The following is a 57671-nucleotide window of genomic DNA, read 5'->3' as shown; positions in this document are numbered from 1 at the left end:
GTCGAGAAGGTTAGGGAGGGCTTATGGCTCGAAATACAGCTGATTTAGTTTGGGTTTTAACTGATTTGCCCTCCAGAGTTCCTGTGACAGTAAGAGGGAATGCATAGTGCAAGATATTGCCGATTTTTATTGTCGTATTAAACAAGAAAAGCATATTAAGCTGGACGCCGAATTTACCTGTAAGGCGGGTGAAATGTTGGCAGTTGTGGGTCCATCTGGCGGCGGCAAGTCGACTCTGTTACGCATGATTGCCGGGCTCAATCAGCCTGAATCCGGTGAGATACACTATGGTGATCGAGTCTGGTATGACAGTGATAAAAAGCTAAACCTATCACCTCAGCAGCGTCATCTAGGCTATATGCCTCAGAATTTTGGGCTATTTCCTAACTTAACGGCCATGGAAAATGTGGTGGCTGCACTGGACCATATTCCCAAGTCGGAACGTAAGCCAAGGGCTAAGGAGTGGCTCGAGCGGGTGAATTTACATGGTTTACCGGATCGATTACCGGCGAATTTATCTGGTGGTCAGCGTCAGAGGGTCGCACTGGCTAGGGCTCTGGCCCGGGAACCTTCAATATTATTACTCGATGAGCCTTTTTCAGCAGTGGATAGGGAGACCCGTGAAAGTCTCTATCTGGAGCTGGCTAGATTGAAAGAGCAGCTGGCTATTCCTGTGATCATGGTGACTCACGATATCAATGAGGCTCTGTTGTTGGCGGATAAGATGATTCTTATCAGTCAGGGGAAAATGCTGCAACAAGGCAGGCCTCATGAAGTATTGGGCCGACCTCGTAACGTAGCTGTGGCCAAACAGATGGGCTTACGTAACATTTTCGATGCTAGTGTTATTGCCCAGGAGGAAGAGCTAGAGATCACTTGGCTTAAATTTGGTGAGCAGCTTATTGCCAGTCGTTATTGCGAACATCTGGATGTGGGCACTAAGGTGCACTGGGTCATTCCCAATCAAGGGGTGAGATTTAACTCGATCAAGCAAGGCCAACTCAGTAAAAGCGCCAACAGGCTGGATATCAAAATCGAATCTATGATCATCATGGGGGAGAGTGTCAGACTTATCGCCAGTGTGAGAGGCGGCGATCACAAGATCTACGCTGAGGTGCCTATCTACCTAGCTCAGAAACTTGATCTGGCTAAAGGCGTGGAAACTCAGGTGGCACTCAAGTCTGAACTGATTCATATCTTAGAGCCGGCCTAGTGCTAAGCATGATGATCAAACATTAATCTTGATTCCATCGGGGTTTTATCCTTATTCGTTTAGAATTGGCCTTTATCTTAAGTGATAAAGCTTTATAAGATATTTACAGGTTCGATTATTTTATCCTGTTTACTTACCTCTAACCGCATTTGCAGAGCACACTAGGCCCGGGGATAGCACTTCGGCAAAACTTCCGCCTATGTCTGTAAGGCTAAAGATGATACTCCTGGTGAAGTCCATCTATGGTGTGCTTGGCTGGAGAGTTAGGCACTTAGGGGCACTTGTGTCACCTCGTAGGGCGAGGTTAATGGCACGGCAAGTGATTGAAATTAATAATATAGAATTAGCGGCAGAATAAAAGAACCCATAGGTCTGCGCTTTTGAGTTAAGTTCTCTCGAGTTTGTTTTTGCTGGATAATCGGCGCGTGAGATTGAATTTATTGTTTTTTATTTAATACGATAAGATAGTGACATCGTAGGTTTACTGGAGGAGCAATGGCTCGTTGGTTGATTGGTTTAGTGTTTATTTTATCAGGTTTTTCGGTGGCTGCTTGGGCTGAAGAATCGGTTCTTGATCTGCTTTCTGATGAGGGTAACCTCACTCCACAGGTATTTCTAGTACAAGTTGAGCAAGATTATCCTGGTATCATCACAGAGTTTGAGATAGAAGTTGAAAATGGCGAACTGATCTATGATGTGAGTATGATCGATACCAGCGCTAAGACCATCACAGAGTTTGAATTTAGGGCTAAGGATGGGAGCCTAGTGAATCAACAAGTCGCAAAGTTAGAAGCCGATGACCGCGATGAACTCATCGCCGTTAACTTGATGGAAGATAAGTCACTGACTTTCTGCTTCTTAGTGAATAAGGCCATGAAAGGTAAACAAGCATTTATACTCGAAGCACAATTAGATCATGACCTAGGTATCAGTTATCTGGAATTGAAACTGATCAATCGCGACGGAAAGAGTAAATTAGCTTTTGATATAGAAACTCTACGTCATCTCCCTCTGCTTAAATGGAACTAAGTTATTACCATGAAAATTTTACTCGTTGAAGATGATACGACCACAATCGAATATGTGGTCAAAGGATTTGTTGAGCAGGGGCACAACATAGAAACGGCCAGCGATGGTCATCAAGGTTTACTGCTCGCGACTAGCATGAAATATGATCTGGTGATCTTGGACCGTATGTTGCCTCAACTCGATGGACTTAAATTACTGGCCGCCTTAAGGGCGACGGGTAGCCAGACTCCTGTGCTAATTCTGTCTGCACTGGGTCATGTGGATGAGAGAGTCAAAGGGTTACGTGCCGGTGGCGATGATTACATGACTAAACCCTTTGCCTTCTCAGAACTATTGGTACGAGCCGAAAAGTTAATGTTGAGAGGCTTAGCTAAACCAACTGAGACTGAACTATCGGTTGGCAACCTGCTGATGGAGTTGCTAACCCGTAAGGTGACGTTGGACGGTAACGAGCTTATGTTACAGCCCAAGGAGTTCCAGCTACTCAAGTATTTGATGGAGCATCCGAATCAGGTGATCAGCCGTACCTTGCTGTTTGAGGCTGTATGGGATTACCACTTCGATCCTCGCACCAATGTTATCGATGTTCATATTGCTAAGCTCAGACGTAAGTTTGAAGAACTTGGCTTCGGCGAATTGATTGAGACAGTACGAGGTGCTGGTTATCGCCTCCGTGAAGGGCATTAAGCCATATCAGAGTAGTGCATGGTTAATTACCATGATATTTTCGGCTCTTGTGACTCTGATTATCGGTACCTTGCTGTTTGGCATGTACCGCCAATTAATGAATGAGCAGGAGTTGCAAATAGATCAACATCTGTCGGCCGAGAAGGCGCGTTATCAGCAGATGGCCTTGACTCTGAACCGCAGAAGTTTCGCTATTCAAGTTAAGACCGCAGATCCAAAAAATACCTTAGTAGTTTGGCGAAACTCATTCGATCTCGTGGGTGCGTTAAGCTTAATTCCTGACGATATGCCACTTTTGCCCCAGACCCGTGAATTTCCTATCTTGACCGGTGGCCCGGATAAATTACATATTTTGACTGGTGGCCTAGTGATCACTCGCTACGGTCCGGTACTGATCGCCACGAGAACCGATCAGTTAGCGACTCTTATTGAGCGCTTCGTTAATGTGGCGATTACGGCCTTGATGTTGACCGTTGTCTTGACTCTGGCGTTAGGCTATCTGTTCTCTAAGGCGATTCTGCGTAGGCTAGTGCAATACAACCGGCTGAGTCGCTTGATTGAGAAGGGGGAGTACTCAACACGTCTCCCCGTGAGCTGGCGTCAGGATGAGTTCGATATGCTGGCAGGACAATTTAACGGTGTACTCGATACGCTTGAGAGTAATCTGATGGCGGTGCGAGGGGCAACGGATAACATAGCCCACGATCTCAGGACTCCGCTTTCTCATCTTAGAATCGGTCTGGAACAACTTCCAGACAAGACTTCACATGAGCTACCCGAAGCCTGCGCCATCTTGACTGAAGAGTTAGATCATTGTCTGGCGACGTTCGATGCCATGTTGTCTCTGACTCGTATCGAGGAAGGTCAACAGACCTTATTACTGCAAGAGCTGAGCATCAAGGACATGTGTGAAGACCTGTTTGAGATGGCTGAGGCCATGGCCGAATCGAATCAACAGAGTTTGCTACTCTTCACCGGTGAAGATATTAAGGTGACGGGAGATAAGTATCTGCTGTTTCAGGCACTATTTAATCTGGTGGATAACGCGATCAAGTATGCCGGTGAGGGCGCGACCATAGAGATAGTGCAAGAGGGGAAAGAGATCCAGATCCGTGATAATGGTCCAGGAATTCCCAGTGAGGCACAAGAAAAAGTATTCGAACGTTTGGTGCGGCTAGATCCGAGCCGACATAATAAGGGCACAGGCTTAGGTCTATCTTTGGTGAAAGCGATACTTGTTAGGCATAATGCCCTGGTGACACTCAGCGATAACCAGCCTGGTCTTGTGGTCCGTATTAACTTTTAAGCGCACTAACCTGGCGGGTTAACCCCTTTAATATTAATAATGTAGTGATAAATAATGGTAGAAAATAATGGGTGATAGCTCAATGTATCAGATCATCGCCGATGAAGATGATTTCTTAGTGATCGCCAAGTCTCCAAATGTTCATTTTCACAGTCAAGATGGATCTGCCGGAGTAATGGCAAGTCTGGAGCAAGATTTGGCTATCAAGCTCTACTCAGTGCACAGGCTAGATAGTCTGACTTCGGGATTACTCCTGTTTGCTAAGAGTAGCCGGGCAGCAGCTGAGTTCACCGAGTTATTTACCCAACATAAGATACAGAAATATTATGTTGCCTTAGCGACAGGTAAACCTAAGAAGAAACAGGGCTGGGTGGTTGGCGATATGGCTAAATCCAGGCGTAGCATGTACAAGCTGCTGCGCACCACAGAAAATCCGGCGTTAACGCAATTCTTCTCTCAGTCAGTGGCGGAAGGCCTACGTCTGTATCTGCTTAAGCCTTTGAGTGGCAAGACGCACCAGCTTAGAGTGGCTTTGGCGAGCTTAGGTGTGCCAATCCTGGGAGATCATCTTTATGGTGGCGCCGAATCAGATAGAGGTTACCTGCATGCCTTTAGTTTAAGCTTTAGCTTTCGTGGCAAAGACTATCGATATTTGAGTTACCCATCACAGGGGGAGCAATTTACTGCTGTTGATACCAAAAAGCAGTTGCAAATATGGTCGGAGCCTGAGAAATTAGCTTGGCCTAAACGAAAATGATTTATTAAGGGAGATTTTTTCATGGATACAAATAAACTACTGCTAATTGTTATTGCGATTTTATTACCACCAGTCGCGGTATTTTTAAAGTCGGGTATGGGCAAAGATCTGCTTATCAACATCGTCTTATGTCTACTCTTCTTCATTCCTGGTTTGCTACACGCATTATGGGTCGTGACTAAGTAGTTCCACGATTTAACAAGCTAATCAGGGCTTGAAAGAGAAAAAACGCAGCCATTGGCTGCGTTTTTTATTGGGCATTTATTAGGTTCTAGGTTCTAGAATGATCTGACCCAGATAAAGTGCTTGTACACATAAGGGCTGCAGATGTATCTAGACTGGTGTTGCCATCTAAATTTGAATCGAACTCATCACTGGTTTCGAACTAGTTTGGGTATATAATCACGTCATTACTAAATAGGCTAGGCCATATAAAGATGAACCGGACAAAAAAAATAACCCTGAATTTCAAAAAAAAATCGCAAAAGGCAAATTCGAAACTGCACTCGAGTAATAAGCCTAAATATGTATCCAAAGCAGAGCGTGAGCGTTTAGCCAAAATTGACGCAACACAAACCGATTCAGAGCCAGTTTCTGAGACCTGATATGGGCATGTTTTTCAGATAAATTTCAATATTTCCCTCTCAATGGGCTAAATAGTCATCGCACTGATTTCAGTTCTTACCTGTTTATTGTGTTTGATATCTTCACTTTGGCGGTAACAACCACTCATCCTAGTTAACACTTGTGTGGTATTCATACTTAACTTGTATGCTGCATGTATGTTTCCCCGTTAAACTTCTCTTTTTTGCCATTCACTAATGTCCCATATCAGGTGATCTATGGCAGAATGTGCGGCTTCTCAACTCATCTGCGGTCAATTCACATGAATACCGTCGCAGATAGAAACGTGAGCAGGGTTTTCGAGGCCTATAAATTCATACTTGCATGGTCGAGTACTTGTGCATGAAGTTAGGTATCAAAGTTTTGCATATTCAAATAGGAGTTTCATGAATACAGTTTATTCTATAGGCGAACTAGAGTCGTTTTTAGTGGCGATCTTAGTGCTTTTTATTGGGCACTCGGTTAACCGCCATGTCGCTTTCTTTAGAAAATACAATATTCCCGAGCCTATCGTTGGTGGCCTTATTGTCGCGACTATCATCACAGTCTTACACTTCAACAATATCTCGTTGGATTTTACACTGTCGATGCAAAATACGCTTATGCTGATGTTTTTCAGCACAGTGGGTCTCGCCGCGAGTTATAAATTGCTCCTCAAGGGTGGCAAAAAGGTATTTATTTTCTTAGGGATCGCATCCCTTTATATTGTTATTCAGAATGCTGTCGGTGTGAGTATGGCTACCGCCCTAGGTTTAGAGCCTTTGATGGGTTTGATAGCGGGTTCTATTACACTTTCCGGCGGTCATGGCACCGGCGCGGCTTGGGCGCAAATCTTCTCTGAAGACTACGGCATCAATACGCTCGAATTTGCTATGGCTGCAGCGACATTTGGTCTGGTAATGGGCGGGATCATTGGTGGTCCAGTGGCTCAGAGATTGATTAATAAAAATAATCTCGTGTCATCCTATGGCATAGGTGGCAATCATCATAAAGATCATCCTGATCTAGTGACTTACGATCAGTTGGAAGAGGATAGGGTTACCGCTAAGAGTATTCTTGAGGTCCTGTTTATCCTACTTTTATGTGTAGCCGGAGCTAAGTGGATCGGTAACCTGGTAGCTATCATGGACATTAGCTGGCTAAAAATGCCTGATTTTGTTTATGCTTTATTTATCGGTGTGGTGATCACTAACATAACCGAGGTCTCTCGTGGTTATAAGATTAACAGTGAAAGTGTCGATGTTTTAGGTTCAGTGTCTCTGTCATTGTTCCTGTCTATGGCGCTGATGAGTCTCAAGCTATGGGAGATATTTGACCTGGCGCTTCCTCTGTTAGCTATTCTTTTGGTCCAGACAGTGACCTTAGCTTTATTCGCCTATTTCGTTACTTTCCGCCTGATGGGTAGTAATTACGATGCCGCAGTTATAGCGGGTGGCCATTGTGGTTTCGGTATGGGTGCTACGCCCACTGCCGTGATGAACATGGGAGCACTAGTAAGCAGAACGGGTCCATCGCCTCAAGCCTTTATGGTGGTTCCTATCGTTGGTGCCTTCTTTATCGATATCGTTAACGCGATTATCTTGCAGGGTTACCTAAGCTTCATAGGTTAAGCTTACAAATACCAAACTCCCTCACTTGAGGGAGTTTGTCTTTATAGACGGGTCTTCCTCTGTACCTGCAGTTTATCTGGTTCAATTTCACCTCTTTAAGCTCAATCTACCGCACTCGTTAGTTTTCAATTCCTTAGGTTCATAGTTATTTTGTTTATTTAAAATAGATAAACTCATGCAATCAAAATTATCTGCTATTCGTTATAGAGGTGAACTCTTCACTTTTTATAAAGGATAGAACTAGATGAAATCTTCAAATAAAGCGCTTGGTTTAACTGTGGCGGGTATCTTAGCCGCAGGTCTTTCCGTGGGTGTTAACGCGGTACCAAATCAACCTACTGAGTGGGAAAAATGTGCGGGTATTGCTAAGGCCGGCGCTAATGATTGCGGCGCACTCGATGGTAGCCATGGTTGTGCTGGTAAGTCTAAGGCCGATAACTTGCCCAATGAGTGGCTGTATGTACCGGCTGGGACCTGTGAAAAGATCACTGGTGGTGAAGTTAAAGCTGTTAAGCCAGCAAAGTCCTGATGACCAGGGGGACGTTAAATGGTGCAGGCATTGGCCTGCGTCTCCCCCATGTGCAGCAGATATTGGCTGCACATGAGACAGATATTCCCTGGTTCGAGCTCTTGGTAGACAACTGGCTAGTCGAGGGAGGGCTAAACAAGCATATGCTAGCGGCTATATCCGAGCGTTACCCAATAGTCTTACATGGTGTTGGTCTGTCACTTGGCGGGCCAGATCCTCTCGATTTTAGCTACCTGCAGCAAGTTAAAGACTTAAAGGTGAAAACAGGAGCCCTCTGGTATTCAGAGCATGCCAGCTTCTCGGGTAATGCTTGCCTTAAGGTTCCTGATCTCCTTCCCTTACCCTATACCCAAGAGGCTGTTGAGCATCTTAGTCGGCGCATTATTCAAGTGCAGGACTTTATGGGTGAAAGAATTCTGTTGGAAAACGTGTCTACCTATGTGAGTTGTCAATTTAATGAGATGACAGAGGGAGAGTTTATTGCAGCGGTAGCTCGGCAAGCCGATTGCTACTTGTTACTGGATATCAATAACGCCTTTGTTACCAGCAAAAACCTTAATCAGGACATGCAGGCATTTATGGATGTTATTCCGGTAGAGCGAGTCAAACAGATACATCTGGCGGGTTTTCAAGATAAGGGAGACTACCTGCTCGATGCCCATAATCACCCGGTGGATGAAAGAGTGTGGCAGGCTTTCAAGCTATTCATTGCTAAAAATGGCCATATTCCCAGTATGATCGAGTGGGACAGTGACTTGCCACTGCTCGAGAGGCTGTTAGCCGAAAGATCACTGGCGGCCGAGATTTTAGACTCGGCCCAAGTGCCAACCCAGCAGCAGAAAACAACAGGTGGAAAGCGATGCGCTTAGCCCAATGGCAAGAGTCTTTTATCGATGCCCTGAGGCAAGGAGGGGATGATGAGGCATTATTGGCATTGGTGGATCCAGCTCAGGCGAGTCGGCTGGCCGTGTATCGTAACAACTCATTGCAGGCGTTGACCGCAAGGTTATCCATCGCCTTTCCTATTTGTCAGGAACTAGTGGGAGAGACTTGTTTCTCTCGGCTCGCGGTGGACTACATTCACACTCACCCCATGGTAGAAAGTAACTTGAACAGCTATGGCGAAGCTTTTCCTCGATTTTTACTTGGGATCATAGCGAGGGGGCCAGAATTTGACAAGGTGAGATATCTGGCTGAAGTTGCCAGGCTGGAGTGGTCATTACAGCTGAGCTATTACGCCGCAGATAGCCGAGACTGTCAGCAGCTAGCTCAAATGGCTAACTTGTCGGAGGATCAACAGCAAGATGTTGTTTTGGGGCTTAGGCCTGATATCTTTATTCTGGAGTCTAGTTTCCCACTGTATGAGATCTGGCTAGTTCATCAGCATGAGCCGTCGGCAATAGACTGCTCAGATGCAGAATATTTTCTGAGTGTATCCCGAGACTCGTTTAAACCTCAGGTTAATCCCTTATCTGAGCAGGACTTTAAGCTTCTGGATGCCATAGCTTGTGGTGAGAGCTTAGGTGAGATGATGCACAGAGGACTCGATATGGCCAGCTTGCCCCAATGGATAGCCAGAGGCTGGGTGTGTGGATTTATCTTAAGGGGAGCTAGGTAAATGCTGACTCGCGAGCAGTTACAGAGCCTATATAGATACAGCTTATGTTTGACTGCCGATTCCGTGCGCGCCGAAGACCTGTTACAGACAGCTTTAGAAAAATGGCTCAGATACGGTAAAGTGCCTGAATATTCCCATGCTTATATGCGCAAGATTATCCGTAATCAGTTTGTTGATGAGTGTCGGCGTCTGAATAGGGTGGCCTTCGAGCCTATAGATGAGCAAGGGCCAGTCCTTTTGGATGAGACTTCGTTAGAGACGCTAGATATCCAGCATAGACGTATCGAGCAAGTCTTTGAGTTATTAAATTCGGCTCAAAGAGAAGTGCTCTATCTGTGGGCTATCGATGGTTATACCGCTGCCGAGATTGCCACAGCACTCAATCAGCCAAGGGGCACTGTCTTGTCTCGATTACACAGGATTAAGCAGAAAGTCGCCGAGGTTAGCTTAAGTCGTGGCTGGCTTAAAGAGGCATCATCATGAGTAATTTAGGCTCAGGGAATATGAATACTGGCTTCAAACAAGCGGTGAAATTATATATAGAGTCGGAGTCATTGGATGATGAACAGCTGGCTAAATTTGAGCGGCTACTAGGGGAGGATTTTGAAGAGGCTGTGCCTAAGGTCGACCATGATTCGACTCATCTGCAAAATATCGATGACAAGGTTCTGCAGCATGAGCTTGCAAGCCGTCGCCTCAAAGCCAGCAGAGGTAAATATTCTTTATTGGCTCTCACTGCAAGTCTGCTCTTGGTATTTATATTGAGTGTTAATATTTATCCAGCTAGTCAGGATATGAGCTGGAAGATTGCCGACGAAGTCGCTATGAACCATATAAAGATGAAGCCTCTGGAGCTTAAATCGGCTCAACTGGCACCTCTGCGTGACTATTTTACTCAGCTAGATTTCTCCGTTGTGGATTCCGACTTGTTTGCTAAGCAAGAAAACTCCATGTTAGGTGGGCGTTACTGCTCGATTCAGGGAGTCACGGCGGCGCAGATCCGTTATCAAACGGATAAGGGCAAGAAGGTGACCCTGTATGAGGTTGGCTATAATCCTAAGCTTTATGGCGAGATACCTAAGATAGAGAAAGGTGAGGTGCCGCTATCGATAACGGTTAAGGGGGTCAAGGTCTCACTTTGGGTTGAGAAGGGCCTGCTTATGGCCGAAGCTAGAAGTCTTGATTAAAGTGGGAAAAACTTAGCTTCTAGGGCCTGCCAGGTTTCTTCATGGCTACAGCCTGGCACGTGTTGCAGCATGTAGTTCATGTCACCTGTGTGTCTCAAGAGACTGAGCATCATCATATGTTGTTGTAAGTTGGCATCTCGTTTACCTTTAAATTCATAGCCATCGAGATAGGCATGGAATATTTTTGGTTCACCAAGGGCGAGAAGTAATGCCGGAGAGGTAAATTCAAATACCGGATCTGGGCAAGCTAAGGCATCGCCAAAATCTATGATCCCGGAAAATTGATATTGCCCTTGGTGCTTCTTAACCAATAGGTTACCCGGATGCAAATCTGTATGTATCAGGTGTGCATCTGTTTTATTTAGGTTAGCAGCCAATTTGTTGCTATGGCTGGCAAGATAGGCATTTAACTCTTCAAGCAGAGGCTCTGGCAGGCCTTGCTTCTTACGCTTCTCATAGCATTTATCGGTTTGTAGCCGGATAAAGTCTGGCCAATCCAGCCTCAAGCCTTCGATGCTCTGCTTTGGAACTTGATGCAAGAGCATACTGAAGTGACCCAGTTGTCGCGCTATGTCGCATCGCTCTTCGATGGAAAGCTCAGTGAGTACGGATGAGAGCATGATGCCATCTAGTTTTTCTATCACTAGATAGGGCCAGTTGTCGACATCCCCGAAGTACAAGAGTTTAGGAACCTTGACCCCAAGAGTGTGGTGATTGAGTAACTTGAGACTCAGGTATTCACTCTGATATTGAACGTGAAAATTTGGAGCTAGAATTTTGACAACAAAGGACTGGTTAGTATTGTCTAAGCCTCTGATATCAGAAGCCAGAGTCAACTCGAAGACAGGGTTAGTGCCTTCGAAGTTCTGACTCATTTGGATAGCAGTAATACCATGCCTGATACAGATAGTGTCGAGTATGGGTCGCCAATCTTCTAAATCCCAGTTATCGCTGATATCACAAGCCAGCTCATAGGAGGGATCCATAGGTAATCTCGACATCTAGTCAGGCGCTCCTTGTTATTCTAGGAGGGTTAACTCGTTGGCTTTGCTAGATCTGAACTCGATTCTGCACTCTTGTTATCACGCTTGAACAGAGTCCATTGATCCAGTGCTTCACCACTTGGCAGAGTACAGATACCCGATTTTAGGTCTAGTTTGCCATGGACAGACTTACAATAGACAGAGGCTGGGTTAGCGATACCAATCTGAGGCTTAGCCTGTTTGTGATCACGTTTGAACAGGGTCCACTGATCCAGTGCTTCACCACTTGGAAGGGTACAAATACCCGATTTTAGGTCTAGTTTTCCATGGACTGAATTACAATAGACTGAGGCTGGGTTAGCGATACCAATCTGAGGCTTAGCCTGTTTGTGATCTCGCTTGAACAGAGTCCACTCATCCAGTGCTTCACCACTTGGCAGAGTACAGATACCCGACTTTAGGTCTAGTTTTCCATCGACAGATTTACAATAAACAGAGGCTGGGTTAGCCATACTTATCTGAGGCTGGGTTTGCTTGTGATCACGCTTAAACAGTTGCCAATGTTCGATGGCTTCACCACTAGGCAGGGTACAGATGCCCGATTTTAGATCTAGCTTTCCTTGTAGAGACTCACAGTAAGCGGCGGCTGGATTCACCATATCGATTGCCTTAGTTATCTCTTGTTTATGGGCTTTACGGTATAAAGACCACTCTTCGATTTTCTCACCGCTAGGTAAGTGACAGATGCCTACTTGACCATCGGCTTCAGTCTTCATCTTTAGCTCGCCACCCAGAGAGATGCAATACTCTGAGGCAGGATTGGCTAGTGTGACTACAGTGTCGATAGCGGCTTCTACCACTTTTTCGGTGAAAGCTTGGGTTTCTTCTGGGGTGGCAGGTTTATCTTGATTACAGGCACTAAGCATTAGGACACTGGCGATAAGCAATGCCGTTGAGGCTGATTTAATCATATCCTTCGATTCTCCGTTAAAGACTTGAGTTACTAATTTATGGTGTTAATAACGAGTTATACCCATAAAAGGGTTAATTTTATAAATATTCTTTGAATAAAGTTAAGACCTGAGCGAACTAAGCCCTAGCCGCAGACTTCACAGTTTATCTGTTTAGTCAGTTTCATCTCACGAAATTCCATAGCCATAGTCATGTCATCTATCATCACAAGACTCATGCAGGTGATTAGCCACAGACTTCACAGTTTATCTGTTTCGTCAGCTTCATCTCGCGAAATTCCATAGCCATAGCCATAGCCATGTCATCTATCATCACAAGACTCATGCAGGTGATTAGCCGCAGACTTCACAGTTTATCTGTTTAGTCAGCTTCATCTTGCGAAATTCCATGGCCATAGTCATGTCATCTATCATCACAAGACTCATGCAGGTGATTAGCCGCAGACTTCACAGTTTATCTGTTTAGTCAGCTTCATCTCGCGAAATTCCATGGCCATAGTCATGTCATCTATCATCACAAGACTCATGCAGGTGATTAGCCGCAGACTTCACAGTTTATCTGTTTCGTCAGCTTCATCTCGCGAAATTCCATAGCCATAGCCATAATCATGTCATCTATCATCACAAGACTCATGCAAGTGATTAGCCGCAGACTTCACAGTTTATCTGTTTCGTCAGCTTCATCTCGCGAAATTCCATAGCCATAGTCATGTCATCTATCATCACAAGACTCATGCAGGTGATTAGCCGCAGACTTCACAGTTTATCTGTTTCGTCAGCTTCATCTCACGAAATTCCATATTAATGTCATCTATCATCACAAGACTCATGCAGGTGATTAGCCACAGACTTCACAGTTTATCTGTTTAGTCAGTTTCATCTCGCGGAACTCCATAGTCATGGCATCTATCATCAAGATTCGTCCTAGCAGAGGCTTACCCATGTTAGTTATCACCTTGATGGCCTCGACGGCTTGCAGACAACCTATCATGCCGACCACAGGAGCGAGTATGCCAGACTCGACACAGGTGAGATGCTGTTCACCGAAGAGCTTGCTAAAACAGTGATAGCAGGGGTGCTCATCCTGATAGTCGAATACAGTAACTGTACCCTCCATGCGAATGGCTGCGGCGGAAACGAGCGGTACTTTATGGCTGAAGCAGCTGCTATTAAGCTGCTCGCGTACGGCCAGGTTATCTGTGCAGTCCAATACTAAGCCATGTTGAGCAACTAGTTTATTTATCTCGGCATCGTTAAGCTGTGCATCTATGACATCTATCTGAATGTGAGGGTTGAGCTCACTTAGGCTCTCTCTGGCTGACTCAACCTTAGCTTGACCTATATTCTTGTCTTGATGCAGTACCTGCCTCTGCAGGTTGGATAATTCGACGGTATCGAAATCGACTAAGGTTATATGGCCCACACCCGCCACCGCAAGATATTGGCTGGCCGCGCAGCCTAGGCCACCGGCGCCGATAATCAGCACCTTAGCGAGTTTGAGTTTTTCCTGGCCTTCGAAGTCCATTGCCCTGATAGATATCTGGCGACTGTATCTGAGTATCTCACTGTCAGACAAGATATCATGGTTATCGGCTGTCGAACTCATAACTGTTTTCCTGATGCTTTCTTGGGCTAGAAATTGGCTAGTAATCAGCTGGCGATGAAGCGCTTATGCTAACGGCTAGCCAAGGGTTTATGTTAGCAAAGTACTGTATTAAAAGGTTCAACCGTAACGAGTGTGCCGTCAGCTGTATGGCCTTGCTCTTGGGCAAGTATGACGAAGCAGTTGGCTAAACTCATCGAAGTGAGCATGCCAGAGCCTTGGCCTCCAGTTAAGCAGACTTGGAATTCACCCTTATCATCCTGGCTTAAGATGCCACGTTGATATTCAACACGTCCCGGATATTTGCGTAACTCGCCCTTCAATTTGGCCTTTAACTGTAGTGGTTTAGCCTGGGGGAGTCCCTGCATCTTGTTGATCAAGGGCCATACTAGTTTGTAGAAGGTCACCATGGAGGAAACTGGATTACCTGGTAGGCCGCAGAAGATGGCTTTATTTATCTTACCGAAGGCGAAGGGCTTACCTGGTTTGATGGCCAGCTTCCAAAATGTAATTTCACCCTCTTCATCGAGTATCTGTTTAGTGTAATCGGCATCACCTACTGAGACACCACCTGAGGTAAGTACCATGTCGGCATTGGCAGAAGCATTTCTGAATGCTTCGCGTATAGCCTCAGGATCATCTTTAACTACCCCCATATCGATCCACTCGACGTTAGCTCGGCTGAGAAGGCCACGAATACTGTATCGGTTCGAGTCATAAATCTGGCCTGGGGCTAACTCAGTTCCTACCGGTCTAAGCTCATCTCCGGTGGAGAAGAAGGCGACTCTTACCTGACGTGTCACGCGGATTTGGCTCGTGCCTATGGTGGCCAGCACGCCAAGCTCGGCGGCGCCAATTTGAGTGCCGCTGACTAATACCTTGCCACCAGTTTTAATCTCTTCGCCACGATAGCGCACGTTAGCGCCTATGGCTTTAGGAGGCTGGATGAAGATAGCCTCCTCCTTGGCTTCAACCTTCTCATGCATCTGCACTGTATCGTAGCCAACGGGCAGAGGTGCCCCCGTCATGATGCTGATGCAAGTGTTAGGTTTAGCTTCACCTTCGAATGGGTGACCTGCGTAAGATTGCCCGATTAAATTCAGGCTTTCATTGTTGGCAAGATCTTCGAAGCGAAACGCGTAACCGTCCATGGCCGAGTTATTGAAGGGGGGCAGGTCTATACTTGATGCTAAATCTTCGGCCAATACTCGTCCTAGCCCTTGGGAAATAGGTACGACTTCTGAGTCTTGCAAGGGCTTCACTTGTGCGAGTAGTAGTGCTATCGCTTCATCTGGATGCATGAGGCTTGGTTGAGAGCATGGGTCGGCTTTAGTTGGCATCTGACTACCTTAATGAGGTATTTATAATTTCACGTAAATATACGCGATATTAGTAAAAGCGAAAGTTAGTAGACATTATGCCACGCTGATATCAGAAGACTATGATCTCATCGCCAGTTTTTCATCTGTGTTTTTCTTAAAGTGGAATTGAGATAGTGGGAGAGAGCAATAAGTTCCTAGGTCCTAGGAACTTATTTAAAACTAACTAGCCGTGGTAAGTTTAGTCCCTGGGATAGGCTGTTGTTTTACTTGCTGGCCATCTTGTAATGTCTCTGCGCCACGGATCACCACAGTATCACCATAGGTCAGATCGCCCTTGACCGCTATCCAGTCACCTTCTCCGTCACCTAGCTTTACAGGGATCTTCTCCGCCTTGTTGTCTGCATTTATTTTAAATACATAGGCCCCAGTAGATCTTAGGATAATGGCATCCCTAGGCACTAAGGTCGTGAGCTTTTTAGAGGCTATAGGTAAGGCTAGGGAGACCAGCTCGCCGACACTGAAGGCATCTTGCATCTCAAGGGGTAAATCTATGCGAGCCTCGAAGGTCTGAGAGCGGATATCAGACACAGGGATCAAGCTACGAATCTTGGCGTGAAACTCGCCTCCGTTGTGATAGACATTGAGTTCATCACCAACTTTTACCCGACGGCTATGCTTGAGCGGGGCATGTAGGCGGATCTCTAAGTTATCTGGGTCTGTGATGGAGACTATTGAGACAGAGCGGCTAATATCTTCGCCCGCTTGACGCTGACGCTGAGTAATTATGCCTGAGAAGGGGGCTCTTACCTCAGTTCGTCTAAGGTCGTCCATTATCATCTTGAGCTTTATCTGTTCGAGTTTGAGATTTGCCTCGGCGAGGTCTCTGTCGGATCTTGCCTTATCTAACTCAGTTTCCGAGGCATTCTTACTGGTTATCAGTTGCTCTAAACGCTGTAATTCACGATTCAATCGTGTGAGTCCCACATGCTCATATTCTATCTGGGCTTGCTGTTGCTCTCTTTGCAGAGATAAGCGAGTCTTTTCCATTCTGGCGACGACTTCTCCGGCGACTACATGGGTGCCAGCTTCCTGCACCCATTCGAGTTTGCCATCTATCCCTGCGGTTAGCTTAGAATTGCTGCGGGAATGAACCGAGCCTATGACCATTATTTTTGGTGAGAGGGCACGGTTTTCTACCTGAACTACGCTCACTAGACGGGGTTTTTCTTCCGGTTCCCGAGTATCTTGCTCTTCGGCAAGCAAGGTAGAGGGGATCAGTAATGAAATAGATAGGCCGAGGTAGAGGCTGGCTTGAATAAAAGGTTTCATCACTTAGCTCCTGAGTTAGATTCTGTAATGGGTGAAAATGAGTCCGAGGCGCGGGCTCGCGGTGTAAGGGAGTGGCTAAGCTTCAAGAGGCTGGGTATGAGTATCAGGGTAAACAAGGCGCTGAACGTCATGCCGCCCACGATAACGGCGGCTAAGCCTCGGTAAATTTCACTGCCAACGCCGGGCACTAACATAAGCGGCAGCATACCGAATATCGAGGTTAGCGTGCTCATATAAACCGGACGGGCTCGGGTGGCGACGGCTTGATAGATGGCATCGTCTATATTCAGGCCGTCTCGGGTGCCTTGACGGGTCTGATCAACTAACAAGATGGCATTGTTGACTACAAGACCCAGTAAGATGATGAAACCTATCATGGTCAGTAGATCTAGGCTCTGAAAGCTGATCAGGTTAAGTAACCTCAGGCTGACTACGCCTCCGCAAATGGCTAAAGGCATAGACAGCAGGACGAGCAGGCTGTCCTTGGCTGACTTAAACATGGCCGCCATCAGGAGGAACAAGATAAGCACGGCCAGCAGGAAGTTAGCCCCCATCTCTCTGATGGTGCTATCGAGTTTATCGGCGCTGCCACGGAACTTGAGTGAGCTATTCTCAGGTAGCATGGCCTTTAACTCAGGAACAGCCTTGTCGTTGATGATCTCCAGAGCCTCGTCCAATGACATATCAGCAGGAGGAAAAATCAGTAGACTCACACTGCGTTTTCCATTGACCCTTTGCAGTTGAGTGGGGCCGACAGTACGCTTGATAGTCGCCAGTTCCCCTATGGTTTGAATACCAGCGCCTTGAGTGTAAACCGGCGTCGCCGCTAGTTGCTCCGGATATTGCCACTTAGGTCCCTTGAGCAGAACATCCATGCGATCATTACCATCGAAATATTCGCCGATAAATAGTCCTGAAGTATAAGCTCGAACAGCATTGGCTATCTGAGTCCTGTCGACTCCGGCCTGTGCCAGACGACGCTCGTTGGGGATAAGCTGTAACTCAGGCTGAGCCATGGATAGGCCTGGGATAGGGCGGACCACAGCGCCGGGAAGTGCCTTAGTGATCAGGTCCATCCCTTTACTGGCTGACTCCATCAAGGCCTCCATATCCGGTCCCTGAAGGTCGATATTGATCGCTCGGCCACCGTTAAAACCAAATTGAAGTAGTGAAGCCCGGTTGGTGAAGGCCTGCGTATCTGGCAGGCCTATTAAGATCTCATCATTGAGTAGCTGGATCATCTTATCGGCTTCTGAGGGATCTTCCGGGTAGACAAACAGCACGTTGAATGCCGCATACATAGAGAAGTTATAGCCCTTGATATAGGGGGCCTTCTCTTTATCGTAATAGGGTTTAAGCCTCTCTATGATGATCTCACCTACCTCACTTTCCAAGGTGTTCACATTGGTTCCTGGAGGCAAAGAGAAGAAGGCAAATATACCATCTGAGCGGGCTTGGGGAAGAAAATCTGGTCTGGGCATCAGGGCGAAAGTTAATATACCACTGCCTAGAATGAGTAAGCCGCACCAACTGGCTGCCCGCTTGTTTTCACCTGTGAGTTTGCGTATTAACTCGGTGAGTTTATGCCATAGATCTGGTTTATCACTGTGGGCCTGAGTTTTCTTGGGGAGCTTAAGCCATAGTAGGCTAAATACGGGAATTAAGGTGATAGCACTGATAAAGGAGGAAACTACAGCGACCGAGAGGGTCAGGGCTAAGTCGGAGAATAGTTGGCCTTCAACTCCGGGCATAAACAATATGGGCAGGAAGATGGCAACAGTAGTGACTGTCGATGCCATCAAGGCGCCTCGCACTTGTTCGGTTCCCTTGGCTATCGCATCAGCTAGGGGCTCGCCTTTTTGCAATAACCTGACGATGTTTTCCTGCACTATGATAGCGGCGTCCAGTACTAGGCCCACGGCGAACGCCAAGCCGGCTAGGGATATCACGTTTAGGGTGCGACCCATGGCCTCCAGCGAGAAAAATGCGATAAGTAGAGCGACTGGAATGGTCGATGCAATCATCAGGGTCGCTCTAAAGCTGCGCAGGAAGGCGAACAGTATGATCAAAGCCAGCAAGACGCCTACGGCTAAGTTACTCTTTACCAGTAGGATGGCGCGCTTAATATGTACGGAGGCATCGAAAGATAGATCTATGATCAGCCCGGCATCTTTTAGTTCTGCCTCATTAAGCTCGGCAATGGCTTGGTTGACTCCCTCGAGGACGGTCACAGTATTGGCGTCGAAGGTGCCTTGCAAAGTGATGTAATAAGCCAGGTAGCCGTTACGCTTGGTAAACCCTTGTACTTCTGCGGTCGATACGCTGACATCGGCAAGCTCGTTGAGGTAGACGGGGCGTCCCTCGTTGTAAGTCACGATCAGCTTGCCTAAGTTTTCTGGGGTATATTGACCTAAAAATCTCACCGTATATTGACGTCGTCCTACATTGGCCGTGCCCCCCGAGATATTGGTGGCGCGGGATAGGGTGCTACGTAGTTGATCTAAGGTGATGCCGAGCGCGGCGGCGCGATAGGGATCGAACAGAATATGCAGCTCTTTTGGCAGCTTGCTATGTAGCTGGACCGAACCAACTCCAGTGATCCGTCTCAGCCTAGGTTCTACCACATCGTCTATCAGCTTCTGATACTTACTAAAATCTGTGTTTGGATTATCCGGAGTCATACGAATAAGCAATGAGGCTAGATTCGGTGCCCCTCCGCCTCCGACATTGATGTAAGGTTCGTTAGCATCCAGTGGACGTGGAGGCGTTTGGTTTAGGGCGTTGATCACATTGATCATCGCCTCTTGCATATTATTTCCGACTTCGAAAGTCAGCGAGATGGCGCCAAAACCTTGCGAAATATTAGAGGTCATCTCAATAACACCCGGGACTTGTCTTAAGACATTTTCCTGGGGCTCTATGATGTTAGATTCCATCTCCTGGGGAGCAGCTGAGCGCCAGTTGTTATATACGGAGATCTGTGGAGGCTGAATATCGGGTAATAGCTGTATGGGCAACTTAGCGATGGCGAGTATGCCAAATATCATTATCAATAGCAGGGTTACTAAGGTACCTGCCGGGTTGTGGGTGCTTATTCGAGTCAGATTCATAGTCTTTCCTGCCACCCAGAGAGTCGTTGGGGCACTCTCATCCCTTGGTGGTTATATTCTTATCATCCGTAATATCAAGAACCAAATGCTAACAGGTCTGGATTGTTTGGTTAAATAATATTGTGCCGGCCATAGTTATTATTTTGTGCTCTAGCTCTTAATGATAACGATTTGTATTTGATAAACAGTGACTTAAAGTAAATTTTATTGCACTTTTTATTTTTTTAATGATAATACTTTGCTATAAATAGCATCTGGATATACATACTTGAGGAATAAAATGCTGGCACAAACAATGATTGATCAACTGAACGCTCAGATAAATGTCGAGTTTTTCTCTTCTAATTTATACTTACAGATGAGTGCTTGGTGTGACGATAAAGGCTTCGAAGGTGCCGCTAAGTTTATGCGTGTTCATGCCGATGAGGAGATGCAGCATATGCATCGTCTATTTACTTATGTGAGTGAGACCGGTGGCATGCCTCTGTTAGGTTCCATAGAAGCGCCTCAATCTGATTTTTCTTCTCTGCTGGCTTTGTTCGAATATACCTACGAGCATGAGCAGATGATCACATCTAAGATCAATGCGTTGGCCCATGCCGCATTTACTAATCAAGATTATTCGACCTTCAACTTCCTGCAGTGGTATGTATCCGAGCAGCATGAAGAGGAGAAGTTGTTTAAATCTATCGTCGATAAGATCCGTCTGGTCGGTGAAGATGGCAAGTCTCTATTCTTTGTCGATAAAGATCTCGCGCAGATGGCTGTCCAAGAGTCGGCTAGCGTGATGACTGGCCCAGCGGCTTAATCTCTATCCAACAATTGAAACGAAACAGGAGCCTTGCGGGCTCCTTTTTTTTACTTTAAAAATCAAGAAATGGCTAACGATAGAGTCTACTACCGGAGATATGATTAGAGGTCTTGTGCCGGTAAAGGAGGAGTAATCCCTCAGGTAAAAATCTAGTTAATCGTGTCAAAGCTAAACAAAAAGCAGAATAATAGCTTTTTGTTTAGCTTAATGAATAAATTCAACTGAGTTGAATTTAGCTCGCCTTCGCCATCAAGGCGTGACGGAATTCCACAATATCTTCGATGGTGAGTACCGGTAGATGGTGTTTCTCTCCAAATTGAATGATTTCAGGCAGTCTCGCCATGGTGCCATCCGGATTGGTTATTTCACACAATACGCCAGCGGGTTTCAATCCGGCTAATTGCATCAGGTCTATGGTGCCTTCGGTATGGCCACGGCGGGTCAATACTCCACCAGGCTGAGCACGTAGTGGATATACATGTCCGGGGCGTGCCAGATCACTTGCGACTGCGTTATCGGCGGTGGCAGCCTTTATGGTAGTGACTCGATCAGCGGCCGACACTCCAGTGGTAACGCCTACCTTAGCTTCGATACTGACCGTGAAGGCGGTACCGTACTGGCTGGAGTTGTCTTCGACCATAGGTGGCAAGTCGAGATGCTTGACTCGTTCGTCGGTTAAACATAGGCAGACTATGCCGCTACCCTCACGAATAAGCAGTGCCATCTGTTGATTGGTTAGCATTTCTGCCGAATAGATCAGGTCGCCTTCGTTTTCTCTGTCTTCATCATCGACGACGAGAACACCTCGGCCTTGTTGTAGTGCTTCTAATGCGACTTCGACGCGCTCAATTGCTGTGCCGAAAGGGGATAGTAATGACTGATTCATGGGTAAAATCCTTAATAAACAACTTTGGGTTTTCCAGAATCAGGGCGTGCAGAAAATGACACCGACATTGACTCGCAATGGGGTGCTTAAGCTGAACCGAGTAAGCAGAGTACAGATACCGATTAAGGGCATGTCTGTGGGGCTTCTCGTTACATCTTACATTCTCTCTCATCCGGACTCAGACTGACTACTTAAGCTGGTGGCTATTAATAGAAAGTTCATTACCGTCGGCTCTGGGATGTTTTACATAGGGTAAAAGGCACCAGATCTGCTGACCCCAGGCTGCTCATATTTATCAATATAAGCTTGCTTGGGCGCTCGCGGGCTTAAGACTTGAGTTAGATTATTAAATCGAATCGAGTACTATCACCGCCGGTGGGGAGTTACACCCCGCCCTGAGAATTTACTCGTACATCATCTTGTGGATCCTTCTCGATAATCGAGTCCAATGCCTGCAAGATTAGCTGTCGAGCGTGAGTATGGTGCACTTCTTTCAATAAAATGACAAGAGTAAGGGATGGCTCAGGCCCTTTACCTGAGGCGCCATCCTCTTTAGACTCCAATTCTAGAGTGCCAAGTTAGGACATCAATTACCAAGTATGTGTAATATGCCTAGATGCCACGGATCCTGTTTGGATTTCAGACTAAATTACTATTTGCGCCCTTGATACTAAGCCTAGCGTTTGGATGCGCTGATACCTTGAGAGAAACACCTATGAAACAAGCCGATAATCTTCTTCCTCCGGTAGCCAAAAAAGTACCATTTGAGATGAATCTCCATGGAGTGAAGCGTGTCGATGACTATTATTGGCTAAGGGATGATGAGAGAAAAGATCCTCAGATACTGGCACATCTGGAGGCTGAGAATCGCTACAAAACGGTTCAATTTGCTCCCTATGAGGCGTTACAGAAAACCCTCTTTGATGAGTTGATCGGCCGGTTGGATAAAGACGAGTCTAGTGTGCCTTATAAGTGGCATAGCCATTGGTATTCTAGCCGTTATCAGTTGGGCTTCGAGTATCCTGTGATGATTCGCAGCCAAGGTGATAGCGAGATTCAACTTAGTCAGGCATCGTCGGCCCTATCGTCAGAGAGCGCTCAGCTAGGGGCTAATGTGCATTCCAATGAAGAGGTCTTACTCGATGTAAATGTGCGGGCCAGTGGCCATGATTTCTATGGTTTAGGTGGTGTGTCCATCAGTCATGACGAGTCTAAGCTGGCGTTTGGTGAAGATACTCTCAGCAGGCGCATGTACAAGATATATTTCAAAGACATTGATAGCGGAAGCTTACTCGATGATGTCTTGGATGGCACAGATGGTGGTTCTGTGTGGGCCAACGATAATCAACATGTGTTCTATATCAAGAAAGATCCGCAAACCTTACTAGGTAATCGGGTGTTTCGTCATAGGCTAGGCACCGAACAGTCTCAAGACGTGTTGGTGTATGAAGAGCAAGACGATAGCTATTACATATCTCTGGGAAAGAGCCTAGATGAAACCCGTATAGTGCTGTTTCATGAGAGCACCATCACCAGCCAGGTATCTGTACTCGATGCAGATAAGCCATTAACTCAGTTTGAACCATTATTGCCAAGAGAAGAGGGTCATGAATACTCAGTATCTAAGTTAGGTGATGAGTATTACATCTTAACTAATTGGCAGGCCGAAAATTTCAGGCTGATGAAAGCCAATGAAAAGCAGATTTCAGATAAGAGTCAGTGGCAAGAGGTCATAGCCGCTGCCGCAGATACGCGTATCGAAGATATTCTGCTATTAAAAGACTATCTAATCGTGCAAACCCGTACTCAAGGTGTAAGTCAGATAGAAGTGCGTCCCTTCAATGAGCAAGCATCCTATCAGTTGACGTTTAATGATCCTGCCTATGTCGTAGGCTTGGATGTTAATGCCTGTCAGCTAAGTGACAAGTTGCGTATCTATTACTCTAGCCCAACTACACCTGAGTCTGTTTATGAATACGACTTGAGTCAGTCCATGAATAGGCGCTTGCTGAAGCAGGAGAAAGTGCTGGGAGACTTCGATAGCGAACGTTATCAAGCTGAGCGATTGTTTATTACCGCTAGGGACGGGGCTAAGGTGCCCGTGACTCTGGTGTATCGCAAAGATCTGTTTGCTAAGGACGGCACAAATCCTCTGTATCAATATGGCTACGGCGCCTATGGTCATACTATTGAGCCTGATTTCGATAGCTCGGCGATCAGTTTGTTAGATCGTGGGCTAGTCTATGCCATAGCTCATGTCAGAGGGGGGGAGATGTTAGGTCGCCCATGGTATGACTCGGGTCGCATGTTGAATAAGCAACACAGCTTCGATGATTTTGTCGATGTCACTAAGGCATTAATCGCTCAAGGTTATTGTGACAGTAAAAAGGTGTTGGCTGCTGGTGGAAGTGCCGGTGGTTTATTGATGGGGGGAGTGATCAATCAGGCGCCAGAATTGTATTTCGCCGTAGCGGCCCATGTCCCTTTCGTCGATATTGTCACTACCATGCTCGATGAGACCATACCGCTAACCACCAATGAATATGATGAGTGGGGTAATCCCAATGAGAAGACCTACTTCGATTATATGCTGAGCTATTCTCCCTATGACCGAATGACCAGGCAGGCCTATCCCCACCTGCTGGTGACCACGGGATTACATGACTCTCAGGTGCAATATTTTGAGCCTGCTAAATGGGTAGCCAAGTTGAGGGACTATAAGACAGACGATAATAAGCTGCTGTTTCATATCGATATGGAAGCTGGGCATGGGGGCAAGAGTGGTCGCTATCGTCGTTATCAAGATACGGCACAGGAATATGCCTTCTTTCTTGGGCTGCTGGGGTTAGGTTAATGCCCACAGATGAGGTCAGTCCCAGACTCTGGTATCTGTACATGATCCGCTGCAACAATGGTCACCTCTATACTGGAGTGACCATAGATGTTGGCCGCCGCTTCGGTGAGCATCAAATGGGTGGTGTTAAGTCTGCCAAGTTTCTTCGGGGTAAGGGGCCCTTGGTGTTGGAGTATTCCGAGCCAGTTGGCACTCACTCTGAAGCCTTGAAGCGAGAGATTTTGGTTAAAAAATTAAGTCGAAAAAGAAAATTGGACCTAATAAGTGCCCATAAGCAAACTGATACCTGCTTGAGTCAGGTATAAGCCTGTTAATTCCCTGGTTGTTACAACAGCCGGATATGGTGATCTGAGTAGCAGATAAGCTTTTTATCCGCCACTATTTCCTCTGACTGACCGCCATTTCACATAAAATTCACGCTCAAAATGTATCCTATTCTGGTCAATAAATTCTGGGGTAGGGTATGACCGATTTGCTTCAAGGGCGAATGAGATATAAGGCGCAGTCTCGGCAGTTGACTGGCTATGGATTTCAGATTCTGTTACTTGCACTGTTTGTAGTACATATACTGACGCTAAACGATGCAACTAATCTTTCGTTATTCAATTTGATTAACGGGATCGGCACTCAGTTACCCGCTTGGCTTGTTAGTGCTATTACCGATCTGGGTAATGGAACCACTTTAGGCGCAATTGTGCTCTGTTATCTGATTAAGCGTCCCGAGCTTACTCTTAGAGTCGTGGTTGCAGCCATACTGTCACTCTTGATGGTTCCTCTGATTAAAGATTATTTTGCCTCACCCAGACCCGCAGTGATCTTGGAATACTTAAATATTATAGGCGAGACCCGGCATGTGAATAGCTTTCCCTCGGGTCATACCGCGACGGCTTTCCTGTTTGCGGTTACAGTTTTTTTGGTGAGCAAGTGCAATAAAATTAAGCTGGGTTTGATCTCTGTCGCCGCTCTTATTGGTGTCTCAAGGATAATGGTAGGTGCCCATTGGCCAGCTGATGTTGTCATGGGGGCTATCGTCGGTGCTCTGTGCGCTTATGGGGCGCTACTGCTTACCCCTTTAGTGCGGTTCTCTGATAAATATAGACTATTCAGTTATTTAGCCTTGTTGGCTGTACTCCTACTGTGTGAGCTGGATAAGGGCATAGATGCCGATGCATTCTGGCAAGTGATCATGTTCAGATGGATCTGGTTTAGTGTGTGCACCGGATTGATTTGGCAGTTTTGGAAGCGGAGTCATGGAGTCACTAATTTAGCGTGTTAATCATCGCATAATCGGTCATGAATAAAGCCAGATTATTCCTGTGTATATTGGGGTGGGCAGCGACTCATGAAATGACTAAAGTCGCTGCGCCGGGAAGTCTGTTAAGTTAACTTTTATTATATCGATTGGTATGAGTGCTATTCAATGTTGATCTGGCCATCTATCTTTTTGAAACTCAAGCTGCCAGAACCGGCTGCTAAAATAGTTAATCCCTTAGTGTTAACTACCTCAATACCACCAGAACCATCTTCTATGGTGACCTTGCCCTGAATATCCGTGACCGACATAGAGCCGGAACCATCTGTGATACTGACATCACCATTAACCTTGCTGATATCAATCGAACCTGAGCCATCTTCTAGCTGGATATTACCCTGGACATTCGACAGGGTTATTGAGCCTGAGCCATCCTGTATATCCAAATTTCTGCCTCCTTGGATCTCTATGCTACCTGAGCCATCCTCAAGCTTAATATTGGCATCCATGCCAGATAGCTTGATACTGCCTGAGCCGTCATCGATATCTAGGGTCATTTTAGCCGGAACCTTGATGACAAGATCTATGTAAGGGGAGTTTCCTGAGCCGAATCTTGAGTCAAATTCGGCAACTAGATAAGCTGTGTTACCTTTTTGAGTCAAAGACAAGTCAGGCTCCATCTCTTCATAGGTGTAAATATCGGCCTCGAGTATGATATTGGTAAGCCCATGGACACCAATTATCTCTAGTGATCCGGCTCCCGTATTGGCGACCATAGCATTGAGTCCGTTAGCATCGAGTTGCATCACCTGCTGACTGTGTTCCAAAGGATCCATACTGGCATTCACGTTAATAATGCATCCAGATAGGGATAGGGCGAATATAGAAGCGAGTACTGTTGGGCGTAATGTCATGTTTCTGTTCCTTAGAAATCAATTATATGTGGCTAAGACTTAAGTTTTTCTGCTGCACTTGAAGTCATAGTCATTGCTGTTCTATTGTTATTCTTATTGCAGTGTTTATGCCAATAGTTCATCTGTATGTTTTATATGGTTATTCTAAGATATGTTGGTGGATGTTTGTGGAAATGTTAATCTCTATGATTAATCTGTGAGCTTCTAGACCTCTAATGTGGCGAATTTCATCACCATGATTTAAGGGCTATAAATCAGGTCACTCCCTATGGATAGAATATAAGAGATTAAGCAATGGACTACTTAGCAATTAATAAATCAGCGTGGAATAAGCGTACTCACACCCATGTGGCCTCGAAATTTTATGATGTTGAAGGCTTCCTATCGGGTAAGTGTGCCCTGCAAGAGATTGAGCTTGATGAGCTCGAGGTGAAAAGTAAGACTCTTCTTCATCTTCAATGCCACTTTGGATTAGATACCTTGTCTTGGGCCAGAAAGGGTGCCCAAGTCACAGGAATCGATCTCTCGTCTACGGCAATCGAAAAGGCCCAAGAGCTTGCATTGCAGGCTGGTCTCGAAGCCGAGTTTATCTGTACTGACGTTTATAGTACGGCTGAGAAAGTGTCTAAGCAGTACGATATCGTGTTTACCTCTTATGGTGCCCTGTGCTGGTTGCCTGATCTCGACCTATGGGCTCAAGTCGTCCGAGATTGCCTTAAGCCTGGCGGTCAGCTGTATATGGTTGAGTTTCATCCATTAGAAGCCTTGTTCGATGGTTATAGCTACTTTTCACAAGCTGAGCCCGATGTCGATGAAGAGGGGACCTATACAGAGAACTGCTCAGGAGAGAAAGATACCTTGATCACTTGGCCCCATTCTATCTCAGATATTATCAATGCCTTGCTTCGCGCCGGGCTGATACTCGAACATTATAATGAGTTTGATTTTAGCCCTTATAATTGCTTCGAGGGCTTGGTCGAAGAAATTCATACTCAGGCATCTGGTGAGCGAGTACTAAGATACGTTATGGAGCATAACCAACAGCGTGTGCCTTTGAGCTATTCAATTTCTGCCAAGAAGCCTAGCTAAGAGAAACTTACTATGTATCTAGGGAGGCGGTATGCTCCTAGAGTCGATAAATACTAAGGTGCTGGCAATAACACTGGCACTTATTTGATTGTTAACTTGTATGGTTTTTTTGATCAATTGTAAATTTTGTGCGTTTTCATTGTTATAGTTTTTTAAATAGTAATAATAACGATTTCTATTTGTAGTATGGACCATAACGTGAAATTAAGTATGATAGGGCTAGCCGTAGTTGCAGCACTGACTGCAGGCTCGGCTCTTGCACAGCAAGAAGCGGTAAATACATCTGATGCTGACAATGTCGAGCACATCCTGATCACCGCATCTCCTTTCGCACAGAAACTCAGTGATACTCCTAATTCAGTTTTTATCGTGTCTCAGCAAGATTTAGATCTTCAACGAGTTGTCGCACGTAACCTCTCAGAAATCATTTCGAATCTAGTTCCTGGCTTCTCTCCAAGTACCGAAACTATGTCAACCTTTGGGCAGAACTTCCGTGGTGGTAAAGCCATAGTGATGATCGATGGTGTGCTGATCTCAACGACTTTGAGAGCTGGTGGCCGTGATCTACAGTCAATCTCAGTGGATGTGATTCAGAGCATAGAAGTGATCAAGGGCGCCAGCGCCATGTATGGCAATGGTGAGGCGGGTGCCATCATCAATGTGATCACCAAGAAACCTACGGCTAACTTCGAGATGCAAACTAGTGTGGGAGTGGAAGCTTTTTCCGATGAGCTATCCGATGCTGGTTATAGTATATCCCAGACCTTCTCGGGCACTACAGAGTCAGATCTAGGCTATTTGTTGAACCTATCGGGTAAAGACCGCGGTAACCTATATGATTCTAACGGTAACCAGCTCCCCGGCGCGCCTAATAGCCAAGGTGGTATGGGTGATGCGGATGAGTACGATGTATTAGTTAAACTAGATCAAGAGATGGACTCCAGTCGTGTAGCCCTGCTAGCTCATCACTACAAGATAGAGAACAAGTTGCATTATAAACGTAGTGTTAACGATGATAATGGACTGGTCGAAATCGATGAGACTCAGCCATATAGTGGACCCAACCCAACGACAGAGCTAAGCACAGTACAAGTTACCTATGATCATGATGATGTATTTGGCCAGCAATTAAGTCTTTCGGCTTATATGAGTAAGGTCAATGTAGGCTATGAGTCTGGCTCCGAAATTGTCTCCGACAGGAGTGGTTTCAAGGCTGCTATGCAGTGGACCATAGATAATCGCAGCCGCTTAGTCTATGGATTCGAATACGGTAAGGATAATACCGAGCAAGGTAGAGATCGTGATGTCATTCTAAGCTTAGACGTTAACGGTGTTCCCATAACTGAATCTCAATATATCTGCTCTGTGTGCGATCTTACTGAGACTAAGCTGAGCCCGTTTGCCCAATACTGGAACCAGATCACCGAAGATCTGACTCTACAAATTGGTCTGCGCTATGAGAACTTCGAGATTGAAGTGCCTGATTATCAAAGATACAAGAGAGGGATTCTTAGTGAGAAACAAGGTGATACCTTAAAGTACCATAAGCCCTTGGTTAATTTAGGACTGGTATATAGCTTGAGTGACTCTAGCGATATTTTTGCCAGTTTCTCTCAAGGCTATTCTCATGCTGATATGCGTATGTTGAGAGACATGCCGGTGGACAGTGTTACTGAGTTTTCCGATGATATCCCAGCTACACAAACAAACTACTATGAAACGGGTTTACGCTTCAAAAATCAGGACCTGCAAGGCAGTCTTTCTTTCTTCTATTCCGATATCAACGACGGTTATGCCTATGACTACAATGTCGATGCACTAATTGCCAAACGCGTTGCCGCCGTGGTGGTCGCCGATGAGAAAGTTTGGGGCTTCGAGGCTACTCTGGATTATCGCCTCAATGAGGCAATAAAGATCGGCACCTCGGTATCTCAATCTGAAGGTAAGCGCACCAACAGTGAGACTGGCGTAGATTATTGGATGAATGGCACAAAAATAACCCCAATCAAGGCGTCGGCCTATGCCGATTACCGATTCAACGACATGGCTTCTGTACGTATGCAGGTTAACTATGTGGGCGATAGGGATAAAAACGATCGGGAAAGTGAGGCTGGCTATAGTTACTATGAGTCTCCCTATGATGGCTATACCTTAGTGGATCTTATCTCGACGTTCGATACAGACTATGGGCGCTTTACCTTAGGTATAGATAACTTGCTTAATGCAGACTATCAGCCTCTGGTGTCTCAGATGAATAAAGAAGTTGTTTGGGAAAAATATCGCAATCAGTTTTCAGGTTACGGGCGACGTTTAGCCCTCGAATATAGCGTGAATTACTAGTATCTAAGATATGAACAGATAAATCCCAGAATAGAGGCTCCCATTGATTGGGAGCCTTTTTTGTTTGTAAGGCCTTGGCTTTACCTCGCTTGCCAGTCGTAAAATAGTCAGTTAGTTTAATTAGAGTAAGTTTAGATACATCTAATCTAATTCAAACCTATCGCTATTCTCACAAAGGTAACTATGCGGGCTATTATTCTTTTGCTACTCATCTCTTCCTTGGTTTTGGCCTCAAATACCAGGGCTGCCCCCATCATTATTCAGCCTCAGAAGTCTGCTGATGATGCTAGCTATAGCTATTATGTCGATCTTATCACCCTTATATTGGAGCTGACTCGGGAAAAATATGGTGCAGCCAGCTTGGTCGAATCTGAGTTGATTTATACCCAGAACCGGGCATTTAGTGCGCTTAAACAGGGAAGGTTAGATCTCTTTTGGGCGGGAACCAATAAACAGAGAGAAGCGGAGTTTCGTGCTATTAGAGTCCCCTTGATGGGAGGCTTATTGGGAGTGAGAGTCCCTGTTATACGTGAAGAAAAGTATCAAGCGTTTCAGCAGATAGGCACATCTGGTCAGTTAAAAGCCCTTATCGCATGTCAGGGGGATCAATGGCCCGACTCAGATATCTTAGAGAGTAATGGCTATCGCGTCGAACGAGTCACCAAATTCGCTCTTATGTATAGCATGCTCAAGCAGGGGCGATGTGATTATTTTCCTCGAGGCATCACCGAGGTCTACGCTGAGCTGGGGGGGGCTGATAAACAGGACTTAATCCCTTACGATAAGATATTACTCAGCTATCCATTCCCCATGTATATCTTCGTCAGTAAAGACAATGAAGCTTTAGCCCTGAGGTTAGAGCAGGGACTGACCTCTTTAACCAAGCAAGGTAAGTTACAGGTGTTTATGCAACACCACCCAGTCACCAAAAATGTATTTCCTCTGGAAAAGTATTCAGACTCTAAAATGTTTCGTCTGAGCAATACCAATTTACCCGAGTTGACGCCACTTACCCATGAGTCGCTCTGGCTACAGATTAAAACTAGCCGGGATTAATTATCTGTCCCGGCTAGAGAGTACTTCTTATTCGTCTTAGGGCTATTTCTGTCTCAATACCGGGTATTTTTGGTACTGGTCATCATAGTAGGGGCTTCTCTGATAAAACCAGCGCAGACGTGCCTTAGGGTCTGCCGCAAATTCTTCATCTTTTAGGGCTGTGGCGAATTCCAACTTTAGCTTAGGGTCATCCTTGAGCATTTGAGCCGCTAGAGGTTCGACGGCATAATTTTCGATATATTCGGTACGGGTGAATATGGGGTTAAAAAATCCCCACTGCAGCAGAGAATCCGGGGACTGGGGTTCGAGTAGTAAGATAGCCAGATCGCCCAAGGGTTGCTGGGTATCGATTTTTACCGTGCCGCTAGGCATTTCGGTCTCAATTGACTCGAGTCTTGCCTCGGTCTTCACCGTCTGTCTGCCTTCATAATCCTTGCTTCTGAATTTAGGCTCACTGAGTTCATATTGCTGCAGTTTCATCTTTGTTGGCTGGAGCAGCCTGGTCATGCGGATCCCGTGAATTTTCAAACGCTCAATCACTTCAGTCCATTGTGGCGGAATATAGTAAGCACTAGGTCGAGTCACGCTGATGTCTGGAACTGTATTGCCTATCACGGGCAGGTTAAGGTAAAGCTTAGGAACTCCGGTCCATCTGACGATATTATTACCGCTGATTGGGCTTTTTTCCATGCGATATCCTATGCCCTTAAAGTTCCAACCTTGCTTCTGCTGTGCATCTTTCCAGGTGAGTGTCACTCTTGGCTGATAGTTGAATTTATCCTGCTTGATGGCTGACTTTAATTTCGTGGCCTGCTCACCTACTACTTTGAGTGTTGCTTCGAGCATGACATAGGTCCCTAGCACTCGCTGCTTGTAGGGCTTAAGGCTGTGGTTCTCAATCAAGATAGTCGGCAGGTGTCTGGCATCACCATAACCATTGGAATAACGTGGACTGGCGTTCCATAGGGACATGCCTTTAGTGATGTCTGTGTTATCTATGGCAAAGACTAAGGGACCGGGAATATGGCCCTGGCTAGTGAGTGCCGACTCGATACGTGGACGGTAATCGTTTTCTAACCAAGCATAGCTTGCTGGGCTGAGTCCCTGTGGCAAGTTATAGCCGAAGGTCACATCATATTGATAGTCGATGCCATCGGTGACATGGACATCGATATAAAGATCCGGTTGCCACTCATTGATGGCTCTTAGCATATGCTGCATCTCTAATGCATCGGCCTTGGCATAGTCTCGGTTCAAGTTAAGGTTATTAGATGTTGTACGCCAGCCCATATTCACCGGACCGCGTTGATTTACCCGATTATATTGGCTTGAACGCTCGTGACCATCGACACTAAAAATAGGCACGAATAACAGGTTAGCCTTGTCGAGTAATTCGCTTTTACCTCCTAGTACCAGATCACGCAGTAACATCATGCCCGCATCTTTACCGTCTATTTCACCTGAGTGGATCCCCGCCTGAACCAGCACACTAGGTTTACCCTTCTCGGCTAATGTTTTTGGCGTATTGGCACCTTCACTCGAGGCTATGATCATCCAGATATCGCGTCCCTGTGGGCTCTTACCTAGGCTAACCTTGTTTAACATGTCTGTCTGGGCTATGAGCTTATCCAGCCAAGCAAAGGTCTCATCATAACTTGGGCTGGTCTTGAGGCCATTTTTCTCGAAGGGGGTCGCCCATTCATCATCGGCATTGAGGAGCAGGGCTTCACTCTTGCCATGCCATTCGATAGCTGGTGGCAGAATGGCATCGTTGATGTAAGTGTTAGCGATTTGGGGCTCTGCTAGCTGAGAAGCGACTTCATCGTTAGCTATAGCGGAATAACTCGCAAGGCTAACCAAGATGGCGGCTGATAAGTGTTTGAAACGCATCTTAGGTACTCAATATTAGTCTTATTATTAGCCTGATATATTTCATTAAAATTGTAATGAGTACAAGAGAAGATCTTAAAGTTATGGCCACTTTACTTTCGGCCTTGAAATGAAGGCTGGTATATTTTTTAGTGTCGGAAAGTTGATGTGGCAGTCATAGTGAATGGTAATTAATAGCCTGCGGCTCGCTTATGTGCAGGTACCTTTTCGGGACGCTGTGAAGCCATCCATGGCCGCTTAACTAAAACATCCATGTTTTCGATACCCTAAGTTGCCTCTACACTAGAATATTTTGTTAGTTCGGATATGACTCTTAAGTCTTGGTGAGTGAAAATTATTTAATCTAGTATGCTTCAATTGTGGAATATGATGGTTTTTTATGGGTTTATGGTCTTGTTCAATATGGAAGCTAAGCTATTAAAAATTAAGTTACAGCCAGATTCTCGTCCACACTTAGAGCATTTGATCACTTATATGCGTGAGCATATTGAATACCCAAGAAACGAGATGGCGCAAAAACGTTATTTTTGGGACTCAGTTTTCTTTGAGCAAACCAAGGAAGCTGAATTTATCTATATAGTGATTAAATCTGAAGATTTTTTCCAGCATAATGGCCGATGAGGCTAACCTCATCGCAACACCATTCAGAGAAGTGTACGCAAGGTTTAGAGCTGAATGCTGGGCAGCAGAAATGTATACCGATTTTGAACCTATATTTTGCTTTAATTCATCTATGACATTCTCTGTCTAGAGCTAGTTGAATCATGATGTTGAGTTTCATTTTAAATTTAGATTCTTGGATGTTGCTCCCCAGCTCCCAAGAATAAAGGAAATATATGCCACAAGATCAAGATGAGAACTTTAAGCGGCTGACACGCATTGCCAAGTTTCTGGTGCCTACATTTATCTTACTTGGTGTCATTGTATTCAGCTGGTTTGAACTCAGTAATCAGGTGCTCAACATTGAAGTCGTGAATAAAAACCTAGAGTGGAGCCCTGCTTGTTCTGCAGCTAATTGTTCGGGTGTACCAACCTTCTATATTGTTACTCCAGAAGAGAGCTTTATCACCACGGAGGCTATCTATAATCGAATCGAGATTGGGGCAAAATATGATGTTGAAACAGAAGGTTTTACCGACTCACCAGTCCATAGAAGAATCGATTTCTTGTTTTAAAGACCTTGAGTTAGGTTAAGGAATGACATGATAGCTAAATATATTCGATGTGATGTGACGTCACAGATGAGGCCTGAATTTTCTAAGGGGCAAGGTCTTTGGCAGGAAACGGCGCCCTGTGATGGTTTTATATCTCAGCTTGGAGGTTGGGAGCGGACAACTGGCAAGGCGATTATCTTGGCTCTTTGGCGAGACATGAATAGCATTCAGGCTTTTATGACGTTAGAACACGATGTTATCGCCGAGAATACCAATCAAGCGGGTACTTACAGTGCTATTTCTGTCTCATATTTACAAGCTGTGATGACTATACCAGGCTCTATCGAACGCTCGGAAGATAGGCAAGCAGATTGCGGTTTTATGCGTATTGCCGATTGTCAGGTGAGCCCAACTAAGGCAGATCTATTTATTCAGGAGCAGCAAGATCTCTGGAATCCTGGGATGCAGAAGCTTGAGGGGTTCTTGGGTGGACACTTATGGCAATTTATCCATGAGCCTCAGCGTTATCTGGTTACTAGCTATTGGTTGAGCGAAGAAGATCATGACGACTATGTCCGCGACCATTTTCCCCTCTTAAAACAGCAAGCCGCTAGCAAGATCATTGCAACAATCTCAGGCCATCAGGTTCAAACAGAGAAAAGCTGGAAAATAACGCTTTAATGTCAGTCGATAACTTTTGAGATAAAAAAAAGGATGCCTATGGCATCCTAGATTCATTGATATTGTTTATATTACTGTTTAGTCGCGGGAGACTGAGCATTGCTGAAGATAGCTGCGATATCGATGGAATCGAAGCTATAGTTGGTGTTGCAATACTCGCAGCCCATATCAACTTTACCTAGTTCGGCAATGATGGCATCTATTTCGGTTTTAGGGACTGTGCGAACAGCCTTAGCAGTGCGTTCTCTGGAACAGGTACAAGAGAAGGTGACTTGGGTCGGTTCGAAAAGACGTACTTCTTCTTGATGGTAGAGACGATGAAGTACATCTTCGGCTTCAAGATCATACAGTTCTTCAGCCTTCACTGTTGCTGTAAGCTGCTCTAAATGCTCAAAACCTACATTATGTTCACCTTCGCTAGGTAATACTTGCAGCAACATACCTGCAGCTTGTTGGCCATTGGCAAACAACTTGATATAGGTAGGTAACTGTTCAGATTGAGCGAAATAATCTTCGAGGCAGGCAGCTAAGGTGCTCTTGTCTAGTGCTACTACACCTTGATAACGCTCACCATCGGTAGGCGTGAGGGTGATTACCATATAGCCTTTATTGCCGAATAGTTGCTGCAGATCGGCGTCTTGCTTCAAGTCACCATTCCAGCGAGCTACACCACGTATCTGTTGTAGGTTGTTACCATTGATAACGGCAAGTGATACTGGACCGTCACCCTGAAGTTGTACACTGATATCACCATTGAATTTCAGTGTCGCGGTAAGCAGAGATGTTGCCGCCATAAGTTCGCCCAGTAGGTGCTGAAGTTGTACTGGATATTTGTGGGCAGACAAAATTTCTTGATAACTCTTCTCGAGTTGCACTAATTCGCCACGAACGTCTGCATTTTCAAATAGGTAGCGGTGTAAATTATCTTTACTCATCTCAATCTCACAATTACATTTAGTATGAAGCCTATGTATCGGCGCCAATTAAACTAGTATATGGTGGCTAGGTATCAATTTTTCAACGCTTAGCCTTCTTTAAAGCGTATGAGCTGGCGTCGTTGTTTCTTGTCTGGTTTGTGGTCCGGTGCTGGATTATTCAGTATATTCAACCGCCTCGCCTCTGCGTATGTCTCTCGCTTGGCTATGCTTTCGGGTGTTTCTTGGTATAGAGTTTGTGCCAAAATTGCTTTTTGTCGCTGTTCTGACAGTTTTTTGATGACTATTTCTTTTTCGTCATAGCCTTGTCTTAATGTTATTACGGCATCTAACTCAGCCATTTTACTCGATTTGGTGCGTTGGCCGTTATAGTGCACTTTGCCACCATTAATCTTCTCTTTGGCGATAGCACGTGTTTTATAGAAGCGTGCGGCCCAAAGCCACTTATCCAGTCGGACCGAGCTTGTGGGTTCGAGGGATTTAGTCATTGAGTCTCCGTAGTGTAATCAAGTGCTATATAATGATGGCGAGTTCACATGCTGGGTAATTAAATCTCTATAAAACTCGCGAATCACCTAAGATAGCTGTCGGTTTTACACCCTTATTCTGCGCGTAAATTTAGCATAATTTGGCTAGTCTAGCCAATTATGCAGCTGTTATAAGCTTGTTACTCTTGTTGCGCTCAACAGTGTGAGTTAGCATGAGTCAGGATTTACTAAATTATTATAATCAGAACAGAGACCTGTATAGAGGGTCCACATAAATATGGATTTATTAGATAAAGTTATTACCAAGGTCGCAGACATACCACATAAGCCTTTGAGTTCAGCTACTTTTTGGCTTGTTTTAGTGCTTGTTATTTACCTTTTTGCCCAGATCACCTGGAAGCTCATTCCTGTATCGGATGGGGCTCAAACCTGGCGCCCGACGCCAGTTAATAGCAGCTCCAGAAGTGATGTGAATATTGGAGTGCTGCAAAAACTGGCGCTTTTTGGCAAGGTGGATGCCGATACGGCTAAGTCTGAGGCTGAGCCCGTCGCTGAGATGATCACTGACGCTCCCAAAACCTCCCTATCGATTCAGTTAACTGGCGTGGTCGCCTCGACCATACAGCAGAAAGGCTTAGCGGTTATTGCCTCTGGGGGAACTCAGAATACTTATGGTCTAGGCGATAAGATTAAAGGCACCTCAGCATCCCTTAAAGAGGTCTACGCCGATCGCATCATAATTACCAATTCGGGACGTTATGAGACCTTAATGCTCGATGGTCTTAAATATGAGACTAACGGTCAGGCTAATAAGCAACTTCAACGAGCCAAATCGGTGAGGAAGATAGATAAGCGCAAAAATCAGCAGGTAGCCCAAGATATAAAGCGGTCTCGTGAAGAGTTACTGGCCGATCCAGGTAAAATTACAGACTTTTTATCCATATCACCCGTACGTCGTAACGGTGAGTTAAGTGGCTACCGTTTGAATCCAGGCAAAGACAGAGAGCTGTTTAAACGAGCTGGATTTAAAACCAATGATCTTGCTAAGTCTATGAATGGTTATGATCTCACTTCAATGAGCCAGTCCATGGAAGTGATGGCCCAGTTACCTGAATTAACTGAAATATCTCTTATGGTCGAAAGAGATGGTCAGCTAATAGAGATCATGTTCAGTTTACCGGAATAATTAAAATTAGAGGGTGAGACGAATTCCTAGTCTTCACACCTCCTCAGTATTTGTTTGAGCCTTATGGGCGAACTAATGGGTTTATGGGAATTAAAATAATGAATAATAAGAGTTTTCGCAGAAAATTAATTGCAGGACTTGTGATGGGAGCCGCTCTTTTAACTCCTACACTTGCTTGGTCAGAGCAATATGCGGCTAATTTTAAAGGAACTGATATCCAGGAATTTATCAATATCGTTGGTAAAAACCTCAACCGTACCATTATTGTCGATCCCACGGTTCGCGGTAAGATCAATGTCCGCAGCTATGATCTACTCGATGATGAGCAATATTATCAATTCTTCCTCAATGTGCTGCAGGTCTATGGTTATGCCGTCGTAGAGATGGATAACAATATCATCAAGGTGATCAAAGATAAGGATGCTAAAACAGCATCTATTCGTGTGGCTGATGATGATACTCCAGGTGTTGGCGATGAGATGGTGACTCGCATCGTGGCCCTATACAACACGGAAGCGAAACAACTTGCCCCTCTGCTACGTCAGCTTAATGATAATGCCGGCGGCGGTAACGTAGTTAACTATGATCCATCGAATGTCTTGATGATCTCTGGTCGCGCGGCCGTGGTAAACAAGCTGGTCGAAATTGTTCGTCGCGTCGACAAGCAAGGCGATACCGAAGTGAAGGTGGTCCCCCTCAACTTTGCATCTGCCGGTGAGATAGTTCGTATCATAGAGACCTTAAATCGTGTAACTGGCAACAAGTCTCAGTCGAGTCAGGCGCCTAAAGTGGTTGCCGATGAGCGTATGAATGCCGTGATTGTCAGTGGTGATGTGAAGGGCCGTCAACGCGTGGTCGAATTAATCAGGAAGCTAGACGCGGAGCAGGCCAGTACAGGTAATACTAAGGTTCGCTATCTGAGATATGCCAATGCAGAAGATCTTGTCGAAGTATTGATGGGCTTAGCCGATCAGCTGTCCAGCGATAAAGATGGTGGTGGTAAGCCAGGTGGTAATAAACGCCGTAAAGATATCAATATCATGGCCCATGCCGAGACGAATGCCCTTGTTATTACGGCGCAACCGGATCAGATGCGCACCATAGATAGCGTGATCAATCAGCTGGATATTCGTCGTGCTCAGGTATTAGTCGAGGCGATAATCGTTGAAGTGGCCGAGGGCGATGACGTTGGTTTCGGCATCCAGTGGGCTACGGCATCGGGTGGTGGTACTCAGTTTAATAACTTAGGCCCGACAATTGGTGAGATTGGTGCCGGTGTCTGGTTGGCCAAGGATCAGAAAGCCTCACAGACATGTACAGGTTCAGGCGACAATAAAACCTGTACCGATAACCCGGATACTCCCGGTGACATCACACTGTTAGCCCAAGCGTTGGGTAAAGTTAATGGTATGGCCTGGGGAGTGGCCACAGGTGACTTCGCAGCCTTGATTCAGGCGGTATCTAGCGATACCAAGTCAAATGTATTGGCGACACCTTCTATCACGACTCTAGATAACCAGGAAGCCTCATTTATAGTGGGTGACGAGGTTCCCATTTTAACCGGTAGCCAGAGTTCGAGTAATGGCAACGAAAACCCTTTCACTACCGTCGAGCGTAAAGAGGTGGGGGTAAAGTTAAAAGTTATTCCCCAGATTAACGAAGGCAGCTCAGTTAAGCTGACTATTGAGCAGGAAGTTTCGGGTATCAATGGTAAGACTGCTGTCGATGTTACCTTTGCAACCCGTCGTTTGACCACTACTGTGATGGCTGACTCGGGTCAGATTGTCGTCTTAGGTGGCCTGATCAACGAAGAGGTGCAGGAGAGTGTGCAGAAGGTACCTTTCCTCGGTGATTTACCGCTAATTGGCCATCTGTTTAGGTCTTCATCTAGCAGTAAGAAGAAGAAAAACCTGATGATATTCATCAAGCCAACCATTATTCGTGATGGCATCACAATGGAAGGCATAGCAGGTCGCAAGTATAACTATTTCCGTGCGCTGCAGTTAGAGCAGCAAGAGCGAGGCATTAATCTGATGCCGAATACCGATGTGCCTATACTCGAAGAGTGGAACCAGTCTGAATACCTGCCGCCTGAGGTCAATGATATTCTACAGCGCTACAAAGAGGGTAAAGGTCTGGAGACAAGAATGCGTAAGACAGACCCTGCCCTTAAGAGCATCTCCGAGAGCAAGGAACACGATAAGTCTCTAGATACTGATGATAACGCCGATGAGTAATACTCAAATCCCTCAGAGTGATGAGCTGGCTTTAGTTTCTGAAGAGGTTTGGCAAGATGCTGAAATCGACAGTGATGAAGAGTATCGTTCCGATAGCAGGGAGCGCTTACCCTTCGCTTTCTCTCATCGTTTCTATGTGGTGCTAGATGCGGGTGTCGACGATGCTTTGACCTTGTATCATACCGCCGAGACTCCTTTGTCTGCTCTGCTAGAGGTTAGACGCTACACGGGGCGTGAACTGCCTTTGGTGCAGCTGGTACCGGCCGAATTTGAGGCTAGATTAACTCATGCATATCAGGCTAATTCTTCCGAGGCTCAGCAGTTGATGGAAGATATTGGCAATGAGATGGACCTGTATACGTTAGCCGAAGAGTTACCTCAGACAGAGGATCTGCTCGAAGGCGATGACGATGCGCCTATCATCAAGTTGATCAACGCCTTGTTATCGGAAGCGATCAAAGAGGAAGCCTCAGATATTCATATCGAGACCTATGAGAAGCAGCTAATTGTTCGCTTCCGGGTCGATGGCATGTTGAAAGAGGTGCTCAAGCCCAATCGTAAGCTTTCATCTTTATTGGTTTCTCGTATCAAGGTGATGGCACGTCTGGATATTGCTGAGAAGCGAGTACCCCAAGATGGTCGTATCTCACTGCGAATCGGTGGTCGTGCCGTCGATGTACGTGTGTCGACTATGCCGTCGAGTCACGGCGAGCGTGTGGTATTGCGCCTGCTGGACAAAAATACCGGTAACTTAGACCTAGTTCAACTTGGTATGACAGAGCAGATCCGTATTCAATTCGATGAATTGATCCGCAAGCCCCATGGCATTATCTTGGTAACTGGTCCTACGGGCTCGGGTAAGAGTACAACTCTATATGCTGGTCTTAGCGAGCTGAACTCCAAAGACACCAATATTCTTACGGTTGAAGATCCTATCGAGTATGAACTTGAGGGGGTGGGTCAGACTCAGGTAAACGCTAAGGTTGACATGACGTTCGCTCGTGGCCTAAGAGCGATACTGCGACAAGATCCCGATGTGGTGATGATAGGTGAGATCCGTGACTTGGAAACGGCTCAGATTGCCGTCCAGGCATCATTAACTGGTCATATGGTGTTATCGACTCTTCACACTAATACCGCATCTGGTTCCATCACTCGCTTACAAGATATGGGGGTGGAGCCTTTCCTTGTCTCATCGAGTCTGTTGGGCGTGCTGGCCCAGCGTTTGATTCGAACCTTGTGCCCTAATTGTAAATCTGAACATGTACCCGATCTTAGTGAACGTAAGTTACTCGGTCTTGTTGATGATGATCAAAGGATCATATATCGCGCCGAAGGCTGTAAGTCTTGTGGCAATAATGGTTATCGCGGTCGAACGGGTATTCATGAACTGCTTATCGTTAATGACGAAATCCGTGAACTTATCCATACAGGACGTGGTGAGTTAGCCATCGAGAAGCTTATTCGTCAAACCACACCGAGTATTCGTCATGATGGCATGAGTAAGGTTCTGGCCGGAAAAACCACCCTCGAAGAGGTGTTACGCGTTACTCGCGAGGAATAATTCATGCCTGTATTTGAATACTTAGTTTTAGATAAAGTAATTGAAGCTGTGGAGATTTTCTATGCCTGCATTTGAATATAAAGCATTAGATAAACAAGGAAAGCAGCAGAAAGGTGTGATAGAGGCGGATACCCCTCGTCATGCTCGTGGTCAGCTAAGAGATAAACGCTTGATGCCGTTAGAGATCAAGCCGGTTATCGAGAAAGAATCTAAGGCTCAGTCCGCAGGGAAAAGTCTTTTTCAGCGCGGTATATCCGTGGCAGAACTTGCACTCATCACACGTCAAATCGCCACTCTGGTTGCGGCGGGGCTTCCCATTGAGGAGGCTTTGAAAGCGGTCGGTCAGCAGTGCGAGAAAGATCGTCTGGCCAGCATGGTCATGGCGGTGCGCTCTCGTGTGGTCGAAGGTTATAGTTTAGCCGACTCTATGGCTGAATTCCCACATATCTTCGACGATCTCTATCGCGCCATGGTGGCATCGGGTGAAAAATCTGGTCATCTGGAGGTGGTGCTAAATCGCTTGGCCGATTACACCGAACGTAGGCAGCAACTGAAAAGCAAGATGACTCAGGCGATGATCTATCCCATAGTATTAACCGTTGTGGCCATAGGTGTTATTGGGATTCTACTGGCGGCGGTAGTGCCCCAGGTGGTTGGCCAGTTTGAACATATGGGCCAGCAGTTACCCTGGACGACTCAATTACTGATTGCATCGTCAGACTTTGTCAGAGACTACGGGCTTATTGTTTTAGGTGTGGTGGCCGGTGCATTTGTCTTGTTTAAACGCTTACTGACTAAACCAGAATATAGAATGAAGTATGATTCCTTGCTCCTCAAGCTACCGGTTATTAGCAAGATCAGTAAGGGACTCAATACGGCACGTTTCGCGAGAACCTTGAGTATCTTAGCGGCGAGCTCAGTGCCCCTGCTAGATGCGATGCGAATAGCTAGCGAAGTCTTGATTAATGTCAAGGTCAGAGCGGCGGTGGAAGAGGCTACGGCGCGAGTGCGTGAGGGAACAAGTTTAGGTGCAGCATTGACGAATACGAAACTTTTTCCGCCTATGATGCTCTATATGATCGCCTCGGGTGAAAAGAGTGGCCAGCTAGAACAGATGCTCGAGCGGGCTGCAGATAATCAGGACAGAGAGTTCGAGTCGAATGTCACTATAGCACTGGGGATATTTGAACCTATGTTGGTTGTGAGCATGGCAACAGTAGTGTTATTTATCGTCTTGGCTATTCTACAGCCAATTTTAGAGCTTAATAACATGGTCAGTGGTTAATTAGGATTAATCGTACAATCGTGTTATCAGTAAAATAAGCTTTTCGTTATTCATTTTCTCTGGATCTAAATAGAGATTCAGAGCGTTTTTTTAGAGGAATTTGTACATGAAAATAAGAAATAAGCAGCAAGGTTTCACCCTACTGGAAGTCATGGTAGTTATCGTAATCTTAGGGATTCTAGCTTCTATGGTTGTTCCTAACCTGATGGGAAACAAGGATAAGGCCGATCAGCAAAAAGCAGTTTCCGATATCGTAGCCTTAGAAAATGCCTTAGACATGTATCGTTTGGATAACAGCATCTATCCAACGACCGAGCAGGGTCTGGATGCCTTGGTACAAAAACCTAATAGCTCACCTGAGCCGCGTAATTATCGTGAAGATGGTTATGTGAAACGTTTACCACAAGATCCATGGAGAAATGATTACTTGTTACTGAGCCCGGGCGAAAATGGCAAGCTGGATATCTTCAGCACAGGTCCAGATGGTCAAGCCGGCACAGAAGATGATATCGGTAACTGGAATCTACATAATTTCCAGTAAGCACAGGCATTTTGAATCAGTAATTATATGAAACCATTGAGTTCATCATCTATGTGTCTGCATATTCATGACTCGTCTTTCTATGGGATTAGTCGATGAAGCAATTACACCAGAAAGGTTTTACCTTGATGGAGGTGCTCTTAGTGGTGCTCTTGATGGGTTTGGCCGCCTCGGCGGTAACCATGACTATGAGCGGTGCAGACCCACAGAAAAAGCTAGAGAGAACAGCACTACAGTTTATGACAGCTACCGAGATGGTACTCGATGAAACTGTGCTTAGTGGCCACTTCATCGGTATTGTTATCGAAAAGACCAGTTATAAATATGTCTTCTACGATGAAGGTAAATGGAAGTCATTAGATAGAGATCGTATTCTGACCGAACGGCAGATGGACGAAGGGGTTGAGATTAGCCTGGTTTTGGATGGTTTACCTCTGGTGCAGGAAGATGAAGAGCAAGACTCTTGGTTCGATGAGGACTTCATCGAAGAGGAGAGCGAAGAGGAGAAAAAGAAGTATCCTGAACCGCAGATCTTGTTGTTCCCAAGTGGTGAGATGAGTGCATTCGAGATAAGCTTCTTCAGTGAAGATGATCAAGGTAATGAAATTGAAGCATTAGTGGTTGGTGATTCCCTCGGACGTTTAACTCTGGGGCGAGACGATGACGTTAATGGCGGCGATGATGGACACTAATAAGATTAATATCAAAAAATCCAAGGGCATGACCTTATTAGAGGTGATAGTGGCATTGGCTGTGTTTTCCATTGCGGCAGTATCTATTACTAAGAGTCTGGGAGAGCAGATTGCCAATATGCCCATCCTAGAGGAGCGTACCTATGCCCAATGGGTGGCTGACAATGTGATGGTCGACGCCAGATTGGAAGCTAAATTTCCCGATATAGGCAAGAAAGATGGCGAAATGGAGCTTGCCGGCCGTGATTGGTATTGGCGCAAAGAGATAGTGAAAACTTCTGATGATAAATTCCGCATGATACGTGTCAGTGTCAGCAATGATGACCGTTATAAACGTATCCTTGTTCAAGTGAGTAGTTATGTACTTAATCCGGAATAGAAGCCATAGGGGCTTCACCTTACTCGAGATGTTAATCGCTATCGCAATCTTCGCCATGATTGGCTTGGCGGCAAACGCGGTATTGAGTACGGTTATTAAAAACGATGAAGTCACCAAAGAGTTTTCCGATAAGTTGAAGGCACTGCAGCAAGGCTTCGGTGCGTTAGAGCGTGACTTAGGCCAGATGGTGGCTCGTACTCCCAGATTATTAGAGGGAGGCCGAGGTACTAGTGTGTTTCAAACGGGCTCAGATATTTTAGATTCCGAATCTGAGGCTTTGGTCTTTTTCCGTTTAGGCTGGCTTAACCCAGATGGAATTTTACCCCGTGGCAGCATACAGTCGGTGGCATATGTAGTTAGAGATGGTGCCCTCGAGCGTTGGTATTATCCATATCCTGAACCCGAATTTGGGGCAGAGCCGATTAAGACCATAGTGATGCGAGGGGTTATATCGGTCCAGTACTCCTTTTTTATGGAAGATAAATGGGAAAAAAAGGTCGACGGCTCTAAGTTGCCCAAAGCGATAGCCATGGAGATCGAGCTAGAGGGTTTAGGCAAGATCCAACGTAAATTCTTACTGCCATTAGGCGCGCCTCTTGTTCCTAGTAGTAATGACGGCGGTAATAACAATAAAGATAAGGACGACGGTAATAACAAGGACAGTAGTAATAACAATAATGGCGGCGGTAATAGCAATAAGGGTGGCGGTAATAACAATAACGGCGGCAATAGTAATAAGGGCAGTGGTAATTAATGGTGGTGGCAATGACTATGAGAATGGTAGAAAACCTAGCACCTAGAAGATTCTTGGTGCTTAACTAGTGAATCAACTTCCAGCTAAACAGCGCGGCGTCGCACTTATCGTGGTGTTGTTGATCGTTGCCATGGTGGCGATTATCGCCACGAATATTAATAGTCGTAATCAGCTATCGGTTCGCCGTACCCTGAATTTGGCCGAGTATAATCAGGCATATTGGTACGCCATCTCCGCCGAAGAGTTGGCTAAAAAAGTACTCAAACAAGATTTTGAAGACTCAGACGACAATAGAGTGCATCTGCAACAATATTGGGCACAGGCCGATGTGGTTTTTCCCGCTGAGAATGGCGAGATAGGCGGTACAATTTCGGATCTCAAGTCTTGTTTCAATCTCAATGCATTATCGGCCAAGAGTGAAAAGGGAGCCGGAGGCAGTCAGCCTAAATTACCACTGGCGGCGGTGCAATATAAAGGCTTGTTGGTCGCGTTAGGTATGGATGATTTCGGCGCAGAACGGCTAACTCATACCCTAAAAGATTATATCGATGAAGACTCAACGGCTAGCCCATTTGGCGCCGAAGATGCAGATTATGAGTCCCGTGCGGTACCGTACCGTGCGGCTAATACCTTAATGAGTCACCGAAGCGAGTTAAGGGCCGTGTTGGGATATACACAAAATATCTATCTTAAGTTGCTGCCCTATATATGTGTGATACCAGGCGTTAAAACACAAGTATTGAATGTGAATACCATTAAGGTCGAGCAGGCAGCACTGCTTGCTGGCATGTTTGCCAATAAAATTTCAGTGGGTGAGGCGGAAAGTATCATCAATCAACGTCCAGCAGATGGCTTTGAAAAGATTGATGATTTTACTAATATCTCCTCTATATCTAGCCTAATAGCGGCTAATGAGGCTTTAAAATCCAGCTTCGATATAAAATCAAAGTATTTTAAGTTGGATGCTGGGGCTAAAGTTGAGAATGCCAACTTCCGGCTAGAGAGCGTACTGAGAGTAGATGGTACTAAGATTGAGGTCTTGACTCGTCAATTTGGCGGACAGAAATAATTCTGGTGTTACCTGATATCGTCGGCGAGCATAATAAAAATAACATAACCTTGTTTGAACCTGTGTTGGTAAAGGATGAGGCAAGTGGAGAAGAGATTTGAGTGAAAGACTATTTATCCGCTTAGGAACAAGCCAAGAGCAAAGCTGCTCATGGCTGGTTTGGTCTGAGCTGGAGCAGGAGATTATAGGTTCTGGTGAACTTAAAGATGCCCAGGCATTAGCTAGCCTGACAGAGCGTGCCGGCAATCGCCCAGTGGATATCCTTGTTCCATCCTCGGCGATAACCTTGACCCAAGTGGAACTGCCCGAGAAGGGTCAACGCCAGGCGATACAGGCATTACCTTTCATGCTGGAAGAGAACTTGGCAGAAAATGTTGATGACCTACATTTTGTCACGGGTCCTCGCGAGGGGGAGTATCTCAGTGTGGCTGTAGTTGCCCATGAGCAGATGCAAACCTGGTTAACTTGGCTCAGTGATGCGGGTTTGAAGGCGAAACGTATCGTACCCGATTGTTTAGCCTTGCCGCTTGAGCAATGCCAGTGGGCGGCTATGAAGTTTAATCAAGAATATTTGCTTAGGACTGGTGCCGGACTCGGAGTGAGTCTGAGTGAAGATTGGTTGCATATGGCACTGCCAAAACTGCTGCCAACGGATAGTGAGACCCAGGTAACTGTGGCTGGATATAGTGAGCTGAACTTAGCTGGGACTCAGGTACAAGCACAAGAACTTGAGCTTCCTATGTTAGTGCTGGCTAAAGGGATCTTATCGGCCCCGATTAACCTTCTATCGGGAAGCTATAGCCCTAAGCGTGAATATGGCAAGCATATACAAATGTGGCGTAATGCTGCGATTGTCATTGTGCTTGCTTTGGTGCTGGCCATGGTGAATAAAGGGCTCAACATTCATCAGATGAATACAGAGCAGGCGCGTCTGCAGCAGCAGAGTGAGACTATTTTTAAACAAGCTGTCCCGGGAACCTCACGTATAGTAAATCTTAGATCTCAAATGGATAGGCATCTAAGGAGCATGCAGGGCAGTGGCGGGGGAAGTGAATTCTTCTCTATGCTCGAAGGTTTAGAAGAGGCATTTACTCAGGTGCCTCAGCTAAAGCCGACAACGCTTCGTTTCGATAGTGCTCGTAATGAGCTTCGTATGCAAGTGACCGCCAAGAGTTATGCTCAAGTTGAACAGTTTAAGGAGATCGTTGCTCGCTCATATAAGCTAGATTCAGGTGCGATGAACAGCGGTGAAGACTCAGTCACCAGCACATTAACCTTGAGGAGTAAGTAATATGGAGAACGTTAAACTGTGGTGGAACGGTCTCATCTTACGTGAGAAGCAGCTCGTTAGCGCATGTGGCGTCTTTCTCGTCATCGGCATTCTTTATTGGGGGATCTGGACACCGATATCGAATGCGGAAATAGATGCCGAAAGAGGCCTGAAGGCACAGAAGAGCACCCTTAACTTTGTTAAGCAGACGGCGAATAAGATAGCCGGTCTCAAAGAAAATGGTACTAAAGCCAGCTTTAGAGGTAGCCTAAGTGCTGCGGTCAATCAGAGTGCCGGGGCGTTTGGCCTAGAGATCACTCGCATGCAGCCTCAGGGGAAGAAAATTCAAATATGGATGGACGATGTGCCTTTCGATGCCTTGCTAGGCTACCTTAACGAACTGGTACAAGAGAAGGGCCTATCTTTAGAAAGCATAGATTTGGCAGAGTCTGATACGCAAGGTTTAGTGCGCGTTCGTCGTATTCAATTGTCCCAGTAATAATTGTTTTATTAAGGTGTAGTAGTGAATTTAGCTAAAAAGATTATTATCGGCGTGTGTATCTATCTGGTGTTTTTGTTGGCCCTGTTACCTGCCAGTGTAGCGATAAAACTCGCGCCCTTGCCTAATAATATTAGTGTGACTGGTGTCTCTGGCTCAATATGGTCGGGAAGTATTGAGTCGATGACCATACAAAATAGGCAATTAGAGCAGGTTCAGTGGCAGTTGAGCCCTTGGGCCTTGTTTCTGGGGCAAGCCAAGATAGATCTGGTTATTGGCAATCGAGGTTCAGCGGTTAACGGTAAAGGATTAGTCATTCTTTCCATGAGTGGAATCGATGCCGAAGGCCTGAGATTCGAGGCGCCAACTAGCTTCCTGTTAGGTAATACTCGTCTACCTTTCAGAACCAAAGTCGGTGGCGATATCAGTTTGTTTATCGACCGTCTCGAACAAGGGACTCCTTGGTGTGAGCAGTTAAATGGTAAGTTATTTCTCAGTAGTGCCGGCGTAAAAAATCAATTCGGCAACTACCCTCTGGGAGATATAGAGCTAGCTTTGAGCTGTGTCGACGGTAACGTTAAAGTGAAATCAGATGAGACCATGAATCAATTAGGTTTTAGCGGTACCTTGATGCTACAGGCTGAAAAAGTGGTACAGCTTAGCGCTAAGATAAAAGAAACCAGTTCACAGCCGGAAGATCTGAAGAAAGCATTGGCTTTCCTAGGTAAGAAGGACAGTCAAGGTTACTACCCCATCAGTTATCAGGGTAGAGTCCCCGGGCTCTAAACAAGTGATAGCTTGAGGGATTAAGCTCATCTCTAGCAAAGAAAAGGCACCAATTGGTGCCTTTTTCATGTCAGTGGTTAAGTTATAGCAATCAAATTAACCTGCCAGAAGATCATCCAGTAACAGGTGATAATCCTCGATTGCAGGGAAATCTTTAAATACTTTATTGGGTTTCTGACTGTCTGGGTTAGTTATACCTAACTGATAACCAACACCGGCATCTTTTGCTGCCTGTAATATATCTTCGTTATCATCGATAAACAGGCATCGACTTGGATCTAACTGGAACTGTAAAAATAGGTGTTGCCAGAAGTGTGGATGCTCTTTCGGGTAACCAGTTTCGTGGCTGGAGATCATATGATCTAGCCCTGTAGCTAGCTCAGTATGTTCCAGCTTCAGAGCCAAGCTCTTGGGGTGGGCATTGGTGACCAGAATACGAGATTTTTTCTGTTCGCCTAGAGCTGACAGAAATGGCATGCTGTCTTGTCTTAATTGAATTCTATCGACTAAGGTTTTGTGTAGCCCAATGATATCTAGCTGTAATTCACTCTCCCAATAATCTAAGCAATACCACTCTAAAGTGCCGAAGACTTTATCATAAGATGATTCAACTAACGCTTGTGCTGCTTGACTGTCTAAGCCTCTCTGCCGGCTGAGCTCCTTTGGAACTAAACTTAACCAAAAGTGAGTATCGAAATGTAGGTCCAGTAAGGTTCCGTCCATATCGAGTAACACAGTATCTATCTCATTCCATGGAAACATCATTTATCCATTTTTTTCTTTGTTATTAAGTGTAGGGGCTGGCTTAAATATCTCAAGTCACAATTTATACTCAATAGTATTCATCCAATTGTAAGCTGAAATTATCCCATGTTAGTTATTGAAGTCTAGGAGCTTTACTTAACAATATCTCAAGTCACAATTTATACTCAGAAGTATTGATCTGATTGTAAGTCTAAATCATCCGATGTTAGTGACTTAAGTCTAGGAGCTTTACTTAACAATATCTCAAGTCACAATTTATACTCAGCAGTATTGATCTGATTGTAAGTCTAAATCATTCCATGTTAGTGACTTAAGTCTATGAGCTTTACTTAACAATGTCTCAAGTTACAATTTATACTCAGAAGTATTCATCCGATCGTAAGTTGAATCTATCTTATTTCGTGGAAATCATTAAACAACGAAGTTTCTGGTTGTAGATTAAAAACAGGATAGTAAGATTGTATTGTGAAGCACTTACCAATTGGCTCAGGGACTCCTATGAAGCACAAGAAACCAGAAATTCTAGGTTCAGAGATTGTTGCGCAAAGCCGCTTATTTAAAATAGAGCAGGTAAACCTAAAATTCTCTAATCAGGTTGAACGTCAGTATGAGCGGATGAAGGGGAATAATCGTGGCGCTGTGATGGTAGTGCCAGTTCTCAATGGAGATACACTGCTATTGGGGCGAGAATATGCAGCCGGTACTCACACCTATGAGCTTGGCTTTCCCAAAGGTTTAATCGATCCTGGTGAGGAGGCCCATGAAGCGGCTAATCGTGAGCTTCAGGAGGAGATAGGTTTTGGTGCAAGAAAGCTGACCCATCTGATGGAGCTGAGTCTGGCCCCTGGTTACTTTGCCAGTAAAATGCAGATTTTTATTGCCGAAGAACTTTATGAAAGTGTTCTGGAAGGAGATGAACCTGAGCCTATCGAGATGGTTCCCTGGCCCCTGGATAATTGGCAATCTTTACTCGAACTGGACGATTTTTCTGAGTCTAGAAGCGTAAGCGCCTTGTTTTTGGCTCAAAAATATCTAAAACTATAAGTGTTTGAAACATAATTATAAGAATCCTTTTTCTTATATGGGTATGTGTGAGTCGGCTGTTGGAGCAGTTATGAAGCCAGAAGAGTACATAGAACAAGTGATTGAAATTGCCGTTGAAGCGGGAATCAAAATACGTGATATCTATCTTAAAGGGACATATGAGAAAGAGATAAAGTCAGATAATACGCCAGTGACTTCGGCAGATATTGCTGCCCATAATATTATCACTGCCGCATTACAGGCTTTGACTCCCGATATCCCGGTACTTTCTGAGGAAGATGCAAATATTCCTTTCTCAGATCGAAAGGACTGGCAGCGTTATTGGCTGGTCGATCCCTTAGATGGTACCGGTGAATTTATTGCGGGAAGCGGTGATTTCTCTGTGATTATCGCACTGATAGAGCACAACAGACCTATCATGGGGATCGTATACGTGCCTATGACTGAGGTATGTTATTACGCTATTGCAGGACTCGGAGCCTATAAGCGTGATGGTCAATCAGAAGTCAGGATTATGAGCCATCAGTTGCCTGCTGATAGGGATCCGCCCCTCAAACTTGCCGTTAGTCGACGTCAGGATCCTAAGTCGGTACTTAAACTATTTAGTCATACCAAACACTGTGAATTGATCGTACTCGGTGGCGCAGCTTTAAAGAGCTGTCTGGTGGCAGAAGGAAAGGCTGATTGTTATGTGCGTATAGGGCCAACGGGTGAGTGGGATACCGGAGCTGCTCAGATCATTGTCGAAGAGGCTGGCGGGCAGATAATGGATATTGAGCTACAGCCCTTGAGCTATAATGAGCGAGAATCTTTAGAAAACCCTAACTTTATCGTGGTTGGTTCCCCTCATTTAGCCTGGGACGAGCTGCTAACTGCAGAGAGTTAAACTAATATAGTTAAGCAGGCCATCACTGATGGCCTTTTCTTTACGTGCAGGATTAACAAAATGATAGCTTATAATAATAGATAAGAGGCTAGATTTTATGATTTTGACTCGACGTTTCCTGCCCTATTTTATAACCCAGTGTCTGGGGGCCTTGAACGACAATGTCTATAAAAATATGCTGTTACTCTTGGTTACCTATTCTCAACTAGCTAGCTTGCCTATGGATGTAAACCTATTTGTTAACCTAGCCGCTGGTTTGTTTATTCTTCCCTTCTTTCTTTTTTCTGCTTATGCAGGTCTCATCGCCGATAATATCGATAAAGCCATATTAATTAGACGCCTGAAATTATTAGAAGTGCTCATCATGTGCTGCGGCGCGGCAGCAATCGTTAGCCAAAGCTACCTGATTATGTTGGTCTTGCTCTTTCTGATGGGAACTCAGTCGGCTTTCTTTGGCCCAGTCAAATATTCGCTCTTACCTAAGGTATTGAAGGATATTGAGTTGGTAAGAGGCAATGCTTGGGTGGAGATGGGTACCTTCATCTCTATATTGATAGGCACCTTAGTAGCGGGTCTGATCGTTGCCAGCGACAATTCCAATATAATAGCCGCGATAACTGTGGTTGTTTTAGCATCTGTTGGCTATATCTCAAGTAGATTCATCCCCTCTATTCCTCTGAGCTTTGAACCTAAAAAACTCAAATTTACTCCGTTTTCAGGTTCGATAGCCAGTATCAATAAAGCCAGGCGAACGCCTTCGATATGGATGGCTGTACTTGCTATTAGTTGGTTCTGGTTTCTCGGTGCCACCTATCTTACTCAGTTCCCCAATTTCTCTAAGTTACACTTACATGCAGGAGCCACTGTCGTTTCCTTGTTGTTAGCTCTGTTTTCTATCGGTATTGCGGCAGGATCATTTTTATGTGATCGCATGTCATTTAAACAAGTTGAGCTAGGACTCTTACCCTTTGGCTTGTTGGGTTTGACGGTTTTCGGTATCGATCTGTATTGGGCTGTACCCAGTTCAAGTCCTGTCGATATTTATACCGCCAGTAGCTTCATTGGTGAGCCTCAACATTACCGACTTATGTTCGATCTATTTATGGTTGGGGTGAGCGGTGGTCTGTTTATTGTGCCCTTGTATGCATTTATTCAGGCAAGAACCAAGGAGGGTGAGTGCGCTCAGGCTATTGCGGCAAATAACATAATGAATGCACTGTTTATGGTTATGTCTGCCGTCTTCTCCATACTCTTCTTAGGCCCATTAGGGGGAAGTATACTCCAGCTGTTCTTGATACTTGCCCTATCAAATATACTGGTAGGCTGCTTGCTGTTTATTAAGCAAGCTGAATTGAGATTGAGACTGGTCACTTACATTATGGCCAGATTTATATATCCACTGTCGGTGACTCAAGGTGACGCCTTACCTAAAAGGGGAAGTGCAACATTAATAGGCTCATCCACTTCAGCGAAAGAGCTAATTCTGATACAGAGCCTGTCTGTGAGGCCTATATTTTTTATATTAAACCAGCCTCTTGGGAGCGGATTTCTCGCCAAGGTGCTAAGAACATCGGGCAAGGTAGTAGAATCGGTATCGGGAAAAGGGGGGCTCGATGAGGGGAACCTGGATTATATCGAGAGCATAGCTAAGGCATTAGCTAGTGACGAACTGATTTATCTGTCCATACAGGATAATGCGAAGCTATCCGATAAGCTTGAGGGACTGATTGAGTCAGCACCTAGGCTGAATATCTCATTGAAGATCTTGGCTACAGGTAGAGGCAAAAAACCAGATAATAGGGCATCGAGCAGAAGAGTCGGTGTAGTGTTAACTGAAAGTGTAAACATACCCCTAGAAAATGACTAGAGGTATGTAATTGCTATAGCTTATGTGGGAGCAGAATAATCATCTAACCATTCATGCATAGCCTGATGAGAGCCCTTAAATAAGACTCGAGCCTGTTTCTTGTCCAGTTGATACTGATACATAGGATCGTAGTACCTGGTGAGCAGCATAGATATCCACTCTAGGTGAGCCTCTGTAGTGTTCCTTTGCTGTTGAATTTTCAGGGCATTGGTAATGATAGACTGAAACTCATCATGTAGCTGACCACCGAGTCGTTTCTTAATTCCCGTAATACTTAGGCTTAAGTACTCTGAAAATGCGATAAAGCCAGCCTCTTCACCTAGACGCTCTATGTAGCCGGAATGCATCTTATGAACGTATTCATCCAATAATCTGCTATGTCGATTTTCATTAGATTCCTCTAACACTAAGACCTGAGCCGTTTGCATGGCGCTGTAAAATGTCTTAGGTATCGCAGATCGGCCGATGAGGAAGCTTTCATCTTCTAAGACTAAACAGCGTTCATTTCTCTGCTGATGCCTTAATAATTCCACTGCTAGACGATTTTCAAAATTGATCTGTGTCGGTTGAGGTTCATGGTAACGTCCGAAACTCGATCCCCTGTGATGGGCAATGCCTTCCAGGTCAACGGACTCAGAACGTTTGATCAAGAAGTCAGTTTTACCACTGCCGGTGATCCCACTGAGAATGAGTACAGGCTGTTGCTGGGGAGCTTCATCGATGACTTCGATGAGATACTGGCGCATAGCCTTATAACCCCCCTCAATATAGGGGACTTCCAAGCCTGCTTCTTTAAGCCATTCTTGAGTGAGTTGAGATCTTAGACCACCTCTAAAGCAATACAGGTATGCATTTGGATTCTTCTCAAAATAATCCAGCCAGGCATCCACCCTTTGCTGCTTAACTTTGCCTTTAACCAGAGTGTGCCCGAGTTCAATGGCAGCTTCTTGGCCTTTTTTCTTATAACAAGTACCTACCTTCTGTCGTTCACTATCTTGCATGAGCGGCAGGTTAGTACTGCTCAGGAACGCACCCTTATCAAATTCGAGGGGGGCCCTGACATCCATAATAGGATGACCCGATAACATGATCTCTTTGTAAGCGCTTTTAGGGACAAGATTTTTGCTCATTAGATGAGCTCCACGAATTGAGCTTGTGACTCATTGGTCATAATGCCAATACACTCAGTAGGCACATTATTCTTGGTGAGTAAGCTAATTAGCTCCTGCTCAGCATCGGCCCCTACCGAGATGAGTAAGCCGCCGCTGGTTTGTGGATCACAGATAATACCTTTCTGCTCATCCGTAAGTGTTGGCAGATGTTCGCTGTAGCTATCGTAGTTTCTGTGTGTTCCACCCGGTATACAGCCCATCTCAAGATAGGTTTTAGCCTTGGCTAGTAGAGGTAATGCTGAAACTTTGATTTTTGCATTGAGTTTTGCCCCCTGGCACATCTCGATAAGATGTCCAGCAAGTCCAAAGCCTGTGACGTCTGTCATGGCATTAACTCCGGCAATTTTTGCTATTACCGGACCTAATACATTCAGCTCACACATGGCATCTGCGGCAATGTTGATATCTTCAGGCGCTATTTTCTTCTGCTTCTGAGCCGTAGTTAAAATGCCTATGCCTAAAGGTTTAGTCAGATAGAGCTTGTCGCCGGATTGAGCCGTATTGTTCTTCTTCAGCTCATTTAGTGGGATTTGACCAGTTACCGCGAGTCCGAAAATTGGCTCGGGGGAATCGATACTATGACCACCGGCCAACATGATACCAGCGTCTGCACAGGCTTGGCGTCCGCCGTCGACAACTTGTTGAGCCACTTCTGCAGGTAGGATATTAACTGGCCAGCCTAAAATCGCAATCGCCATCATAGGCGTGCCGCCCATGGCGTAGATATCACTGATAGCATTAGTCGCAGCTATTCGCCCGAAGGTGAAAGGGTCATCGACAATAGGCATAAAGAAATCTGTGGTGCTGATGATGCCGGTTTCTTCGTTGAGCTTATAAACGGCTGCATCATCCCGAGTCTGATTACCTACTAATAATTTAGGATCTTCGAATACTGGAAGCTGAGAAGCTAATATAGTTCCTAGGACTTTTGGCGATATTTTACAACCACATCCTGCGCCATGGCTGTATTCGGTAAGTTTTATTGTAGATTCTGACATGAACTCAAAAGTCCCTTAGGAAGGTTATTAGGCGCTTATGATAGACCTATCGACTGAGTACATCAATTAATGCAATGAAAGGTGTGATGGTGACTCGGATGAATAGGGAGGGGAATCGATAATTGTGTTGGCTGAAGCTTACTTCCGTAAAAATAACGGCTCGATAGAGATGGTATCGAGCCGATTTTATAATAGAGCTAAGCGTAAGTCGCTGTGAGTAGCTTCCAGTTTTTATGTTGTAAAATAAAACGTTGTTTCATTTCGTCAACTTGCAGGACTAAGTGCTTGTTGGCTAACTGTTTACGTTTCGCCTCGAGCAGCTCTTTCTTAGCTTGATAGTAGTCAGCCAGATGAGATTTTAATATCTCATATTCTGCCTGTAGCTTCTCTAATACCTCGTCACAGTTACTCAGCGTCGAGACGCGAATTTGGGTGCGCTGTAACTGCATCTTGAGTTTGGCACTCTCAATTCTCTCCTGAGGAGTGACGCGCAGATCTTTAGCTAGTCCACACCAATTGAGTGAATTGATTAGCCACTTGGTTGGATCGTAGTGCCACCAATGTATGCCGTTACGATAGTCGTTCTCGAAGATGTGATGGAAGTTGTGATAGCCTTCACCATAGGTAAGCAGAGCGATAAAACCATTATCTCGCGCTGTGTTCTTATCTGTATATGGCTGACTGCCCCATACATGGGCGAGAGAGTTAATAAAGAAGGTACAGTGTTGCACGACAACCAGCCTTAACAGACCAGCCATAAGTAGCATTGCTAGAATATCGCCATTGAGCCAGCCTAAAAATGCGGGTAAGCCTATGTTCATCAAAATAACTAAAGGAAGATAGTATTTGTGCTGCCACATAACTATCTTGTCATTCTGCAGATCTCGAACATTCTTATAATCATGATAACGCTGAGATTGGTATTCCCTCAACATCCAGCCTATGTGACTGTACCAGAATCCCATCTTAGCTGAATAAGGATCTTTATCATTATTATCCACATGTTTATGATGCACTCTATGATCTGAAGACCAGTGAAGAGCGCTATTTTGTAGTGCTAATGCACCGCCAAGTGCAAACATGAAGCGCACAGGAGCCTTGGCTTTATAGGTCTTGTGCGACCACAGGCGGTGATAACCTGCGGTAATGGATAGGCCACTGGCAAAAGCAAAACCAATGAAAGCAAACCATTCAGTCAAACCATAGCCCTGAGTCATGCCATACAAGGGAACGAGTATGGCTGCACCTAGGAAGGTGATTAAAAAGAAAGCTACATTAGTCCAAATTAGCGGGGGTTTATTCATTATTCTTATCCAGTTCAACTTTGAGCGTACATCTGTACGCTAATTTAGCCTGCAAAACAATTTAGGTCAAGTCGTAAACACTCGTTAGGGGCTGTGTTTTTGTGTCAAAAAATGTATTATCCCGAGATAACATTTAAGTTTCGGATCCACCATGATGGGTGTAAGAGCACAGCAGAAAGAGAAGACTCGTAGGGCGCTAGTCGATGCCGCATTCAATCAACTCAATGCTGAGCGTAGTTTTTCGAGTCTAAGTTTACGGGAAGTCGCTCGAGAGGCGAAGATAGCTCCAACTTCTTTCTATCGACATTTCAAGGATATGAATGAGCTAGGCCTGACCATGGTTGATGAAGGTGGTTTAACTCTTAGGCAGATGATGCGTAAGGGCCGGCAGCGTGCCGAAGCTGGCGGTAGTGTTATTCGTATCTCTGTCGACACATTTATGGAGGTGCTGGAGTCTAATCCGAATGTGTTCAGGATTTTATTGCATGAGCGTTCAGGCACATCGGCTCCTTTTAGGGCTGCGGTAGCTCGTGAGATAGAGCATTTCATCTCTGAATTGACTCATTATACCGAAGCCACCGCAAACAGAAGTCCTGAGCTTGCTAGGGCACAAGCTGAAGCTCTAGTTACCTTAGTCTTTAATGCCGGAGCGGCTGCACTGGATATGAAGCGAGTAGATAGAAAAGTACTCGCCGATAGATTGGTGATTCAGTTACGTATGGTGGCCAAAGGTGCGGAAGCCTTGCAACATAAGTTCGACAGAAGATAGCTATAAGCTAGTTGCAAAATAAAAGGGCCTATTTAGGCCCTTTATCATTTATTAAGTAAATATAAGAGGTTTCTTAATTTACTTCTTCTCTAAGAAGACACCTGATTCCATATGGTCTGTATATGGAAATTGATCAAATAGGGCGAAGCGAGTGATCTTATGTGTTTTAGTTAGCTCGGTTAAGTTTTCGATCAAAGTATTAGGGTTACATGATATGTAAACGATACGCTCATAACCTTGAACTAGCTTGACCGTATTCGAATCTAGGCCAGCTCGTGGTGGATCGACAAAGATGGTATTACAATTATAGCTGTCTAGATCTATACCTTCTAAGCGTCTAAAACTTCTCTTTTTCGCCATAGCATCGGTGAAGTCT

Annotated in this window: 57 protein-coding genes and 1 riboswitch (2 of these 58 running past the window's edge); of the genes, 40 read left to right on the top strand and 17 right to left on the bottom strand. The window is 45.4% G+C overall.

The genetic code is table 11. The features are described 5' to 3' along the window. The 14 genes from modB to SVI_RS20050 form a co-directional block, all read left to right on the top strand. Window positions 1-43 carry the end of a molybdate ABC transporter permease subunit gene (modB, locus tag SVI_RS20110; protein ID WP_013053496.1) on the top strand. It extends 638 nt beyond the left edge of the window, so only the last 43 of its 681 coding nucleotides appear in the window; its start codon lies off the left edge, out of view; the stop codon is at window positions 41-43. A gap of 60 nt (window positions 44-103) precedes the next feature. Then, window positions 104-1213 (top strand): ABC transporter ATP-binding protein, encoded by a 1110-nt coding sequence (locus SVI_RS20105; protein WP_041420133.1) that lies wholly within the window; start codon window positions 104-106, stop codon window positions 1211-1213. A 495-nt stretch (window positions 1214-1708) separates the two neighbouring features. Next, the gene (locus SVI_RS20100; protein ID WP_013053494.1) at window positions 1709-2242 is read left to right on the top strand and encodes a PepSY domain-containing protein; all 534 of its coding nucleotides are present in this window, start codon (window positions 1709-1711) and stop codon (window positions 2240-2242) included. A 9-nt stretch (window positions 2243-2251) separates the two neighbouring features. Next, the gene (locus SVI_RS20095) at window positions 2252-2929 is read left to right on the top strand and encodes a response regulator transcription factor (protein WP_013053493.1); all 678 of its coding nucleotides are present in this window, start codon (window positions 2252-2254) and stop codon (window positions 2927-2929) included. Between the two features lie 49 nt (window positions 2930-2978). Beyond that, window positions 2979-4235, top strand: a complete 1257-nt coding sequence (locus tag SVI_RS20090; protein WP_172634471.1) for a sensor histidine kinase — start codon at window positions 2979-2981, stop codon at window positions 4233-4235. Between the two features lie 82 nt (window positions 4236-4317). Next, window positions 4318-4992, top strand: coding sequence for a TIGR01621 family pseudouridine synthase (locus SVI_RS20085; RefSeq protein ID WP_013053491.1), 675 nt, complete (start codon window positions 4318-4320; stop codon window positions 4990-4992). Window positions 4993-5013: 21 nt separating this feature from the next. Continuing rightward, on the top strand, window positions 5014-5178 hold the full coding sequence (locus tag SVI_RS20935; RefSeq protein WP_013053490.1) for a YqaE/Pmp3 family membrane protein: 165 nt from the start codon (window positions 5014-5016) through the stop codon (window positions 5176-5178). A 251-nt stretch (window positions 5179-5429) separates the two neighbouring features. Next, window positions 5430-5597: a DUF2986 domain-containing protein gene (locus SVI_RS21290; RefSeq protein ID WP_013053489.1), complete on the top strand. Its 168-nt coding sequence runs from the start codon at window positions 5430-5432 to the stop codon at window positions 5595-5597. Window positions 5598-6002: 405 nt separating this feature from the next. Further along, the gene (gene gltS, locus SVI_RS20075) at window positions 6003-7226 is read left to right on the top strand and encodes a sodium/glutamate symporter (RefSeq protein ID WP_013053487.1); all 1224 of its coding nucleotides are present in this window, start codon (window positions 6003-6005) and stop codon (window positions 7224-7226) included. 244 nt (window positions 7227-7470) lie between these two features. Then, window positions 7471-7755: a BufA1 family periplasmic bufferin-type metallophore gene (locus SVI_RS20070; RefSeq protein WP_013053486.1), complete on the top strand. Its 285-nt coding sequence runs from the start codon at window positions 7471-7473 to the stop codon at window positions 7753-7755. After that, window positions 7755-8624 (top strand): DUF692 domain-containing protein, encoded by an 870-nt coding sequence (locus SVI_RS20065; RefSeq protein WP_013053485.1) that lies wholly within the window; start codon window positions 7755-7757, stop codon window positions 8622-8624. Before SVI_RS20070 ends, SVI_RS20065 begins: the two co-directional genes overlap by 1 nt. Then, a complete protein-coding gene (locus SVI_RS20845) occupies window positions 8615-9373 on the top strand; it encodes an HvfC/BufC family peptide modification chaperone (RefSeq protein ID WP_013053484.1) in 759 nt (252 codons plus the stop codon). The genes SVI_RS20065 and SVI_RS20845 overlap by 10 nt, the downstream gene beginning before the upstream one ends. Then, entirely contained in the window at window positions 9374-9856 is a 483-nt protein-coding gene (locus SVI_RS20055) for an RNA polymerase sigma factor (protein WP_013053483.1), read from the top strand. Further along, the gene (locus SVI_RS20050) at window positions 9853-10560 is read left to right on the top strand and encodes a hypothetical protein (protein WP_013053482.1); all 708 of its coding nucleotides are present in this window, start codon (window positions 9853-9855) and stop codon (window positions 10558-10560) included. Before SVI_RS20055 ends, SVI_RS20050 begins: the two co-directional genes overlap by 4 nt. Here the strand turns inward: SVI_RS20050 and SVI_RS20045 are convergent. The 6 genes from SVI_RS20045 to SVI_RS20020 form a co-directional block, all read right to left on the bottom strand. Then, entirely contained in the window at window positions 10557-11561 is a 1005-nt protein-coding gene (locus SVI_RS20045; protein ID WP_013053481.1) for a phosphotransferase family protein, read from the bottom strand. The genes SVI_RS20050 and SVI_RS20045 overlap by 4 nt on opposite strands. A gap of 32 nt (window positions 11562-11593) precedes the next feature. Beyond that, window positions 11594-12514: a DUF333 domain-containing protein gene (locus SVI_RS20840; protein WP_013053480.1), complete on the bottom strand. Its 921-nt coding sequence runs from the start codon at window positions 12512-12514 to the stop codon at window positions 11594-11596. An 838-nt stretch (window positions 12515-13352) separates the two neighbouring features. Further along, on the bottom strand, window positions 13353-14120 hold the full coding sequence (moeB, locus tag SVI_RS20035; RefSeq protein ID WP_013053477.1) for a molybdopterin-synthase adenylyltransferase MoeB: 768 nt from the start codon (window positions 14118-14120) through the stop codon (window positions 13353-13355). A gap of 92 nt (window positions 14121-14212) precedes the next feature. Further along, window positions 14213-15457, bottom strand: coding sequence for a molybdopterin molybdotransferase MoeA (gene moeA, locus SVI_RS20030; RefSeq protein WP_013053476.1), 1245 nt, complete (start codon window positions 15455-15457; stop codon window positions 14213-14215). Between the two features lie 201 nt (window positions 15458-15658). Then, a complete protein-coding gene (locus tag SVI_RS20025; protein ID WP_013053475.1) occupies window positions 15659-16768 on the bottom strand; it encodes an efflux RND transporter periplasmic adaptor subunit in 1110 nt (369 codons plus the stop codon). Further along, window positions 16768-19878, bottom strand: coding sequence for an efflux RND transporter permease subunit (locus SVI_RS20020; protein ID WP_013053474.1), 3111 nt, complete (start codon window positions 19876-19878; stop codon window positions 16768-16770). Before SVI_RS20020 ends, SVI_RS20025 begins: the two co-directional genes overlap by 1 nt. A 280-nt stretch (window positions 19879-20158) precedes the next feature. Between SVI_RS20020 and ftnA the strand changes: the two genes are divergently transcribed. Then, window positions 20159-20686: a non-heme ferritin gene (ftnA, locus tag SVI_RS20015; RefSeq protein WP_041420132.1), complete on the top strand. Its 528-nt coding sequence runs from the start codon at window positions 20159-20161 to the stop codon at window positions 20684-20686. 235 nt (window positions 20687-20921) lie between these two features. On the opposite strand, the gene ribB is transcribed toward ftnA, so the two are convergent. Both ribB and SVI_RS21645 read right to left on the bottom strand, forming a co-directional pair. Beyond that, window positions 20922-21575 carry a 3,4-dihydroxy-2-butanone-4-phosphate synthase gene (gene ribB / locus SVI_RS20010; RefSeq protein WP_013053472.1) on the bottom strand — a complete coding sequence of 218 codons (654 nt, stop codon included), beginning with the start codon at window positions 21573-21575 and terminating at the stop codon, window positions 20922-20924. A 156-nt stretch (window positions 21576-21731) separates the two neighbouring features. Then, window positions 21732-21982: riboswitch (FMN riboswitch) on the bottom strand. After that, window positions 21959-22138 carry a hypothetical protein gene (locus SVI_RS21645; RefSeq protein WP_013053471.1) on the bottom strand — a complete coding sequence of 60 codons (180 nt, stop codon included), beginning with the start codon at window positions 22136-22138 and terminating at the stop codon, window positions 21959-21961. Its footprint overlaps the riboswitch before it by 24 nt. Window positions 22139-22191: 53 nt before the next feature. Between SVI_RS21645 and SVI_RS19995 the strand changes: the two genes are divergently transcribed. From SVI_RS19995 to SVI_RS19985, 3 genes are all read left to right on the top strand, one after another. Beyond that, entirely contained in the window at window positions 22192-24429 is a 2238-nt protein-coding gene (locus tag SVI_RS19995; RefSeq protein ID WP_013053470.1) for a S9 family peptidase, read from the top strand. Next, window positions 24429-24734 carry a GIY-YIG nuclease family protein gene (locus SVI_RS19990; protein WP_013053469.1) on the top strand — a complete coding sequence of 102 codons (306 nt, stop codon included), beginning with the start codon at window positions 24429-24431 and terminating at the stop codon, window positions 24732-24734. The genes SVI_RS19995 and SVI_RS19990 overlap by 1 nt, the downstream gene beginning before the upstream one ends. 158 nt (window positions 24735-24892) lie before the next feature. Further along, complete coding sequence (locus SVI_RS19985) at window positions 24893-25705, top strand: phosphatase PAP2 family protein (RefSeq protein WP_231847752.1); 813 nt, start codon at window positions 24893-24895, stop codon at window positions 25703-25705. A 137-nt stretch (window positions 25706-25842) separates the two neighbouring features. Here SVI_RS19985 and SVI_RS19980 read toward each other — a convergent pair whose 3' ends face one another. After that, window positions 25843-26595: a DUF4097 family beta strand repeat-containing protein gene (locus tag SVI_RS19980; RefSeq protein WP_013053467.1), complete on the bottom strand. Its 753-nt coding sequence runs from the start codon at window positions 26593-26595 to the stop codon at window positions 25843-25845. Window positions 26596-26889: 294 nt separating this feature from the next. On the opposite strand from SVI_RS19980, the gene SVI_RS19975 reads away from it, so the two are divergent. From SVI_RS19975 to SVI_RS19965, 3 genes are all read left to right on the top strand, one after another. Continuing rightward, window positions 26890-27684: a class I SAM-dependent methyltransferase gene (locus SVI_RS19975; RefSeq protein ID WP_013053466.1), complete on the top strand. Its 795-nt coding sequence runs from the start codon at window positions 26890-26892 to the stop codon at window positions 27682-27684. A gap of 198 nt (window positions 27685-27882) precedes the next feature. Next, window positions 27883-30024 carry a TonB-dependent receptor gene (locus SVI_RS19970; RefSeq protein ID WP_041420130.1) on the top strand — a complete coding sequence of 714 codons (2142 nt, stop codon included), beginning with the start codon at window positions 27883-27885 and terminating at the stop codon, window positions 30022-30024. A 183-nt stretch (window positions 30025-30207) separates the two neighbouring features. Next, window positions 30208-31080, top strand: a complete 873-nt coding sequence (locus SVI_RS19965) for a transporter substrate-binding domain-containing protein (RefSeq protein ID WP_013053464.1) — start codon at window positions 30208-30210, stop codon at window positions 31078-31080. 42 nt (window positions 31081-31122) lie between these two features. Here the strand turns inward: SVI_RS19965 and SVI_RS19960 are convergent, their stop codons facing one another. Beyond that, complete coding sequence (locus SVI_RS19960) at window positions 31123-32970, bottom strand: M14 family metallopeptidase (RefSeq protein WP_013053463.1); 1848 nt, start codon at window positions 32968-32970, stop codon at window positions 31123-31125. 366 nt (window positions 32971-33336) lie between these two features. On the opposite strand from SVI_RS19960, the gene SVI_RS21950 reads away from it, so the two are divergent. The 3 genes from SVI_RS21950 to SVI_RS19945 all read left to right on the top strand — a co-directional run bounded on the left by SVI_RS21950 (window position 33337) and on the right by SVI_RS19945 (window position 34805). Next, entirely contained in the window at window positions 33337-33591 is a 255-nt protein-coding gene (locus tag SVI_RS21950; RefSeq protein ID WP_013053462.1) for a DUF6176 family protein, read from the top strand. A 215-nt stretch (window positions 33592-33806) separates the two neighbouring features. Continuing rightward, window positions 33807-34145, top strand: coding sequence for a hypothetical protein (locus SVI_RS19950; protein ID WP_013053461.1), 339 nt, complete (start codon window positions 33807-33809; stop codon window positions 34143-34145). Window positions 34146-34172: 27 nt separating this feature from the next. Then, window positions 34173-34805, top strand: coding sequence for a DUF4937 domain-containing protein (locus SVI_RS19945; protein WP_013053460.1), 633 nt, complete (start codon window positions 34173-34175; stop codon window positions 34803-34805). Between the two features lie 71 nt (window positions 34806-34876). Here the strand turns inward: SVI_RS19945 and hslO are convergent, their stop codons facing one another. Together hslO and hslR are read right to left on the bottom strand one after the other, a co-directional pair. Continuing rightward, a complete protein-coding gene (hslO, locus tag SVI_RS19940; RefSeq protein WP_013053459.1) occupies window positions 34877-35740 on the bottom strand; it encodes an Hsp33 family molecular chaperone HslO in 864 nt (287 codons plus the stop codon). 89 nt (window positions 35741-35829) lie between these two features. Further along, window positions 35830-36228, bottom strand: a complete 399-nt coding sequence (hslR, locus tag SVI_RS19935; RefSeq protein WP_013053458.1) for a ribosome-associated heat shock protein Hsp15 — start codon at window positions 36226-36228, stop codon at window positions 35830-35832. A gap of 277 nt (window positions 36229-36505) precedes the next feature. Between hslR and gspC the strand changes: the two genes are divergently transcribed. The 12 genes from gspC (at window position 36506) to SVI_RS19875 (ending at window position 48490) form a co-directional block, all read left to right on the top strand. Beyond that, on the top strand, window positions 36506-37414 hold the full coding sequence (gspC, locus tag SVI_RS19930; RefSeq protein WP_013053457.1) for a type II secretion system protein GspC: 909 nt from the start codon (window positions 36506-36508) through the stop codon (window positions 37412-37414). A gap of 98 nt (window positions 37415-37512) precedes the next feature. Further along, entirely contained in the window at window positions 37513-39651 is a 2139-nt protein-coding gene (gspD, locus tag SVI_RS19925) for a type II secretion system secretin GspD (protein WP_013053456.1), read from the top strand. Continuing rightward, entirely contained in the window at window positions 39644-41215 is a 1572-nt protein-coding gene (gene gspE / locus SVI_RS19920; protein ID WP_013053455.1) for a type II secretion system ATPase GspE, read from the top strand. Before gspD ends, gspE begins: the two co-directional genes overlap by 8 nt. A gap of 61 nt (window positions 41216-41276) precedes the next feature. Further along, window positions 41277-42500: a type II secretion system inner membrane protein GspF gene (gspF, locus tag SVI_RS19915; RefSeq protein WP_041420129.1), complete on the top strand. Its 1224-nt coding sequence runs from the start codon at window positions 41277-41279 to the stop codon at window positions 42498-42500. A 106-nt stretch (window positions 42501-42606) separates the two neighbouring features. After that, on the top strand, window positions 42607-43041 hold the full coding sequence (gspG, locus tag SVI_RS19910; protein WP_013053453.1) for a type II secretion system major pseudopilin GspG: 435 nt from the start codon (window positions 42607-42609) through the stop codon (window positions 43039-43041). A 95-nt stretch (window positions 43042-43136) separates the two neighbouring features. Continuing rightward, complete coding sequence (gene gspH, locus SVI_RS19905) at window positions 43137-43733, top strand: type II secretion system minor pseudopilin GspH (protein WP_013053452.1); 597 nt, start codon at window positions 43137-43139, stop codon at window positions 43731-43733. A 10-nt stretch (window positions 43734-43743) separates the two neighbouring features. Next, entirely contained in the window at window positions 43744-44112 is a 369-nt protein-coding gene (gene gspI, locus SVI_RS19900; RefSeq protein ID WP_041420486.1) for a type II secretion system minor pseudopilin GspI, read from the top strand. Continuing rightward, on the top strand, window positions 44093-44866 hold the full coding sequence (gene gspJ / locus SVI_RS19895) for a type II secretion system minor pseudopilin GspJ (RefSeq protein ID WP_013053450.1): 774 nt from the start codon (window positions 44093-44095) through the stop codon (window positions 44864-44866). Before gspI ends, gspJ begins: the two co-directional genes overlap by 20 nt. A gap of 67 nt (window positions 44867-44933) precedes the next feature. Continuing rightward, complete coding sequence (gene gspK, locus SVI_RS19890; protein ID WP_013053449.1) at window positions 44934-45935, top strand: type II secretion system minor pseudopilin GspK; 1002 nt, start codon at window positions 44934-44936, stop codon at window positions 45933-45935. A 97-nt stretch (window positions 45936-46032) separates the two neighbouring features. Continuing rightward, on the top strand, window positions 46033-47226 hold the full coding sequence (gspL, locus tag SVI_RS19885; RefSeq protein ID WP_013053448.1) for a type II secretion system protein GspL: 1194 nt from the start codon (window positions 46033-46035) through the stop codon (window positions 47224-47226). Between the two features lies 1 nt (window position 47227). After that, window positions 47228-47704, top strand: a complete 477-nt coding sequence (locus SVI_RS19880; protein WP_013053447.1) for a type II secretion system protein M — start codon at window positions 47228-47230, stop codon at window positions 47702-47704. A gap of 24 nt (window positions 47705-47728) precedes the next feature. Continuing rightward, window positions 47729-48490 carry a type II secretion system protein N gene (locus tag SVI_RS19875; RefSeq protein WP_013053446.1) on the top strand — a complete coding sequence of 254 codons (762 nt, stop codon included), beginning with the start codon at window positions 47729-47731 and terminating at the stop codon, window positions 48488-48490. A 96-nt stretch (window positions 48491-48586) separates the two neighbouring features. Here the strand turns inward: SVI_RS19875 and yrfG are convergent, their stop codons facing one another. Then, a complete protein-coding gene (yrfG, locus tag SVI_RS19870) occupies window positions 48587-49252 on the bottom strand; it encodes a GMP/IMP nucleotidase (RefSeq protein WP_041420128.1) in 666 nt (221 codons plus the stop codon). A 501-nt stretch (window positions 49253-49753) separates the two neighbouring features. On the opposite strand from yrfG, the gene nudE reads away from it, so the two are divergent. The 3 genes from nudE to SVI_RS19855 all read left to right on the top strand — a co-directional run bounded on the left by nudE (window position 49754) and on the right by SVI_RS19855 (window position 53052). Beyond that, on the top strand, window positions 49754-50299 hold the full coding sequence (gene nudE / locus SVI_RS19865) for an ADP compounds hydrolase NudE (protein ID WP_013053444.1): 546 nt from the start codon (window positions 49754-49756) through the stop codon (window positions 50297-50299). A gap of 70 nt (window positions 50300-50369) precedes the next feature. Further along, window positions 50370-51185 (top strand): 3'(2'),5'-bisphosphate nucleotidase CysQ, encoded by an 816-nt coding sequence (gene cysQ, locus SVI_RS19860; RefSeq protein WP_041420127.1) that lies wholly within the window; start codon window positions 50370-50372, stop codon window positions 51183-51185. A 97-nt stretch (window positions 51186-51282) separates the two neighbouring features. Next, window positions 51283-53052, top strand: coding sequence for an MFS transporter (locus SVI_RS19855; RefSeq protein ID WP_013053442.1), 1770 nt, complete (start codon window positions 51283-51285; stop codon window positions 53050-53052). A 20-nt stretch (window positions 53053-53072) separates the two neighbouring features. On the opposite strand, the gene mnmH is transcribed toward SVI_RS19855, so the two are convergent. The 3 genes from mnmH to SVI_RS19840 all read right to left on the bottom strand — a co-directional run bounded on the left by mnmH (window position 53073) and on the right by SVI_RS19840 (window position 56526). Next, the gene (gene mnmH, locus SVI_RS19850; protein ID WP_041420126.1) at window positions 53073-54182 is read right to left on the bottom strand and encodes a tRNA 2-selenouridine(34) synthase MnmH; all 1110 of its coding nucleotides are present in this window, start codon (window positions 54180-54182) and stop codon (window positions 53073-53075) included. After that, window positions 54182-55222, bottom strand: coding sequence for a selenide, water dikinase SelD (gene selD / locus SVI_RS19845; RefSeq protein ID WP_013053440.1), 1041 nt, complete (start codon window positions 55220-55222; stop codon window positions 54182-54184). Before selD ends, mnmH begins: the two co-directional genes overlap by 1 nt. Before the next feature lie 197 nt (window positions 55223-55419). Then, window positions 55420-56526 carry an acyl-CoA desaturase gene (locus SVI_RS19840; RefSeq protein WP_041420125.1) on the bottom strand — a complete coding sequence of 369 codons (1107 nt, stop codon included), beginning with the start codon at window positions 56524-56526 and terminating at the stop codon, window positions 55420-55422. A gap of 154 nt (window positions 56527-56680) precedes the next feature. Here SVI_RS19840 and fabR point away from each other — a divergent pair, with 154 nt between their 5' ends. Continuing rightward, window positions 56681-57295, top strand: a complete 615-nt coding sequence (fabR, locus tag SVI_RS19835) for an HTH-type transcriptional repressor FabR (RefSeq protein WP_041420485.1) — start codon at window positions 56681-56683, stop codon at window positions 57293-57295. 78 nt (window positions 57296-57373) lie between these two features. Here fabR and trmA read toward each other — a convergent pair whose 3' ends face one another. Further along, window positions 57374-57671 carry the end of a tRNA (uridine(54)-C5)-methyltransferase TrmA gene (gene trmA / locus SVI_RS19830; protein ID WP_013053437.1) on the bottom strand. Its footprint extends 800 nt past the window's final position, so 298 of the gene's 1098 nt are visible here — the last part of the coding sequence; its start codon lies beyond the right edge, outside the window; the stop codon is at window positions 57374-57376.

It is taken from the genome of Shewanella violacea DSS12 (assembly GCF_000091325.1).
Taxonomy (GTDB): Bacteria; Pseudomonadota; Gammaproteobacteria; order Enterobacterales; family Shewanellaceae; genus Shewanella; species Shewanella violacea.
This window is presented reverse-complemented; position numbering and strand designations above follow the sequence as displayed.

Bases quoted from the DNA above. Each gene is read 5' to 3' on its own strand.
- SVI_RS20100 (WP_013053494.1), top strand. From the start codon at position 1,709: ATGGCTCGTTGGTTGATTGGTTTAGTGTTTATTTTATCAGGTTTTTCG.
- SVI_RS20095 (WP_013053493.1), top strand. From the start codon at position 2,252: ATGAAAATTTTACTCGTTGAAGATGATACGACCACAATCGAATATGTG.
- SVI_RS20085 (WP_013053491.1), top strand. From the start codon at position 4,318: ATGTATCAGATCATCGCCGATGAAGATGATTTCTTAGTGATCGCCAAG.
- SVI_RS20935 (WP_013053490.1), top strand. From the start codon at position 5,014: ATGGATACAAATAAACTACTGCTAATTGTTATTGCGATTTTATTACCA.
- SVI_RS21290 (WP_013053489.1), top strand. From the start codon at position 5,430: ATGAACCGGACAAAAAAAATAACCCTGAATTTCAAAAAAAAATCGCAA.
- gltS (WP_013053487.1), top strand. From the start codon at position 6,003: ATGAATACAGTTTATTCTATAGGCGAACTAGAGTCGTTTTTAGTGGCG.
- SVI_RS20070 (WP_013053486.1), top strand. From the start codon at position 7,471: ATGAAATCTTCAAATAAAGCGCTTGGTTTAACTGTGGCGGGTATCTTA.
- SVI_RS20065 (WP_013053485.1), top strand. From the start codon at position 7,755: ATGACCAGGGGGACGTTAAATGGTGCAGGCATTGGCCTGCGTCTCCCC.
- SVI_RS20845 (WP_013053484.1), top strand. From the start codon at position 8,615: ATGCGCTTAGCCCAATGGCAAGAGTCTTTTATCGATGCCCTGAGGCAA.
- SVI_RS20055 (WP_013053483.1), top strand. From the start codon at position 9,374: ATGCTGACTCGCGAGCAGTTACAGAGCCTATATAGATACAGCTTATGT.
- SVI_RS20050 (WP_013053482.1), top strand. From the start codon at position 9,853: ATGAGTAATTTAGGCTCAGGGAATATGAATACTGGCTTCAAACAAGCG.
- SVI_RS20045 (WP_013053481.1), bottom strand. From the start codon at position 11,561: ATGTCGAGATTACCTATGGATCCCTCCTATGAGCTGGCTTGTGATATC.
- SVI_RS20840 (WP_013053480.1), bottom strand. From the start codon at position 12,514: ATGATTAAATCAGCCTCAACGGCATTGCTTATCGCCAGTGTCCTAATG.
- moeB (WP_013053477.1), bottom strand. From the start codon at position 14,120: ATGAGTTCGACAGCCGATAACCATGATATCTTGTCTGACAGTGAGATA.
- moeA (WP_013053476.1), bottom strand. From the start codon at position 15,457: ATGCCAACTAAAGCCGACCCATGCTCTCAACCAAGCCTCATGCATCCA.
- SVI_RS20025 (WP_013053475.1), bottom strand. From the start codon at position 16,768: ATGAAACCTTTTATTCAAGCCAGCCTCTACCTCGGCCTATCTATTTCA.
- SVI_RS20020 (WP_013053474.1), bottom strand. From the start codon at position 19,878: ATGAATCTGACTCGAATAAGCACCCACAACCCGGCAGGTACCTTAGTA.
- ftnA (WP_041420132.1), top strand. From the start codon at position 20,159: ATGCTGGCACAAACAATGATTGATCAACTGAACGCTCAGATAAATGTC.
- ribB (WP_013053472.1), bottom strand. From the start codon at position 21,575: ATGAATCAGTCATTACTATCCCCTTTCGGCACAGCAATTGAGCGCGTC.
- SVI_RS19995 (WP_013053470.1), top strand. From the start codon at position 22,192: ATGCCACGGATCCTGTTTGGATTTCAGACTAAATTACTATTTGCGCCC.
- SVI_RS19990 (WP_013053469.1), top strand. From the start codon at position 24,429: ATGCCCACAGATGAGGTCAGTCCCAGACTCTGGTATCTGTACATGATC.
- SVI_RS19985 (WP_231847752.1), top strand. From the start codon at position 24,893: ATGACCGATTTGCTTCAAGGGCGAATGAGATATAAGGCGCAGTCTCGG.
- SVI_RS19980 (WP_013053467.1), bottom strand. From the start codon at position 26,595: ATGACATTACGCCCAACAGTACTCGCTTCTATATTCGCCCTATCCCTA.
- SVI_RS19975 (WP_013053466.1), top strand. From the start codon at position 26,890: ATGGACTACTTAGCAATTAATAAATCAGCGTGGAATAAGCGTACTCAC.
- SVI_RS19965 (WP_013053464.1), top strand. From the start codon at position 30,208: ATGCGGGCTATTATTCTTTTGCTACTCATCTCTTCCTTGGTTTTGGCC.
- SVI_RS19960 (WP_013053463.1), bottom strand. From the start codon at position 32,970: ATGCGTTTCAAACACTTATCAGCCGCCATCTTGGTTAGCCTTGCGAGT.
- SVI_RS21950 (WP_013053462.1), top strand. From the start codon at position 33,337: ATGATGGTTTTTTATGGGTTTATGGTCTTGTTCAATATGGAAGCTAAG.
- SVI_RS19950 (WP_013053461.1), top strand. From the start codon at position 33,807: ATGCCACAAGATCAAGATGAGAACTTTAAGCGGCTGACACGCATTGCC.
- SVI_RS19945 (WP_013053460.1), top strand. From the start codon at position 34,173: ATGATAGCTAAATATATTCGATGTGATGTGACGTCACAGATGAGGCCT.
- hslO (WP_013053459.1), bottom strand. From the start codon at position 35,740: ATGAGTAAAGATAATTTACACCGCTACCTATTTGAAAATGCAGACGTT.
- hslR (WP_013053458.1), bottom strand. From the start codon at position 36,228: ATGACTAAATCCCTCGAACCCACAAGCTCGGTCCGACTGGATAAGTGG.
- gspC (WP_013053457.1), top strand. From the start codon at position 36,506: ATGGATTTATTAGATAAAGTTATTACCAAGGTCGCAGACATACCACAT.
- gspD (WP_013053456.1), top strand. From the start codon at position 37,513: ATGAATAATAAGAGTTTTCGCAGAAAATTAATTGCAGGACTTGTGATG.
- gspE (WP_013053455.1), top strand. From the start codon at position 39,644: ATGAGTAATACTCAAATCCCTCAGAGTGATGAGCTGGCTTTAGTTTCT.
- gspF (WP_041420129.1), top strand. From the start codon at position 41,277: ATGCCTGCATTTGAATATAAAGCATTAGATAAACAAGGAAAGCAGCAG.
- gspG (WP_013053453.1), top strand. From the start codon at position 42,607: ATGAAAATAAGAAATAAGCAGCAAGGTTTCACCCTACTGGAAGTCATG.
- gspH (WP_013053452.1), top strand. From the start codon at position 43,137: ATGAAGCAATTACACCAGAAAGGTTTTACCTTGATGGAGGTGCTCTTA.
- gspJ (WP_013053450.1), top strand. From the start codon at position 44,093: ATGTACTTAATCCGGAATAGAAGCCATAGGGGCTTCACCTTACTCGAG.
- SVI_RS19880 (WP_013053447.1), top strand. From the start codon at position 47,228: ATGGAGAACGTTAAACTGTGGTGGAACGGTCTCATCTTACGTGAGAAG.
- yrfG (WP_041420128.1), bottom strand. From the start codon at position 49,252: ATGTTTCCATGGAATGAGATAGATACTGTGTTACTCGATATGGACGGA.
- nudE (WP_013053444.1), top strand. From the start codon at position 49,754: ATGAAGCACAAGAAACCAGAAATTCTAGGTTCAGAGATTGTTGCGCAA.
- cysQ (WP_041420127.1), top strand. From the start codon at position 50,370: ATGAAGCCAGAAGAGTACATAGAACAAGTGATTGAAATTGCCGTTGAA.
- SVI_RS19855 (WP_013053442.1), top strand. From the start codon at position 51,283: ATGATTTTGACTCGACGTTTCCTGCCCTATTTTATAACCCAGTGTCTG.
- mnmH (WP_041420126.1), bottom strand. From the start codon at position 54,182: ATGAGCAAAAATCTTGTCCCTAAAAGCGCTTACAAAGAGATCATGTTA.
- selD (WP_013053440.1), bottom strand. From the start codon at position 55,222: ATGTCAGAATCTACAATAAAACTTACCGAATACAGCCATGGCGCAGGA.
- SVI_RS19840 (WP_041420125.1), bottom strand. From the start codon at position 56,526: ATGAATAAACCCCCGCTAATTTGGACTAATGTAGCTTTCTTTTTAATC.
- fabR (WP_041420485.1), top strand. From the start codon at position 56,681: ATGGGTGTAAGAGCACAGCAGAAAGAGAAGACTCGTAGGGCGCTAGTC.